Source organism: Nitrosopumilus sp. b1 (assembly GCF_014078545.1).
In the GTDB taxonomy this organism is placed as follows: Archaea; Thermoproteota; Nitrososphaeria; order Nitrososphaerales; family Nitrosopumilaceae; genus PXYB01.
The window spans coordinates 278122-335792 of the sequence record NZ_MU078723.1 but is presented as its reverse complement, the minus strand read 5'-3'; the positions used below and the strand labels follow the sequence as shown (position 1 = coordinate 335792).

Genomic DNA, 57671 nt, shown 5'->3' with positions numbered 1-57671 from the left:
GGGATTGTGGTCTAGCTTGGTATGATTCTGGTTTTGGGTACCAGAGGTCGTAGGTTCAAATCCTGCCAATCCCACCATTAATTTTCCAGAGAATTATTATGCGATGTTTTTACATTATACCTGCCGAGCGATGAAGAAGAGTTAGAGTGATGACTTTGATATGAAGTGAACTTTATGGCTCTGAGCTTCGGCATATCTTTTTATCAATTACTGATATTTGGTCTTTCATTGTATTTTGAGCGCCGTGATTTCATTCTTTTAGCAGGAAGTGTTTTGTTTGTTATTGGATTGATGCCGTTTATGCCTCCAGCATATGCAATAGCAATTGGAGGTGGACTGTTCATCGGAATCAAATCCTTTGTAGTTCATAGAAAAAAAACTATCCAAAAAGAGACTGGGGATGGCATTTGTATGGAATGTGGGGAAAAAACAGTTGGAAAAAAATGCCCTAACTGCGATTAGTATCATTCCTACGCGTTCTCTAAATACCAAAAAAACCAATTTTTACGCATGGAAACGCCCTTTGAAACCAGGCATCTAAGGTCAACTTTCACAACAAGCTCAACTTTTACTCAATTTCATTCTAAAATGTCCTGTAAAAATAGTCTAGGCATAGTGATAAGATGAAAAATCATGTATACTTTGTAATGTTTGCATTTTTGTTACTTGGAGGTAGCATCTACCCTGCCATGGCACAAACTAGCAATGTTGCAAAAAATGTGGTAATTAATGAGATTGATATCAATCCACCTGGAAATGATGCTTTGAGCCCAAGTGAATGGGTTGAGCTATACAATCCCACTGATTCAGTCGTTGATCTTAGTGGTTGGAAAATTGCATCTACTACCGTTTTGAAAAAGACTTTAACAATTCCCGATGGAACAAAGCTTAATCCAGGACAGTTCAGAACATTTTCGTATACCACAGGATGGTTTACTGATACATCAGAAAAAGTTCAACTTCGAAGCGCTGCAGGTGCGGTAATTGATGAGACTCCAGTAATTACTGATCTTAGTAATGATTTTAGATCTTGGCAAAGAAACTACGATGCTTATGGTGGAAATTCCATCTCTGATTGGAAATTTTCAACATCAAATGCCGGCTCATCAAATGGAAAACTTGAAACCAAAACAGAATCAAGCTCTGTCGGTTTAACTCTATCAATTGACAAGTCTCAATATCTATTTGGGGAAACTGCAACAATTAGCGGCTCAGTATCTGAAAAAGTATTTGTTGAGAAGCCTTCTTTCAAACCTGCAGAAATAAAAATTACAGTAAAGGGCCCATCATACAATAAAGAATTTACTTTGTATCCTGATTACTTTTTAAATTACAAAACTACACTAAGTTTGCAAAAAGTGGTTGGTATCAACGCAGGTGAATATCAAGTCACAGTTACATATTCTGATGCAACAGCTACTGGAACATTCTCAGTAGGTGATTCTGTAACCCAAGAAAAAGAAGTTCAGAGCGATGAATTGTCTATTACTACTGACAAACTATCCTACATTCCAGGAGAAAGAGTGCTGATTACTGGTTCTACATCCAAAGTCTTACAATATGTGGGAATGAAATTCAAAGTTTATGATCCTAATGGTAAACAAGTTTTTGATGGTTCACTATATCCAACAAATTCAAAGTTTTCTACTTCTATTTTTATGACTACAGTTAATCCAGTTTATGGTGAATACAAAATATCTGCAGAATATGGATTACAAAAGATTGAAACATCATTTCAATTAAGTGAAGACCAAAAAAATGATGAATTAATTACAGTAACCACTGATAAAGAATTTTACGGATTAGGTGAAACCGTAACCATTTCAGGTAGATTAAACAAAGTATTTGTCCCTGCATTGGACCTTGAGATAGTTCAAAGCACTAACTTGGCTGTCAATATCAAGGGTCAAACAAGCGGTGGCAACACTTTCAAAATTCTTGATGTGTTAAGGCCTGCAGGAGATGGTACATTTGAATACAAATTCAAACTTTCAACAGATTCCAGCAGATTGGGTTCCTACAAAGTCAAAGTTTCAAAAGATATTGGAACTGTTCTTTTGTCGTTTGCAGTTGTAGAGAATCCTAACGATTACGAGGCATCTTCCTTACCGCTTTCATTAAGCACTGATAAAAAATCATACGAAGTTGGTGATACAATAAAGATCACAGGCAAAGTTAACGACAAGAAAGAGCGCTCCAGCTTTGAAACTCCAACTGTTAAAGTCGAATTACTAAACTCTAAAGGAAAACCTGTAACATTTGCTGCTGGAACAAGTAAAGAATCCACTACAAAATCCCTAACTGTTGCAAATGTGTACGCCGGAATTCCTGATACTTCAGGAAACTTTATGATACAAATTCCTGTATCTCGCTCAGTCTTTGTTGGTGGAGAAACTTACCAACTAAAAGCCACATATGATGACCGATTAACCAACACTGCATTAATTTCTATTACTGATTCATTTACAGTTGGTAGCACCTCGATTTCTGCTACCCTTGATAAACAAATTTACGGCCTAGGTGAAACTGTCTCTTTAACTGGCCAGCTTGGAACTACAATTCAAGGTGATGCAATAAAGATTCAACTGTTCAAGCCCAGCGGTGATAGAAACGAATATGGCGCTACTGCAAATGGTGGAAAATTCACTTGGAGTTGGAGTATTCCGGTAGCAGACACTAAGGCAACTGGATTAGGAAACACCAGAGTTACTACATCTAGCGTATTTGGAACATACCAGGTACTACTATCTACATCTTCGCAATCTAGCAGTGTATACTTCAAAGTTTCACCAGATCCTACAAATGATTCACTCTCATTATTGCCATTAGAAATATTTACTGACAAACCAGTTTATGCTGCAGGTGAAACCCTTACTGTTTTAGGAACTGCCCAAAAAAGAACTCAGGGCTCTGAAGGTCTAGTTGTACAGGATAGAGCAAAAATTGAGGTCTTGTCATCTACATTCCCATACAAGACAATCTTTGATGCATTTGTATATCTTGATGCAGGCGGCAATTTCAAAAGCTCATTTGTGCTTCCTGTGACTATATTTACTGAGGGAACATACAAGGTAGTTTCACACTATCAAAAATACAAAGCAGAAACTGTATTTTCTGTAGATAATGATTATAATTTAGAAGGCAGTGATGATAAATTATCCCTGATTTCATCAACCGACAAGTCTGAATATTCTCTAGGTGATACTGTCTACTTTACTGGACGACCTAACAAATTCATTCATTTAGAGAAAGTTGACGTTAATGTTGTACATGAATCAAAATCACAAATTACTTGTGGTTCATTTGTATGTGGAACTCCTGGCCAAGCTATAACAATAAGGCCTGGCTCTTCCGGGTCATTTACTTTTGAATATAAAATTCCCACATCTCCTTCTGCCATTGGAAAATATGAAATTATTGCCGATGTAGAATTTGGAAAGTTCTCCACCTCATTTACAGTTACTGACAAAAAACCAGAACCGACTGTAACTCAAACCGACAAAACACCCACAAAATCCATTGAGAAATTCAACAGAATAACGGAGGAATTAATCTCAATTCCATTGGTGTCTACCACCGAAAATAATGTCACGATATATCCAAAGATTATTCAAGGCTCACTCTTCACTCCTACTAGGGGGCAAGAAGCGAACGTTAACATGAAGATTTCCACCGAAAGTGGAGTTTGTGTAATTGGGCCTGGATGTCTTGTTGAAGAATCCACAAGAGGCCCTGGAGAAATCTACAAAGTAGTAGAGGTTGAAGGATTCAATTATAAAATTAGGTACAGTGGTTCTGATGTTAGACTGGAAAAGTTTGATATTCTACCCGAATCAAGTGATGAATTACTACCAGAGATAACTTGGATTGTTGAGATACTAAAGGATTCCCAACCATCACAATTCTATTACAAAATAATCCGTGATGTATCAGAATAAACTCAAATAGAATTATCTTCTTTTTGAATTATTGAACATACAAGTTTTAATGCTAAAGCAGGATGACCCAAAAAAATGCACAGCAGCAAAACTTGTCAAATTCGGACTAGCTAAAGACATCAAAAAGACTACTCGAAAATCCCTCATCTTAGACCCGTTCTCAGAAAAAACTTTGCTAAAGAAGGATCATTCTCTGATTAATTCTATTACTGCAATTGATTGTTCATGGAATTTAGCAGACCAGACATTCATACAAAAATTTCAAGGAATTTCACGAAAACTACCTCCTCTTTTTGCAGGAAACCCTGTGAATTATTCCAAGATCAACAAATTGACAACCGTTGAGGCATTATGTGGTGCACTATTCATCCTAGGATATGATTCACAAGCATTAGAACTGCTTGACAAATTCAAATGGGGTCATACATTTTTTGAATTAAATGAAAACTTGCTTAACGATTTTAAAAAGATCAAAGCTGAAAGTGAAATTTCATTTTTATTGAAAGAATACAATATTCCTCTTGAATCCCTTTAGCAAAACTCAAATCTTATTACTCCATTTGATTATTGCGAGTCAGAGCACAACACGCTGCTACGGCAGAGGAAACTCCTCCCTCTATACAGGAAATGTGATCTGGAGATAGATGATCAGAGATGGTCGGCAACAGAGCAGAAAAAATTCCACCTGGCGTACTATGATGGTTAAGCCTGAGATTTCCAGGAAGTGAAATGAAAGATCTGTCCCACATGGAGCAAAGCCAAACAGAACCTAAAGATCCTGTACTTGGTTCAGGTAGGCTGCAAAGCGAAATATTGTGAAAACAAAAGGAGGGTTACTCCTGACACGCACTTTATTTTTCTAATCATCATGAACGTTTGTTGTCTAGCTGTAATCCTTCTATTATTGTTGAAACTGTTTTTATGTTAAAATGAGATATTTACTGTATGGTTAGAGTTGATGAATGCTTTGAATGTGGTGCTAAGGAGACTGATGCCAAACTAGTTTACTCTAAAGACAAACCAATTTTATGTCAAAAATGTTCTGAGCATTCTAAATAGAATTACTCTGGCTTCCAGCCTTTTGGCATGGAACCTCTTGATGATTCTGAAGGTTTGGTATCTTGTTGTGATTGCTGTTCATCATATACACTTCTATGTTGTGCATAGTCACCACCATCTACTAATTGTGCCTCTCCTCTGTTGGTTTGGTAACCGCCAGAGCTTGCACTAGTTTGATAACCTCTAAGTCTTGATGGGTCAATACCTGTCTGACCTTGGTTTCCTTCTTTCTTTAACTGTCTATTGCTAAATACAAAGAATGCTCCTCCTCCAACTGCAGCTAAACCTGCCATTCCATAAATAATGAAGATTGGAAATTCACCTGTAGAAGTTGTTGCATATCCTTCTGGTGGTTTTGGTGTAACACCAAGAATTTCTACACCGTCAAGACTATCAATAGCTGCAAAACCAACTACTCTAAGGTTTGCATTATCTGATGATTGGACAGTCCTAATAACATATGTCCTGTCTGCTGAAAATGATGCTTCCTTAACTCTTTCTACTTGGCGACCTTCTCTAATGCTACTTTCTCCCATTGTATATGCAGACACGACAAAACCGGCAATTGATTCGTCTAATCCAAATGTTCCAGCATCAACGTTGATGCCTGTTGGGTCAAACAAAAAGTGCCAGTTTGATAATGGTTGGTCTTTGATTCCTTGGGCATCAATTAAATTCTCTGATAATAACTTCTCTGCTTCAGAACCTTGTACTGCAGAAAATACTTGTGGTGCAAGTGATTCGATAGCAGAGATTGGATGGTTGATATCAACACCTTGAATATTTACAGGACCTGTGACTGTTAGTCCTCTCCAACCCAAGTCTACAAGTGCTTGTTGTTGTGACCCTTGTCTTTCTACAATGATGTATTCTGTAATCTCTCCTGTAAGAACAATCTTAAAATCAATAGATGTGTTTAATGGTCTTCCTGTCATATGTGCAGAAAAATCTACAGTAACATCTGAGACTTTGGCACTACTGCCATCAAGTGATAACTTTTGATTTAATTTATTCATTAAACCTTGAACTCCTTCATTTTCAGGACCTACCTTGAATGCAATGGTGTCTTCGGTGCCTCTTAGTGCATCTGCTAATTCCCCTCCTTCGTCATATTCAATAAAAACAGTTTTTTGATATTTTATTTGAAAAGGCGAGGTTTGAGAGTTAGGATTTACGAAAGTTTCTAATTGTGCTCCAAAGGCCGAGGTATTTCCGCCAACTAATAATAAACTGGAAAACAGAACTGTTACAAGAACTGCCTTGACATTCACGGAGTTTGATCGCCTCCAACTGAGTAATAAATCTACCTACAAACTTCAAGTTTCGTACATGATTTTGAAAAAGTAATATGGAGTGACCGTAAATCAAACTTGAGTTTTAAGAGCTGAAAAATATGATAACAATACTTGCTGGGGGAACGGGATCTGTGAAGCTTGTCAGGGGTCTAGTCTCACAAGAACATGATGTTAATGTAATTAGTAATGTCGGTGATAATTACTGGCTTTATGGCATGTATGTCTGCCCTGACATTGACACAATTGTATATGGATTAGCCGACTTGTTAGATTATGAACGTGGTTGGGGAATTAAAAAAGACACTTTTAATTTTCTAAGACAGATGGAGGTTTTTGGAGAAGAGACTTGGTTTAGAATTGGGGACCGAGATGCGGCCACACATTTAATTCGAACTAATATGCTAAAAAACGGAAAGAACCTCAGTGATATAACAAAATGGATGTGTGAAAAATTTGCTGTTGGTGCCAAAGTCATTCCTGTAACCGATAATAGTGTTGAAACTAGAATTATTACTGATAAAGGGGAATTACATCTTCAAGAATACTGGGTAAAGTATAGGGGAAAAGACAAGGTGGAAGGAATTCAATACATTGGTGCTGATAAAGCTAGACCTAATCCTGAAGCAATCAATGCTATACATGATGCAGATATGGTTATTCTTGCTCCTGGAAACCCATTGACAAGTATTGGACCTATGTTGCAAATTAAAGGAGTTAGAAAAGAACTATCAAAGATGAAAAAACGAGTTGTTGCAGTAAGCCCATTGATTGGAAATAAGGCATTTAGTGGCCCTGCAGCGCAATACATGGAAGCTGCTGGAATTGAAGTAAATGCGTACGGCTTGGCAAAAATGTATTCAGATGTATGCTCTAACATTGTAATTGATTCAAAAGATAAACTTCTAACCAAAAAGATCCAGAATTTGGATATGCATGTCTATGAAACAAAAATCGCAATGAAAAACAAAATGGCTGAAGATGCATTAGGATCTTTTCTCTTAAAACAAGTCCGCGTCTAGCTTGAACATCTCAGCAATAATCCCTGTAAAGACATTTTCTAAAGCAAAATCAAGATTAGATCTACCCTCTGATGTTAAGACTGAATTATGTAAATTAATGTTTGATGAAGTTCTCAGTACATTATCCACTTCTCCGAAAATAAACAAAATTGTTGTAGTTTCAAAAGATGAGGATGCATTATCGATTTCTAAAAAATATAATGCAGTTACTATTGTTGATAAAAACGAATCTGGTGTAAATAATGCAGTAGCCCAAGCCGACAAGTATCTAGTTGAAAATAATTTTAATGCATCCATTGTCTTTCCTCAGGATATTCCATTTATGAAATCTCAAGATATTGATTTTCTATTGAAATTTCTTTCCTATCCCACATGCTCTCTTGTGGTTCCCTCTAGAAAATTTGATGGAACCAATGCACTATTGAGAATGCCAATTGATCTTATGGAGACGCACTATGATGAAGATAGCTATAAAATTCATCTAGAAACTGCAAAGTCAAAAACTCCTAACTGGTCATTAGTTTTTGTCAGAAGAATTATGATGGATATAGATACAAATGATGATTTGGAATACTGTATGTCACAAAACGAAAAGCCAAATGTTTGTGAAAAAATTTCTAAATTACTATAATTTTCCTGATTCCTAAGATCATACTTATAAGAAATGTGTAAGAAATTTTTAAATATAAGATCTAGAGGTTGGGCGATTGGTAAAAACTGGAAATCAAAAAAGCAAGTGTCCTAGATGTGCTAAAGGAACTTTGTTGACTGATGCTAATACTGGGGAAAATTTTTGCGACAAATGTGGTTTTGTAATCACAGATAAAGTAGAAGAATCTGGCCCAGAATGGCGTTCATTTTCAAAAGAAGAGGGTGATAATCGTAGTCGTACTGGTGTTCCAACATCTTTGGCCATGCATGACATGGGCTTAGCAACAATAATTGGAACAGCCGACAGGGATGCTACTGGTAAACCCCTCTCTGCATCAATGAGAAGTACCATTGAACGATTAAGAACTTGGGATAGTCGAAGCCAGGTGCATGAACCAGTTGATAGAAACTTTAGGCAAGCATTTTCTGAACTTGATAGATTAAAAGACAAACTAGCTGTCGGTGATGCAGTAATTGAAAAAGCTGCTTACATTTATCGTAAAGCCTTGGAAAAAGGACTAGTTCGTGGACGTTCAATATCTGCTTTGATTGCATCTGCACTTTACGCAGCTTGTCGTGATACCGAAACTCCTAGAACATTAAAAGACATTGGGCATGCAAGCAATATCAAAAGAAAAGATATCGCTAGATGTTATCGTTTACTATTGCGTGAATTAAGCTTGAAGATGCCAGTCGTTGATCCGATAAAATGTGTAGCAAGAATTGCAAGCAAAGCTGGTCTTAATGAAAAAACAAAGAGAGAGGCAACTAAAATTTTACAAACTGCTGAAGAGGTAAAAATTTCAGCCGGAAAGGATCCAATGGGATTGGCTGCTGCTGCACTTTATGTTGCATGTGTAACTAATGGAGAAAATAAAACACAACGTGATGTTGCAGAAGCTGCAGGCGTTACTGAAGTAACAATTAGAAATCGTTACAAAGGATTAAAGACAGCACTAGATCTCTAGCGTACTTTTTGTTTTTGATTGCTGATATTTGATTATCATAATTGCAGAAGATAACGCTCCTGCAATTATGAACATTATTTCTATCGTATTAATCATTGAATGTGAAAATGCATTACTGATAGATACTGAATTTAGATCTGCTACTAAATATACATATGAAAAAACAAAATAATTTGTTGCCCAGTGAATTATAATTGCAGAAACTAATCCATGTCTGATGTATGCCCAACCAATAATAATTCCACTTGCCGTAGCTTGAGCAAATTTTCCATCACTCCATGATTCTCCTGAAATAATATGTGCGATACCAAAGAATACTGCAACGATTACAACAAGTGCAATGGCTTTCTTTTTTTCAGAGAGATTTAGGTTGGAATTTGGATTCCATAAAGACTTGAAAAAATGCCTCACCGAGGTTCTGTGTGAATACATTGCAAAAAGTGGAACCCCTATTAACAAAACCCTGAATCCAAACTCTTCAATTAACGGGGCCTTCATTACGTCAAAAAACTGAATCAAATTATTTTGTGGCACTGGAGGGGTGGTAAAAATTCCAAATTGCTCTTGAACTATTGTTATTCCAGCTGAAATCAATATCAAAACTGTAAACCACTTTATTGCAGCTACCAAGTAGTTGTTCTCAGATTGTTCCTTGCCATGTAGTAATGCTGGCGTGATTGTACTGATAAAATTCTTTTTTGGGCCAACCATAGATACTGCAAATAAAACTGCAAAAATACTCCAAATGATAACAAATGCATCTCCCAACTCAAACTGGATTGGGATTTGATATTGTGCCTCTGTCAGGAAAAAATCTAAGCCACTAACTGGATACTCAAAATTTATCTCATTTCCAATATCTGTATTGAAAACTACAAAGGCTCCGATTGGGAATGACAATAACATCATTCCAAAAATTATTGAAATTAATGCAGAATATGGGATCCCAAAACCTTGTAAGATATTGTTTGATTTTTCCAATCTTATCTAATGAAGTTCAATTGAAGATTCTGCAAATCCTAATTTTATTAGAGATTCTTTGATTGTATCACGATGATCTCCCTGTAAGAAAATGTATCCGTCTTTTGCGGTTCCTCCACAGGCATACTTGTTTTTTAATTCCTTTGCTACGCTCTCAAGATTGTTTAACTTTGGATCTAGACCTTCAATCATAGTTCCTTTCTTTCTAAATCTGCGAGTTTCAAGTCGAACTATAATTTTTGTACTGTCTTTTGCTAGATCTCCACATGCACAAAGATCTTCGGGTAGGCCACAAGTATTACAGATTACTGCCATTCGTTCGAAAAACATTCCTTTACACACACTATTAAGCCTTGTCTGTTTAGCGAAAAATTCTTAGAATTACTTTTTACCATACAATTGTAACTAGTCATATGTCTGGAGAATTGACCAAAAAAGCAGTTGAAATGTTGCTAAAAGGTGCTACACTACTTGGTGAACCGTGTCCGTATTGTAAAGGAGTACGTGTAATGAAGGATGGACATGCATTATGTGTCAATTGCGGAAAAGAACCAAAAGAAGAAAAAATCGTTGAAACTCCAAAAACCACACCTAGCATGACTGAAATGCTTGAAAATAAACTAAATACACTGTCATCTCAGCTAGAAAAAGAAAATGATCCTACAAAGCAACAAGAGATTCTCAAAACAATAAACTCCATACTAGAAACAATCGAAAAAATAAAAAAATCCTAGCCTATTTTGCTAAAAAATAAATCAACGGATTTTCCAAACGATGAATTCAATTCCTTCAATCTTGACTCATTCATCTTTAATGACTCGTGATCAAACCATTTTTTATCCAAATACATAATGCGATTCATTTCAATCTGAATCCAGGGAACGGGATTGTTTCCGTATGTTTTTGTTATGTGTCCTCCTTTGAATGGCTCATTTAAGGAGACATCATTTCTATCTATTGAATATGATTTTGAAATACTGTCTGCCAATATTTCTAGCATTTCACTTGAACTAGTTTTACCGTCTTGATTAGATATGCAAAATAAAGGACGCTTTTTTGAATTGCCGTCTGGTGAAATGTTTGGTGCAACCTCTGCCATCGAATGACAATCAAAACACACTTGCAACTCTAGCTCTGATAATGATCTCTGAATTTGACGATGATATGGTTTGTAATATTTTTCAATTAATTCACTTATCATCTCTTTATCTGGTTCCTTGCCTGGAATGTAGATTTGTTTTTGATAACATGTCATGCTCTTTACAAGTCCATCTGGATTTATTGGAGGCAGATCTTGTAATGATCTATTAAGATCCACAAATGCTCTTGCAATCTTTGTAGTGATTACTCTCTGGACTTTTTCTCCCAAGTTGTAGATTTCAAAAACATATGGATCTGAATCATCAAACAAATCGTGTTTTGTAATGCTTAGATATTCTTGTAATTCTTTAGGTTTCTCTGTACCTCCATGGGGTATTGATAATAGCACTGGATATTTTTTCAATCTACTCCTTCAGCTGTGCCATCTCTTCGTACTTCAGCAACTCCTTGATATCCTGAACCTGTTTGTTTTTTAATTACTGCATGAATTGCTCCATGATAAAATGAATATCTCTCTTTTTTTGTAATAGTGTAACCAATGTCTGCAAGATAATCCAATAATTCGTCCTCAAATCCTCCATCCTCAATGCTTACTACTCCGCCAATCGTACAATGAAATCTTGGTCTATCGATGGCTTCATTCATGGGTAAATTACCGTCAATTACTCTGGAAAGAAAATGACTAATGGCAGAAAATATTCTTTGACTGCCTGGACTGCCTACAACCATCCATAATTTCCCTCTATGAAAAACCAAAGCAGGAGAAACCGAAGTCCAAGGAATTGCATTGGGTCTGATAAAGTATGGGTGATTTGGATTTGTAAATTCAAATGCTGACATGTAATTGTTGTAGAGAAACCCTAATCCCTCAGCTGCAGCTTTTGAGCCATATGCAAGCTCAATTGATTGCGTAATCCCTACTGCGTTTCCTTCATCATCCATAACTGACAAATGAGTTGTATCATCTCCTCCAAAAAATGGTTCTTCCATGGGAAGAGTAGCATCCATTTTGTTGTGAATAGAATCTGCCATCTGTTTTGCAAATCCTCTCTCAAGATGTAACTTGTCTTTGATCTGATGATACGTATGAGGATTAAAAGGTCGTTGAACTCTATGTAGGAATGCTTTCCTAAATGTTTCTGCGATAAAATGATATGAAATTGGTTTTGAGCTTCGAAGAAAACTAGAAGGAAGGTGATTTAACATCATTAAAACCAACAACAAAGTTCTACCTGCCGCCGGAGGTGGAAGTGTAACTACTGACACATGTCTGTATGCTCTACTTATCGGAGTCCTTTCTATTGGTTCAGGAATCCATGCAAGATCTTCAGCACGAATCAATCCCTTATTTTTTCTCATGTCTTGATCAATTTTTTTTGCAATCTGACCATGGTAAAATGTTCTGTATCCGTGAGCTGATATGTAACGCAAAGTATCTGCCAAATCTTCTTGAATGAATCTTTCTCCGACTTCATATGGTATCAGTCCATCTTTGAGAAAATATTTTGCACCTGATTTTGATTTGACTTTGTTAAAATTTTTCATCTCTCTAACTTGCAAGTCATGTTGGAGTTTTGTAATCTTGTAACCCTTTTCTGCAATTCGTACTGCAGGTCTAACAATTTTTGGCCATTCTAATCTTCCATATCTCTCATGAAGAAATCCCAAAACTGCAACAGTGCTTGGAACTGTGCTTGCTCGATATCCGATGAGACTTTTACTCTTTTTTTGATATTTTAGAGAATTTGCTAAAGATGGTGATCTACTAGAACCATCGATGGCTATGGATCTTCCACCAATATGTAAAATTGCCATAGACTGACCTCCTAAGCCTGATGCCTGAGGCTCACATACGCCCAATGCTAGGGCAGTAGCACATGCTGCATCTACTGCATTTCCTCCTTTTCGAAGTATACTTACTCCTGCTTTTGTAGCATCTGGAAATGCAGATGCTACCATGCCTTTTTTTGATTCGGAGAATTTTTTTTCAGAATTTGGTTTGAATGAACCTTCGATTTTTTCCAGATCCATACTTAATCAATAATCTCCTTGCCGCAATGGGGACAGTTTTTTGATGCATTTTTCTTTTTTCTCATCTCTTCAGTAAATGCTGATGCCATTATTCCAGTAGGTATTGCATACACAGCTATTCCTAGAATTGCCACTCCAGCTGCGACCAGCTTTCCAGCAGGGGTTACCGGGTATGTATCTCCATAACCAATTGTTGTTAACGTTACTACTCCCCACCACATTGAAGTTGGAATACTTGAAAAAGCTTCAGGTTGAGCTTCATGTTCTACATGATACATTAGACTGGATGCAAATATCAACACAATAAATAAAATAAAGAATGCTACTGCCAAATCTCCCATCTTTGATTTTAAAACTTCTCCTAATGTTTGCATGGGTTCTGAGTATCTTGCCAATTTGAATAGTCTGAATAATCTCAATAGTCGAATAATTCTGATAAATCTCAAATCTGTAACTATAAATGGCAAAAAGAATGGTAGAATTGCTGCCAAATCAATTAACATCATGGGAGTTAATGCAAATCTTACTCTTGCAAATTTTTTACCTTCATACTTTGGATTGAGTGGGCAGAGTACTATCCTTCCAATATATTCAATTGTAAAAATAACAATTGAAAATAATTCAAATGTATAAAATAGTGTTGAAAATTGAGAAGCTATTACTTCTTCTGTCTCCACAATTACCATTAAGACATTTAATGAAATTAGCACCACCATGAAAATTTGAAATCCTCGTGAAACGATGTCATTAGTAGTACCTTCTACAATTTCGTAGGATCTTGTAATAGCTTTATTTGTCATCTTTTAGACCCATTTTCTACTCTTAAACCATATCATCATAGCTGCAACTATAATGACCATTACTCCCAGCATGACAAAGTAACTTCCTTCCCACTGTAGCTCAGGAATGTATGTAAAATTAGTTCCATAGATTCCAGCAATGAATGTAATTGGAATGAAAATGCTTGCTATTACAGTTAATGTCTTCATGACCTCATTCATCTTGTTGCTCACACTCGAGAGGTAGGTGTCAAGCATTCCACCAATCATGTCTCTTAGGCCTTCTATGTTGTCCATCACTTGGACGGTATGGTTGTAGACATCTCTGAGGTACTTTCTTGTAGATTCATCAATAAGTTGGGAATCCATTCGTTCAAAACCATCTATGACTTCCCTCATTGGCCAAATGGATTTTCTTAATGCAACCATCTCCCTCTTTAGCATATGTATGGCTTGTAATGTTCTAGGTGTGGGATTATCCATCAATTCTTCCTCTAGATTTTCGGTTGTAATACCAATACTTTCTAACACGACGTAAAAATGATCTATTATTGCGTCAGCTAATGCATAAGCAAGATAGTCGCTTTTTCTGGATCTTATGACTCCTATTGATTTTTCTAATCTGTCTCTAATAGAATCAAACGCGTCGTCCTCTGTTTCTTGAAATGATAATACATAATTTTTTCCTATGACTAGACTTATGTCTTCTAAAAATAATCTGCCAGAGTCTTTCAAAACGTGTGGCAATTTTAAAATCACAAACAAATGATCATCATAATTTTCAATCTTTGGCCGTAGTTCTGTATTCATAATGTCAGCTCGTGTTAAAATGTGTAAATTGTAATATTCTCCAATTTTTTCAATTACATTTGATTCATGTAGTCCAACAACATTTGTCCAGGTTATGGTGTTCTTTTCTTTAGAGTTTAGACATTCATCTACAGTAGTTGGCTCTCTTCTAATGAAAGTTTTTTCATCAAATTCAATTTGTTCAAAGGTAACTTTATCGACATGCTGCTTACCTACGTGCACCAATGCGCCAGGATGTAGGCCGACAAGATCTGATGATGTCTTTGTTTCTTTTTGTATGTTTTTTACAATTTTTGCGATATCTGCAATATTTGTAATCCCGACATCTTTGGTTAGTTCTTTAACTTTTCCTGCCTTACTTGCAACTCCAACTACAATGAATCCTGCTGCAATTGAAAAAATAACACTCAGAGTTAATGGTGTAAAGTCTCCAATACTTGCAGCTTCGTATATTGCAAGAACGTCTGTGGTTGAACCTGGAGGAATGAATATACCTATTACTAAATCCAACAGAAAGAACAAAAATGAAATTGAAGCCCCAACAATTACTGCAGTAACAATTGTGATTCTTGGTGGAATGTCAATGTCTTTTTCACCTTTGTATGGGGAAATGAATTTCTTGTATCTTACAATTAGTAGAGCAACTGCTGTGATAACTATAGTTGAGATAATCCACCATGTGATAAACAATACTCCTTGTTCACTTTCGTACTGTTCAATGCCTGAAACCAAGTCTTGAATATTTCCAGTTAGTGGTAATGAAAAAATGGATGTTGCTATACCTACGATTATTTGATATACAAAAGCAAAGGTGAATCCAACAGCTAATCGGTTAATGATTATGCCTATGTTATTCTTCAATTGCTATCTTCCCTTATTCATAGTCTTTAAGTCTCTTGCAGTAGTGCTTTTTCTTAAAATAAAGAAAAAATCTAAACCATTATTTGACATTTCTATTCTGTCTTGGAACATCTATAGATGACAGATGCTAGAAGCGATGATCTTTCAACAATGCTATCATGAACAATAAACTCATTTGGTGAACGATACTTGTGACCGATTGGACCAAATCCATCTAGTGCTGCAAGCTCTGATGGAACATTGCTAATATCAGAAGAAACAATCTGTGCATGAGGTTTTATTTTTATTTCTAAAAGGTCTGCAATCTCTTTAACGAGTTCATAAAATTTTGTATCAGCTTCCTCCTCCTCGACAGGAGCCCTGCTGTGTATTTTATTGATCTCCACATCAATCTTTGCCATTCCTGATTCACGCTTTTTCATAACATTTCTGATTTTTTTATCAAGCTCATCTCCTAGTTTTTTTGTTTTGTAACTTGATACTAGTGATAATGTTGCAAAATCTGGAGTGTGTCCGTGAGAACCCTTTGAGTCTACTGCTGTTGTTCTTATTCGAAAATCTTTTTCACTCTTTGAAATCTTTTCAATTGCAAGCACTTTCTTACTCAGAACCGGAATAATTCCATGAAGATCAATGCTATTTTTTCCTGGTGATGATGCAAATCTAACTTGGTAATCACTTCTACCATGACATGTGGTGATGATTCCACCATCGATACTAGCTGATTTTAAACCCATAACATATCGAGAAGACTTTGAATATTCCTCAACAATCGTCTTGCTATGCCTTCCTCCTAAACTATCATCTGTAGTTAGTAAAATACCGCATTTTATCTTCTTGAGTCTCTTGGCATATCTTAGGGATTGTAGTGCTCCTAGCATCACAACTAACCCTCCTTTACTTTCGGCTATGCCTGAGCCGTAAATTCTATCGTCATCCTCTCTATAGTGTACCAAATCATGTGGTCCGTAATGGGTATCCAAGTGTGAAACAATTAGAACATCGTTTTCTTTTTCAGTGTGATTTGTAAAGTAATGAAAATCACCAATATCATACTGCTTGTGTATGCTTTCTTCAAATCCCATGTGTTTTAATCTGCGTGAAATCATTAAAGCCAATTCATTGACATTATCGATGTTGTAAACATGAGTGTTGAGATTTACAAAATCTTCCAAGCTCTCTTTGAGTCCTTGCAAGTGCCCTCTGAGATATGTTCTAGTTAGAACTCTGAGTGGCTTTGAAGTATCTGGAGATTGCTCTGACTGTGTTATTGGATGGCCAAAATATCTGATGGCCGCCACGTCTAAAATTCTATTGACTAGTGATTCATATGTATAACCTGCAGTCTTTGCAGCATGAAAAAATGAGCCTCCCATTCCTAAACTTGCCATTGAGTTTAATTCTAAAATGTAAAAATTTTCATCCTTATCCATTCTGATGTCAACACGTGTATAATCATTTAATCCCAAAGTGTAAAATGCATCTTTACACAGCTTTCTTAGCTCTTCAGTTTTTTCATCTGATAAGGGGGCTGGACAAATTTTATCCATTCCTCCTTTCTTTACCTTGTCATCTTTTGTTTGAATTTTGTTTGGATCTCCCTCTAAATTAATTTCAACAATGGGTAGCGTCTCTATTGTCGGACCATTACCCAGTAATCCTACTGCGAACTCTCTACCTGGGATGAATTGTTCTACAAGTATGTCTTGAGTGAATTTTTCAATTTGTTTTCGCACTGCTTCTCGTAGATCTGGCCAATTGTCTACTACTTCCATTCCCATAGAAGTGGATTCTAACTTTGGTTTTACAATTACTGGAAAAATCATGTCATCAAATTTGTCATCTGGTGTTCGAAAAACCCAAAAACCTGGAGTTGGAATTTTATTTTTTTGCAATACAATTTTTGTCATTACCTTATCTTGTACAATTGCATGACCTTCTGGACCTGAACCGATGTAAGGAATTCCCATCATTTCCATCATTGCAGGTACGTGTGTGTACCTGTTTTGACCTTGAACACCGTATGCCATGTTAAAGACCATTCCGGGTTTTTCACCGGCAACTACTTTTGGCATGAACTCTTTTAACTCATCAATGACGTGGATGTCTCCTTCTATGACTTTGACATTATGTCCTCCTTTTTCTAGCGCTCTGGCAACTCTTTCGACTGCTTTCTTACTATAGTGTTCTTTTGTGGGCATGCCAAAAACATTTATCACATCATTTGGATCAATCTTATTTTCATTATAGATTAGAGCTACTTTCAATTAAAATCCCAAAATACTCTAAGATATTCATTGCATTTAAAGAAACATTTTTCATCCATGTTAGTTTATTTACGGATATTCATTCTAGGCAGTATGGTGGGTAAATTAGCAATTGGTGCAATTGCATGCGCCGTGTTATTCATTATTGGAATTCTGACATTATCATTTGTAAATCCATTTTCTGAGGAATGGTTGATTGGCATAGGATTCATTGGTGGTGCCATTGGGCTAGTCGCACTGATTATCTATCTAAAAGCAAAATCCTGAATCATACCTAATTTACTCAATAAAGTTTTTATTCCAAAGTTCAAAATGGTGATTTATCATGAGTAGTAAAAAGAAAGGCGCACCATTACCTGCATCCAGTGCTGGCTTATTGCGTTTCTTTGAGGATGAAACAAAAGGATTCAAAGTTGATCCAAAGATTGTTGTATCAATTCCAATTGGTTTGATTGCTATTTCATGGGCAATGGAAATTCTTCTAGTTCCGTGAGTGTAAATGACTGAATCTCATGATGACGTTTCGCAGATCCAAAAGCGTTATTCTCTGACGTTACTTAATCCGTCTTCCTACTACACATCTTTAATTTTCTCTATTGCAGTGGTGTCAGTCCTAGTAGCAGTATCTGTTTTTGCATATCGTCAAAGCGACGATATTCTTTTTCGTTTAGCACTTGTAATTCCAATTTTACTTGTAACACAACGCATTGATGCATTTTTTATCAGAAACAAAGAATACTCCAAAGCTTTACACATGTCTTTGTTTGGAAATGCACTTTGGCTCTTAACTGCATTTGCCGGCATTCTTTCTGTCTTTGTTCTCTCAAAACCTGAATTACATCTCTTCTACATTACTGAAGGCATGTTTCTTTTTGCTAGCTTTAGAATAGGCATTTTTACTACTACTCTTGGTGCAAGTCTGAAAAAGGCATGGTTAGTATGCCTGCTTCAGCCTTTGGCATTGTTTTTTGCAATGATTCCTTCTGAACTTTGGATTCCAACTTTGAGTGAACCGTGGGTATTGGTCATAGGCGGAGCTTTTCTTGCAATTTCTTCAATTTGGTCAAGATGGACTGATAGGGCTGGGTTACCGAATGTAAAAAGTACACACCAGCTAGTTCAAGCGTATCTATTTTCATTATCTAAGAATGATCCTTCAGAGGTTGAATCTATTATAGAAGAACAATCAAAACCATCCAAAGTTAGCACAACTCAAATTAAATTTCACACTAAAGACAAAGATGTAGATTTTAGAATTGTACTGCCTGATATCCATCCAGGACCATTTCATCCTGTAGGTGGAAGCAACATCCCATATTTGATTTACAAAAATCTTGATTCCTCTGCTATGGTAATGCATAGTATATCAGACCACTCTCTGAACTTACCCTCAAGAACAGAAGTGAATAATTATCTCCAAAGTCTCTCTGCAGGATCAGTCATTAATGAAGGATTAACGAGTACAGAACCTGTCACTATACAGATTAACAAAGCAAGAGCAGTTGGTATTTTATTTGGCAAAACAGCAATTTTGTTTTTGTCGCTGTCTCCTCACGGCATGGAAGACATTCCACTGCATATCAAAAATGAAATCGAGCGATTCTCAAAGAATAGAAATTTTGAAAAAACTTTGATTGTAGATTGCCATAATGCCATGGGAAAAGAGATCTCACAAGTCGATGGCGAAGACTTGCTTACTGCATCAAAATCAGCACTTGATGCTCTAAAAGCTAAGGAAACATATCCTTTGGAATTTGGTTATGCAAATTCAAGTGATATGAATATTGAAGCTAAAGATTTGGCTATGGGTGGGATAGGCATCCTCTGTTTGCAAATAAACAATAAAAAATATTTTCTTGGATGGGCAGATGCAAATAACATGGAAAATGGAGTCCGAGAAGATGTGGTAAAGCATTTTTCAAACAATGGGTATGAACTTTTGGAGCTGTGTACTTCTGATACTCATTACACCACAATGGGTGTTCGAAATAGAAATGGCTACTATCAATTTGGATTTATCTCCAAGGCTACAGATGTTGCAAATTGGTTCCTAGATATTGCAAAAAAGGCTGAAAAAAATATCCAGCCGGCTTCATTTGAAATCATTGAACATGAAACCGATGTGAAAGTAATGGGTCCTACCATTTATCGTGATTATTCAAGAGCAATTGATCGTTCCATGAAAATTACAAAGGCCGTCCTTTTAGGATGCATTGGACTCTTTCTAGTGTCTATGCTTTAATTTCCTTCATCTGATCCAAATTTCCATAAAATTCATCGACAAAAGATGCAAACTGATGAATTGGTACTATTGGAACCTTTTTGATAAAGTCCACTCTGTCTTGATACAGTGTCACAATGACTGGTACAGCAATCGCTCCTGGTGTTTTTGTAATGTAGTGCTTTGTCCTGTCGATTTGTTTTTGGACTATTGTCTGCATTGCAGAAAAGCTTGTTTTCTTCCAATGTTTACAATCAATTAACATTGCAAGGCCCATCTTGATGCCTATGATGTCAATCTCCATTCGTGGCTTTGTCAGAACTAAATTCTGAACTACTGCAAAGTCATTAATGCGTAAAATTTCCCCCACAAGCCCCTCAAAATCCTTCCAGTCTATCTTTTCAGATACTTCTTCTATAGATGCTCCTTGCCGCAATGTCATTAATGCAAATTTTAGCTTGTCACCTTTGGAAAAAAAATACATGCCGTCTTTTTTTGCACCGATCTGATTTTTAGCTAAATCCTCTAGAATTCTTTCTGCAGTATTGGTGTCTGTTTTTGCCACCATGGAGAAATCCTTTACTGAAATCCCGTCTGGTATGATTCCACTTATACCATTGAGTAATGTTTTCAACTGCAATATGTTCTAAAATTCATTTTTGTTTTTTAAATCTTCAATTTCTTTAGAAATGATCTCATGTCAATATGAAAGACCTTTAATTATGATTAATGTAATTACAACCTATGAGATTTTTGCTAGTCTGTTTACTAGCAATAATTGTAATCCCTTTAAGTGCAAATTCAATTTTTGCAGAACAAGGAACATACGCAAACAAAATAAAATTCATTCAATATCTTGATGAAAATACTGCCCTTGAGGAAGTAAAAAATGGCAATCTTGATTTTTACTACTACAGAATATCCTCTGACAGAATTGAAAATACCAAATCACGAGAAGGAATAAACGTCTATGATTCTACTGGGGGTTCTTACAGTATACTGGTAAATCCTGCAGAATCTGAAGAGTTTAACCCCTTTTCTATTCGTGATGTAAGGTTTGCTTTGAATTATCTAATCGATAGAAAACTTATCGTCAATGAATTAATGGGTGGTTTTGGAACTACTATGATTTCAAATTACGGGCCTTTTGACACTGATTATCTATTGATTCTGAATCAATTAGAAGAGTTTCAATTCCGTTACAATCCCTCACTTGCTGACAAAATGATATCTGATGCTTTAGAAAAAAACGGTGCAACTACAATGAATGGTAAATGGTTTTACGGGGAAGATCCAATTAATATCACAATTTTTATCCGAAGCGATGATCCTGTGCGAAAATCCATAGGTGAAATCTTAGCTTCCAATCTTGAAAAGATTGGTTTTACAGTCACAAAAGATTTTGGTGATTTGAATAAGGCATTTGTTGTAGTTTATGGTTCTAATCCATCTGATCTAAAATGGAATTTGTATACTGAAGGATGGGCTGGGCGCTCTGCATTTGTAAAATATGACTCCCTTGGCTTGGCACAAATGTACTCTCCATGGTTCTCAAACATGCCTGGATTCAACGACCCATCATACTGGAACTACAAAAATGATTATCTTGATGGAATAACTCAAAGAATCTATACTGGAAATTTTTCATCCTCTACTGAACGAACAAGCTTAATTCAAGAGGCAACCACTGAAGCAATAAGTGAATCGGTACGAATTTTTCTAGCAAGTAAAATTGATCAATATGTTGTAAATGAAAATGTCTTGGGAGTTGTAAATGATTTTGGAGCAGGCGTTCCAAGTCGCTTTACTGCAATTAATTCGAGATCTTCTTCTGATACACTTAACATTGGTGTAAAGCAGATTTATCAAGGAGCCTGGAATCCTGTGATGGGACTAGGTGATAGCTACAGTACTCAAATCTGGTACACCATTTTTGATCCTGCACTGTTTAAACATCCTTACACCGGCGAAACATTCCCAATTAGATCAAATTGGAAAGTTGAAACTGCAGGACCAAACGGGAAACTAAATGTTCCATCCGAGGCAATTATTTGGAATCCGAACACAAAATCCTGGGTTGAAGTCAAGGATGGTATCAAAGCTACAAGTAAAGTTAGATTTGATTTGACTCTTGGCAACTGGCATCATGGTAGACCAATGGACATGAATGACATCTTGCATTCTATTTATTTTACATTGGAGTGGGGTTCACAAAAACAAGATGATGACAAAACTTTTGATACGGAATTTACTCCAAGAGCTGCACAGGTAGTGAATACTCTTGTGGGAATTGTTCCTATTGATGATGACACTATTGATGTGTATGTCGATTATTGGCACTTTGATGATGCCGAGATTGCTGATTGGGCATCCATGTGGAGCAGTATGCCCTGGGAAATTTTTGCTTCTATGGAGCAGGCAGTAATGGATGGCAAAGTATCATTTTCGCGTTCTGGCGCTGTAAGTAAAAATGTAAACTGGCTCTCTTTGATAATTCCAAAGGATTCTCAAATCATTAAGGAATACTTGGAAAAATACCGCGACTCTAACTTTGTTCCCAAATCGCTTGAGTCCTTTGTATCTGATGAACATTACTTTGAATCTAGATATGTATCCTCGATAAACTGGATTGAAAAGTATAATCATGCTGTAATTAGTAACGGGCCCTATTACCTAGATGGCTATTCGCCTGAATCTAGAACGATTCAGGTTAATGCATTTGCTGATGAATCATACCCATTTGGAGCAGGCTACTGGGGCGAATTTGAGAATGTCCGATTTCCAAAGATTGTGGGCGTTGGCGTGCCTGATTTTGTTATAAGGGGTGAAAAATCTGGATTTTCCATTCAAACAGATTCTGCTTCTCAGATTCAATTCTTCATATCTAATCCTGAAGGTCTTGTAGTCTCTGCTGGTACACTTGAAATCCCTGCTGATCTGGTAAATATTGAATTGTCTCCAGAAGAAACCTCTTTGCTTGGAGTTGGCGCTAATAATATCAAATTATTTGTTATATCTGATTCTGTACTGAGACCTGATATTTTTACAACCAGCTTTTTGGCTGTAGATGATCCTGAACAAGTAATTCCTAAAACCATTGTCGATGATAGTTTGTCTGATTCTGCAATAGATGATTCATATCTCTATGTCTTTTTGCTAATTCTAACTCTTGTCATTGTATTTATTTTATTTTTCTTCAGAGAAAAAATTAAAACTTTAAAACATTAAATTTATTTTGTTCCGATAATGAACAATGTTCCTAATTCTCTTTTCCATTTCCTATTTCCTTTTACATTTTTAACATGTTTTGTTTTTACTTGAAAACCTACATCCGAAAACAATTTCTTCCATTCTAATTCTGAATAAAGATGCATAGTTACACCCATTTTTTTTGACCAATTTGTTGTTGCTTTATTTTCTTTGTAAAAATCTGTTCCACAAAAAAATTGCCCCCCATCTTTAATTATTTTGTAAATTTTTTTTAAAGCATTTTCTACTGATTCTGAATAATATAGAGATTCCATCGAAAAAATATAATCATATTTTTCTTTTGTTTTCCATGATTCAATATCTGTTTGAATGAACTTTTCTTTCTTCGATATTGATTTTAGTTTTGCATTATCAATCATTTTTTTGCTCTTATCTATTCCCACTGCTTTTTGACAGTGTTCGTTACTTGATATCTTTCTAATTACCCATCCATTTCCACATCCGACATCTACAAAACTAAACTTTTTTTTGAATTTTATTGTATTGATAAATTTTAGAACTGTTTTTGCATGTTCCTTTTCCATTAATTCAGATCGACCATTTTCTGCCCAATCATCAAATGTTTTTTGAATTTTGTCCACTATGTAATTTTTAGATTCATGTAATTTCAATGTAGTCATTAGTAGCTTTGATATGAACGAGTTCTACGTTTATCTTATATTCAATTTTTCAAAATTCATTTTGAAAAGAAATTGCCAGATGAATCATGCAGATTGTGCGGAGGAGTACTAGATGATTGTACTCAGTGCGCTCAATGTAAGGAAGTCATTAGTATGATTTGTCGTATTTGTGGTACAAGAACACCTGAGCAATTTCATAATTCTTGTATGTACCATATTGAAAGCATCCAGACCGACCGCGTGCCAAATACCGGTGATGGCAACTACCTTGCTGTGGTTGCCATCACATAATTTACACAAAAATTGTCTGAAATATAAAGTAAAAAGCGATGAATATCGGCAATTCGTATAATTTTATAGTATGTTTTAAGTATGATTTACTGTGTCTGAAATCGCAGTGTATCGGCACACTTTGGTCATAGTATTCTCTATTCTACTCTTTATGCCAGTCTATGCTAACGCACAAACCTCAAAAATCAGCTTACTTGATAATTTCGGGGATTTCCAGAAAGGTGAATCACTCTTTATTTTTGGAAATATCGCATTAATTGATCCAGAATCTTTTTTGATTCTACAAATTATCAATCCAAACGGCGACATTTGCCAAATTCAACAAATATCTCCATTACCTAGTGGTGCTTTTGTAACAGATAGCATTCCATTAAAGGGAAGCATATGTGGACTTTCTGGAGATTACACTGTCAAACTATTTTATGGTGAAGAGATCTCAACTGCATCTTTTAGGGTTCTGACTACAGTATACAAAGAACCTTCCTCTCAAGAATATTTTGATAATGCCAAAAATCTAATCTCTGAAAAAATTGTATCACTAAATGAGAAAACTAATGTAAACACTTTGGTTTATAGCGAAAGGTTAAACGCAGTTTCCTTTGGTACGTCCTCGCTCCAAGAACTAGAGGTACTATATGCAGATTTATGGGTTGATTTTTTCATTGAAGATGAATTATTTGAAATTGATCCAAAGTTTAGGCCGGTAATTACTTCATCTCTTGATGCTACTTCTTCCTTGATTGAATCTAGTAAACTATCCTTTGATCTTGCAAAAAATATAGACAAGGATACTTTTTCTGCACTATTTTATTATGAAATTGGTGATGCAAATACTGCAATTGAAAAAATTAAAGACGTATTTGTCTCAATACAAAACGTTGATCCAGTAAAGATAACTCCTACAAAAATTCGAACCTTTGAGGAGCTAGAAGAGACTCTTCTGAATCTCATGAAGAAGACTGGTTCTATTATGAATCGTAATGTCAAAGAAGAAATTGCATTCATCTTTGCAAGGGGTACTGCCCCTGTCTATGCTACTGAATTAAATGACTTACTTGACTTGTTATCTGAATCAAGATATCTAGACGTTATCTCAAGAAAGGATAACTCTCTTTATAGATTAGTAAATTCAAACTGGGAAAATACTCGAGAATCCCTACTAGGTAAGGAAACAATTGAGGAACTTCTAGAATCACGAGAGCGGGTAGGAAAACTATACTCTGCATCACTCCTTTTGAGAGACTTGGAAAATGTTGACCGGTTTATCACATCAGATGTTGATAATAATTCAGAGCTTGCAAATTTGATTATGCCCTCTTGGGATGATCTTCAGTCGCGACTAGAGCTTGCATCTTCAGTTGATGATATTCTTGATTCAAGAACAGATATTGAGGATATGAAGAACGTAATTGACATCTCCTCCAGAATTTCAAAAGCCGTGGAAATCTCAAATGAGAGCCAAATTGACTCTGCAATGACTGCAGGTTGGAAATCCCTTCTAGAAGAGGTACAAAACGCAAGTTCTGTTGATGAGATTTTAGTTATCGTGTCTGAATTTGATTCATCAATTAATGAGTTAAGAGAAAAAAGAAACCCGCTTAACATTTTGAAATTTCAGTATGAGACAATGAGAACTAAGGCAGAACTACAGGCAGATACAAAGAACCTCTACCTGATTGATAATGCATTAAAAATACTAGATACAGCTCAGAAGCTCGAAGATGGAAACCCCACAGTAAGCAAAATTGATCGAATTGAGGTGTTACTTGCTTGGGTAAGTGCAAAGGCACCAGAAATTAAAAATGAACTTGATTCTTACTCAAAAGATGCATACAAAGTTAGGGCTTCGGACATCTTGCAAAGAGCAAAATCAATTGAAAATCTTGTTGACCTTAGCTTGAGAAAAAACAGATTCCTTCCTGGTTACACTGATTTCACTGATTCAATGAATGAACGAATTGATGTGGCAAGAAATCTGATAATCAAAAATGATTTAGATGCTGCTGATAACATGGTTCGAGAATTGTTTGAAGAGTGGCGACAGGTATCTGAGGCATATGCTGATGATCCTTTTGGTTCTGATGTTGGATACAGCAAAGATGAATTACGGCGTATAGAGTTCAGGGAGAAGCTAGATTCCTACTCACAAGTCGTTGCAAATTTCTACAATGCTGATTTTGATAAGCGCTCATCTGAATACAATAAGATGACTGATGATGCATACGATCTATTAGAGCATGGAAACTTTGTTGATGCAGAGACAAAAATTAACGAGATAGGAAATTACCTAAGTGAATACTTGGCACTAAACAATGACAAGATAATTTATGACATATCCTATGATCCTGAGCAAGACATTTGGGTGATGTCTGGATTTGTAGACAAACCCATCTTTGATAGAAGGGAAAACCTCTATCTCACAGTTTACGAGATGGATGGGACAACCCATAGCAATCTAAAGTTCACTGATACAAAGGAGGGTGTGTTTTTCACACAATGGGAGGCTCCAGTAGAACCTGGATTATACGTTGTCATGCTTCAGTATCAAAATCAAAAGGCATCTCAAATTGTTAATGTAGCAGAGAAAGTTGACCGCAAGTATTCCTCTCAAGACCTTGATATGGTGGAACTAGCAAGAGAGTTTGAGGAACTACAATCCTTTGTTGAAAGATTTGGTGGTGATAACTATGCTACAAATAACCAAAGATTTGCATCTGTAATTAATGACATTGAGCTTGCCCTCAAGGAAAAGAATCCTGAAAAGACAAGTGACAAACTCTCGGAGCTAAATCGATTAATTGAGAGATACTTACCATCACGATCCCGCTCAGCTGTAATTGAGGTGCAGTATGAAGACAACAAACTATTGCTCTCTGGAGCTGTTCAAAAGACATTGTCTTTTAGTGAAGATCTCTTTGTTGACATCTTCAATCAGAGAGGAGAACGTGTTTATGAAGTTGGATTGAAGGATACATCATCTGGTCACTTTAATGAAGTGTTATCAAAACCATTCTCATCTGGAACATATGTTGCACAACTAGAATATCATGATCTGTTTGTTAATGACTTTTTCGTCATTCCATAATTGATTCATGGTCCACTCTTTGTTTCAATTTTTTCAACTAATGCTTCAATAGGAAATCCTTTTTGTACAATTTCGACTTTATCCTTGAAAATATGAAACACAGACTTTAACTTCTCTGCTTCATATGCTGAAATGATTAGAATGCTTTGATTCGGATCTGTTGAAAGAATCTGTTTTACGACTTCGTCCCCATTCTTTTGTGGCATACTATAATCTAGAATCACTACATCAAACTTTTTGTTTTGAATCCAATTGGTTTTGAATTTTGTTATGCATTCATTACCGTCATTTGTTGTCGTAACTATATGGCCTTTTTTTGAGAATGCGTCTGCATAAATTTTCCTAGTAAACGCATTATCATCTGCTATTAAAATGAGCATAATACCAGTAACCTGGTATTACAATATTATGCTTGGATGTTTATCTCAAACAAACGAATTGGTATATGTCATATTATTTTAGCAGTACTGGGCTTATCCGGTCCATGTTTTCATGAAATTCAAGGATAAATCCTTGAATTTTTCATCTTTTGACCACATCTTTTACCATGTTGAAAAGCTGCCTTACTGCAATCTTTGGATGGTGTGTGGCAAGTCTTACTACATTTGAGAGGCCAAAATCTGCTTTAATAAAGTCCAAAAATTCTTCAGCAGACAATTCCTTGATGATGTCTAATTCTTTATCCCACTCTTTATCTGATAATCCAATCCACCTTGCTTGGACCTTTCCAGCTGATGTAATCTTTGACTGGATGGCTTCTTTCCAAACCTGTTCATATTCTTGCAAATTTTTTTCCGACGTATCGTTTGATCCTATTGCCTTTGCTGCTACTTGCCCAGCTACTTGACCAAATCTAATCGCATATCTAATTCCTTCAAGTACTAGTGGATTTGCTTGACCTGCAGAATCTCCAACTAAAATCAAATTATCATAAACAGTCTTACGGGTTAATCCATCATTAGGAATTAAGCCGTAATGGAATTCTATCTTGTCTATCTTACCTAGATCTTTGACTGGACCTAATTTTTTTTCAATTATGTCATTCAATCTTTCTGTCGGATCCACAGCAGATTCTGGTTTTCCAATGCCGACTCCTACCCTGACTTTTTTTCCACCAACAGGAAAAATCCATGCATAACCAGCAGGAGAATATTCCTGACCTACCATCAACCACCATGTATCTTGGACTACATTCTCTGCATTGACTTCGTATTCTGCGCCTACTCCAAATCGCTTCCATTTTGTTGTGTATCCTAAGGATTTTGCAACAACTGTTCCAAACCCGCTTGCATCAATGAACACCTTTCCGTAAAACACTGCTTCTCCATCTGGAGTCGATGCTCTCACCCCGATAATTCTTCCATCTGAATCCTTTATTGCATCAATTACATTTGTTTTTGTAAATAATTCAGTCCCTTCACTTTGGGCCTGTTCTGCTAACCAACGATATGTCTTTCTTACATCTAAGACTGCAGCTCTTGGAATATCATCTGAAATAGTAACTACATTATTTGGAGAACAGAATGAAAAATTCTTTATTGGATTATAGCAATCTTTTGGAATCTCAAAAGAGTCCATATCCTTAATCCATGTGACTCCACTAGTTCTCACCGATTGGGCAACAACATCTTCTTTTTCTAATAGAGCAACTTTACATGAATTCTTTGAAGCCATGTATGCAGATGATGAACCAGCTGGACCTGCACCGACAACTACGACATCATAATGAAACTCTTTTGTCACTTTGAAGTTGATTTTAAACCAAAATAATAATTTTGAGGGTTTTTTAGGCATGAATTCTATCATATTTCATGGATGCCTTTGAGAATTTTTCACAGGAAAGCTATGATCATCTGAAAATTTTTCTCATCTCGAATTTTAGCCTTATTTTTCAACCTGGCAATTCTCCAGATATAGATGAATCATTTGAAATAACTACAAACTCTGGTATGGTTGTTGGTAATTATGGTAATAACATACTTTCTATAATGCATCAAAACTCTGAAACTGAATACACAAAAGTCATTAAACAAATTCAGGAAAAATTTCCTAACTCTAAAAAGGTTCAAAAACAATCTGATGAAATTGTAGATGAAACAATTCCCACTGACATCGCATCAATATCCAAAAGGTTTTATGATCACATTATTTCTTGTGATGAATGCAGAAAAAAATTTGAATATATTTTGAAACATTCTGGTTTTTCATAAGATGATTTTCTTGAATTCATTTTTCGTTTTGATGTGTTGAAAATCAATATCTCTGCTTGCTTTTACTTTGTATGAAAAGTCTATCTTTATTGCTTTCTTTAGATGTTCTAATCCTTGATTAATTTTATTTTGTTTTACAAGGCTTGATGCTAAATTGTATAATGTGATTGCACTATTTGGATTTTTGTCTAAAATTATTTTATAGCATTTTATTGCATCGTCATATCTTTCCAAATAATGTAACGCAAGTCCTTTATTGATTAGAGCAAGTATGTCATAATCGTTTATTTCTAATACCTTATCATAGTGTTCAATTGCTTCAGAATATTTTCCATGCTTGCTCAATATGTTTCCGATCTTTAATTGTGCCTTGACATCATTTGGATCAATGTCTAAAATTCTGTTATAATGTACAAGTGCCTCTTTTGTATTTCCTAAATTGAAACTTCTTTGTCCTAAATTGTGTAATTCTTCTATTTGACTCATTAACGAAAATAATTTAGAATGAAAGTTATTTTAAAATTGGTTTACCTTTTGCATCATTGGTTCTTTCTGGGTCAAAGGTATCCATATGCTGATAATCCCTATGCATGTAGCTTTGAGTCTCTCCTTCCTTTTTCCTACAGAATTTCTTATGGATTGCTTCTTCAATCTTTAAAGTGGTCTCATTTTCATGAAATAGGCGCTTTCCACAGTCTTTGCAGATTATCTCAGGCATGTTTTTTGTAGATTTTCAAATGTATTTAGATGTTTAATTTTATCAAATACCTTTAGTTTAAAACAAATCCTGACCTATTCTAGATATGCTGGAGATCAAAAGAACTCTGGAAACATTTCTTGAGCGAAATTCCAAGAGGTCTGTACCGATTCACCGACTATGCCTGTAAATCACCTTAAACTCAGATGCAATATAGTATGCGATGTTTAAGAGGTGGGTAAGCTGCATCATTGTAATCCTTCCTTTGGCAAGCTGACGTAAAATGATCAAAGTCTTTAGATCAGAGTTTGCCTCAATCTCTTTCTTACCAGTCCATACATCAAAGGAATCGTATACTTCCAAGCAAATACTGAGAATAAATTCATCCCACTCTTCCCATGGTATTGGTATTGTTATGCCCTTTACGATTGTAATGGCTAACTCACGAAACTCATGTCTCCTGTTTGTCAACAACAGATCAAGTGCTCTTCTGACTCTTTCCCTATCAGAGTAACCCATCCTATTCAAAACAGTTTGTTGTCGTAAGGACTCCATCCTTTGCATAAGCATGCCAACGATATATTGAGTATGTTTGCAATTGATTGCAATGTAAACAAAGGCTCGACAATATTTTCTCAGACAGTTTCTGCATCTGATTAACAAAGATTAAGCTAGAGTTATGAAAAGTTATCAGCCATTTTGAATAGGTATTATATTCAAAGAGTCAGTAATACTATTATGGAAAATTGCCCAAAATGTTCATCAGACATTAAACAAGTAGATACTAACATTGTAGTTGGGGCAAGATCACCGCACAAAAAAGTCCTAGCAAAGATCTGCAACTCATGTGATTTCCTAGAGTTAGCTCACTGCTAACTTTCACGAGGTTTTAAAATTGAGAGAGGCATTTAACGTTACATCATATGATATGTTTGGAGATTGGAAGTTACTTTACGAAACAAAAAAGTCAATTCCTACCAGCAAGGTATTTCGTGCAATAGAGGATGACGCAAGCATAGTGATAAAGTGGAACAAACGTCAGTTCACGTATTTTTTCAAATACGGTGCAATTGTCACGATTAAAAACGATCAACTAATCTATGATTCACTAGATCTTTCAAAACCAGCGATGTTCTTCAATTATTGGGAGGTAAATGCATGAACATACCAGGAGTCATAGCCAAAAAATCGTATGATGAATTGATCAAAAGTGATGCAATCGTGTTTGCAGGGATAATCAACGAGCATGGAAATCTGATTAACTGTCTAAAATCGTCTGATTCCCATACCGAACATTTGAACGCTGATGATTGGGCATCCATTGCAATTCAATCAATGCTGACAATTCGTATGCAGATGGACTTTGATAAAAAATTAGGTGACTTGCAGTTTTCATTTCATCGGAGAAAAACATACTCAATTTATGTGGCGTTGATGGGTGATTCTGCGATGTTTTTAATTTCAAAGAACAACTTTGATGCAGACCTTGCCAACAAGTTGGAAGATCTCACAAGGGAAGAAACTAGGCAAATTCTAAACTAATTTAAACAGGATTTGCTATTCCCCATTCTTGGATTATCAATACAGAAATGCTGCAAAAGACTTTCTAGAACTGGCCAGTGAACAGAGGCTGGATATACTTTTTCATCTTCTTGAAGAAAAATCAAAATTATCCAAAATGGCAAAAACCATTGGTTCCACTGTGCAAGAAGTGCACAGAAACTTTGAAAGACTGACAAGTGCTGGACTGGTGGAAAAAGATAAGGATGGAAACTTTACAGTCACGCAATACGGCAGAGTAATCTGTACACAGATACCATCAATGATATTTCTATCCAAACATAAGAATTATTTTCAGACAAATGACTTTGGTGATCTACCGCTAAAGTTTATTGAAAGAATAGGATCACTTTCCACTGGTGTTTACGTTAAAGGCTTTGCAAAGGTTTTGGAACATTGGAAAAAAATTTACAAAAATGCCAAGTATTACATTTATGAGATTCATTCCGAAGTTCCAATTGATTTGATAGATCCCCTGCTGAAAAAAGCTAAAAACGACAAGGTAAACATTCACTACATTTTATCTGAAAATGCAATAGTGCCTAAAGGAAGGAAAAAAACGTTAAACAAACATGGTTTCACAGAACTTTTAGAAAGCGGAGTGATAGAACGTAGAATGACGCCATCTGTTCAAACAATTGTTGTTCTCAACGAAAAAGATGCATGCGTGTCTTTTCCAACAAAGGATGGTGAAGCCGATATCAGCCAACTATTTTATTCTGATAATCCTAGATTTCATGAGTGGTGTCTTGACTATTTCAGATATTTTTGGTACGAATCTGGCCCATTCCAAGAAAGCAAGTTAAAGGAAGAATAATCAAAATCAATCTTTGTTATTTTCTAAAAAATTATTTGAGAGTTATTTTCGAGTTATGAGAAAAACAGAATACACGGCTTCTGTTTGTTTTGAAGTATTCATGTTCTGAAATTTATACTCCTTGAAATTTTTGATTGGTTCATAGATATCACTTCCAATAACTACTCCATTCGGAATGGCAAATCGGTTAATCTTTGAACATCGATTAACAGTAGCCCCAAAAATATCATCTACTGAGGAGGTGGCTACTTTTGCAATACTGACAGGGCCGTAAGTGATGCTAGTCCTACAGGCGATTCCTGGTAAACCCTCTTTATTCATTTTTTTATTTATTTCTGGATTTGAATCACTTATTGCCAGACAGCACTCAATTACATTTTTCAGATAATCTTGTTGATTGTCATCTATTTTTTTAAAATAAAACAATAAAGAATCTCCAATGTTTTTTACTACTATTCCGTTGAATTTTTTTACAATCTCTGCTACAGAATTTATAAAAATTCCATAAAAATCCCTAGTTTCTTCATCTGATAATTTATCTGTAAGCATGGTTGATTGTATGATGTCAATTATACACACACAGCATTTTTCATTTTTCTCAGAAAACTGTAAGAGAATATCTTCCTGTTGTTTTATGATTTCTTCTCTTAGATTAATGGCAATCAATGATTCTTGAAGCTTTTTTGACATGGCGTCAAATGAAGACGAAAGATAACCTATCTCATCACGTGTTTTGATGTTAGTTTTTACATTAAAATTTCCTTTAGCAATTTCATTTGCAGCTGCCCCAAGTTTTTTTATTGGTTCTGAAATACGTTTAGAAAGAAAGAAAGTAGTACTACTTACAATGATCATCAATAGAATTCCTATAAAAATTATTTTTTCTTGTAATTCAAAGAGTGGATGTAAGACCTCCTTTTCATCCATTTCAGTTAACATGACAAGATCGTTTGCTGTATCACAAAAAGAAATACCCAAGATCGAATTTCCACGATAATCGTTGTAAGTGCCACTATAGCTTTGATTATTATCAAAGCATTCAGAAACAGGTATTGTCTCCACTCTCTGATTAAATGGGGCATTGTTGACAAAAATAGATTCTGTAACCATAAAACGCTCGTTGTTAACTAAATAGATCTCTCCAGTAGTTTCCAGTTCATTTCTATTTGAAAGGATTTGGTCTAATTCCTCTGTGCTTGTAAAGGCAACGATGTGACCTATTATCTGTGGTGAAACAATGTCTGAAGAATACACTGGTGTGTATATTGCCATCTGCCTCATACCATTTGAGCTGTCTTGAATTAGCTTGACGGCAGATGTCGGATTGTTAGAAAAGTTTAGTTCATCTGCTATTTTGGCGTGTTCTTGTGATTCATTTAATGAGAAAAATAATCTTCCAGTTTTGTCCCATATCAGTAAATCTTTCAAACCGAATGTAAGGCCATCGGTGATCTGAAAGTTTCTACTTTCAATAGTCAAAATAATTTTATATTCTGAAAGTTTAGACTTTAGATCTTCCTCATCAGTAATTTCATTTATCTCCAATAATGATTTTTGAATTGGAGCGGCTTGAGCAAGAGATACCACTTGTTGTATTTTATTGTCAAAAAGATATCTAACTAATTCTCCTCTTTGGTTTGTTTGTTCTTCTAATTGATTTAAGATATTTTCCTTTAATATAGAATCAGCAAAATTAAAAGTGAAAAAGGCAGTTACTATAATTGAAATCAGAGACACACTCAATACCAATACGAGCATTTTCCTGTTTAAACTAAAACTAATGGGCTTAGGCAACCTATTTCCATGAAAATGATTTCATTAATATCTATTCGATAGAGAGTAAAAAAGAGAGCGGAATGGAGTCATACATGATGTTCCTGAGTGTTTGTAATTGGTTTAACGAAAAGACACAAAGCATTACATTTACTTCATCCAAGGATCTTACTGCCTCGTTTTACTTGTGATTTATTTGCAACATATTGCACTGTAAACATGCAGTTTAACTAACATAATCTGTAAAACAAAACATGTTTGTGGGAATAATTGAATTTCCAAAAATAAAACAAGGAAAGAACAATGATTTTTTAAAATGGTTTGAATGGTCAAACTCTGAATTTGCAAAGTTTGATGGTTTTATCAGCAGAAAACTCCTTCAGCCCATGGGAAACAGCCAAAAATATACCATAATTTTGGAATTAAAAGACGAATCTACGCATAGGGAAATACATCAAAGTCCAGTACATCAGAAAATGTTTTCTCGATTGGTTGAGCTAATAGATTGCATACCAAACAAGTCTTTTTTTGAATTAGCATCTCCATTGATTCAAGCAAAATGATCTAGATACGGTCTATCACTGCGTTTCGTCCATGTTTTGATCTAACCCTTAGTTTTGTATTGCAGCAAGGACATCGAAACCCTAATTCCCTCAAAAATCGTGAACAGATTGCACACCATTTTAACCCATTCTGGTACCTTAATCGGTTTTCATACCATTCGGTCTTAAAGTTTACACACTGACCTTTGCATATTGGTGCCATTAGAATACAAAGTGATCATTCATCATAAAGTGTAGGTTTGCAATTGATTGCACTGTAAACGTTCTCATTAAAACATTCTACTAGGATTATATCTCGTGGACAGAACTACAACCATGATCTTATCAATCGCCGCAGCTGGAGTTGTTCTTGGAGTTGCATTACTTGATGGTCAAGTTCCTTTAGACGTCCAATCTTTTGCTGATCAGTCTTCTGTCCACACCCCCTCCACTATTCATTACACCATTTATGCAGAGGATACGACTTTGGAGATTGCACCAGGAGTTAGAGTCGAGGCTTGGACATTTAACGGAACTATACCTGGCCCAACATTGCGTGCAACAGAAGGAGATAGGGTAATCATTGATTTTATCAACAATGGAAAGCTTCCACACACAATGCACTTTCATGGAGATCATAACGAAAAAAATGATGGAGTATTTCAGGAAGTTCTTCCAGGCGAATCATACACTTATGATTTCATAGCAGAGCCAGCTGGAGCCTTGATGTACCATTGTCACGTAATGCCAGTTTCAAGTCACATACGCAACGGCTTGTATGGTGCATTCATTGTAGATCCAAAAGAAGGATTAGAACCAGCAAGAGAATATGTTTTAGTGAAGGGAGAGTATGACTTCCAGGACCAAGAGACTTGGACACCTGATTATGTCTTCTTTAACGGATACTCTGACCAGTACTGGCAAAATCCATTGCCAGTAAGAACAGGTGAACTTGTCAGACTATACTATATCGATATGGGTGCAATTGCAGCATTTGGATTCCACATTCATGGAACAATCTTTGATACTATTCAATCAGGACTATGGGAAAATGATCCAATCAAGACTCAGACATTTGAGGTAAGTCCAGGAAATGCAGCAATATTTGAGGCCAAATGGAAAGAATCTGGAAGGTATCTCTTCCATCTTCACGGAGTCCCAGAGGAAAAGGGGACAATGGCCTACTTTGATGTAATTGATCCACCAACAAATGCAGTAGATGGAGTAGACATTGCAAAGACAAAATCAATCTACATGTGGGAATGGCAAAAACAAGTTTTTAATGAACTACAAAACGCCGATCCTGATGGTGAAATTACAGAAATTGAATTCGATATAACTAATTCACATGCACTACATGAGCTTGCAACACAAAAACCATCTAATGAAATAACAAAGGTAGTAGAGACAAACTCTTGTGAAATAGAAAAGGATTCTGCCATCAAATCATCCAACAAGTCCTACAATCCAAAAATAACACAGGTAAACGTAGGTGACACTCTAGTTTGGAAGAATTCTGATATTTCAGTTCACACGGTAACTAGTGTTGATGGCTTGTTTGATTCTGGCATGCTCATGAAAGATGATACCTATGAACAGACATTTGATGAAGCGGGATTTTATGACTACTATTGTGTACTTCATCCATGGATGAAGGGGAGCGTCAAGGTAGTCTGATCATTCATCAAAAGCAATCTTCATCATGCTTTCACTGATTTCTATATTGACTTTTTTTTCTAAAATGTCAGTGAAGATCAATTCCAAAACCTTCTGATGGTATAACGACCAGTTGTATCCGATGTCATGCTTTACAATGTATGAGTGATGCTCGTTTGTTATGGTGTGATTCATTTCAAATGCAGATGCCTTCATTCTGGTTTCAAACCAAGACAAAAATGAATCCAAGTCCATCTTTCCTTTCATGAATACTGCCATGTCCCTTACGATGTCCCTGCCGACTTTTGTTGCAAGCTCAATGGTTTCTTTTTCATTAATTTTTTTGAATAATGCATTAAGGATTTGCTTTGCGACTGGAACCATGCCAACCTTTGGCTCAAATCTTCCCCATTCTATGTATCGCTTGAAAATTTGATTAGCCAGTGTGTTTACAGAGATGTCTTGCTTTTCTGATTCTTTTTTTAGCATGTCTAACAGGTCTTGATCTAGCCTAAACGATATGGTTGAGGATTTTTTGGAACTCATCTTTATTTTCTATCCTTTCGGTGATTTATGCATGATGATCTGGCAAATTTTTGTAAGTTAATTGCGAGAACAGTTAGGTGGTCTCTCTGGCTCAAAAACGCAGGATAACTCTGTCCTCGCATAATTAGTATAATCTACACTTCATATTTACACTAGTCAGCTTTATAGCTTACTTGCAGATAACACTCTATGCTTTGACATCATGATGTGCAAAATAATGAAAAAATGGTACAATGATAGAATTGTTGTTTACAGGAACAGAATTATTATAATTGGGCGTGAGATGAAAATACTGGAATGGTAAAAAAATTCATAAGCATTAGTTCAAAGTTAATCGTTTTAGTACTATCCATTGCGATTGTTTCAATCGTAATTACAAGTACACTTTCATTTACTGTAGCTGAATCCATAATAAAAAATGATGTTGAATCAGCATTAAGAGCCGAAGCAAACAACAGGGGAAGTACCATTGGTTCAATTATAGATAATCGCATTGAGCTTCTCCAAGAACTTGCAAGAAACCCAGTACTCTTTGATACTTTCTCTGCATTATCCTTCAGTGTAGATGAAATAACATTTGGTAAACTACTTGACGAACGAAAACTCACACTGGAAAATGAAGTCATGAATTTTCAGAGGGATCAGCTAAATGCTGGACTAAGAGATTTTGCAATCATCAGCTCACCTGGACGTGTGATTTATTCATTGAACAATCCTGAACAAATTGGTACGCTGGCAAAAAGTCTAGACAAAGTTACCCAAACCACTGTGAAATTCATTCAGGATAACAATAAAGAACGCTTGATGACAATTACAGTTCCCATACTATCTGAGAGCTCTGCACAGCAGGGAGTAATTACTGCAACCATGACGAGCTCTGTTTTTGATGACATTCTGCAAAGCAGGTTTGGTCTGGATGAGACTGGTGAAGTATACCTTGTAAACAAAAATGAAATGATGATATCTGAATCCATTTTCATAGACAATGCTGCGTTCAACCAAAGAGTAAACACAGTTCCAGTTAAGGAATGTTTTGAAAACGGAAAAAGCGTGGATGGTTTGGAATATTTGGATTACAGAGGTGTTGAAATTTTTGGAGTGTCACATTGTAGAAGTGATTTAGGATTTGTTTTACTCACTGAAGTTGACGAGTCGGCCATATTAGTTCCAGTATATGATTTACAGTCAAAGATAATTCTGGTTAGCGGAGCACTAATAGTTGCAGCAACTATTGTGACATTCTTTTTATCCAGAAAATTCTCAAGGCCAATTTTGAAGCTAAAGTCTGCTGCAGAATTGGTAGCCAAAGGGAACTTTGATGTGGAGACAAAAATTGAAACAAATGACGAGATTGAGGAATTATCAAAGTCATTTGATTCCATGACAAAGACAATAAAGGAAACAGTATCAGCAATTACAAAACGAGAAAACATCATTAGGCGACAAGAGGATTTACTTTCACAATTCTCCAAGGAAAAAAAAGAATCCTGTGTATGTTTAGTTGACCTTGTAGGGTCAGTTAAAATCACACAAAGTCTTTCAGAAGAACAGAAAAGAAGATACTATGAGATTTTTAGCGATTCTGTCATTGAGATTGTAAGAAAACACAAGGGAGTCCCAGTCAAATTTATTGATGATGCAATTTTGTTTTATTTTCCAGTAGGGTCTGATAATGTTTTTCAGCAAAGCATTGACTGCTGTTTGAACCTTGCAGAATCCAGCAGTGCCATAAACAAAAAAATGGAATCAGAAGGCTTGCCTGGAATAGGTTATAGAATCAGCTCCACGTTTGGCTCCATACAAATAGTGGGAGGAGGAGACAAGATAGTCAGCGATATATTTGGAGAATCTGTTAACATGTGCTTTAAGATAAATCCCTATGCCTTACCAAACAGTCTCATTATAGATAGTATCATGTATGAAAAGGCAAAAACACTAGACTTTTCATTTACCAAGCTTGATGAAAGTATTGTGAAAGAACTGGATTACAAAGTATTCATTGTCCACAGAAAATGATACAATAATCCAAGTATAGGTAAAATCCTCTTCTAAGTTTTTGAATTGTTTGTACTTTGATGCCTGATTTTTGAGGCTAAGTTCACTTTTTTTAATACATTTAGATGTTTAATTTCTTTGATAATATTGGGATGAATGAATCTGATCTTATTCCTTTTGCCATGTGGGCTACTATCACTGGACTAATAATTACGATCTCCGCATTAAGCTATAGGGCATATTTGAGGAAGACAAAAAATGCGACATCTACATCTTGAGAAAAAAGGTATACGCGGATTAGCCATTGCAGAAAGTTTTACTCAACATTCAAAAAAATCAATTCTGGCCGGTGTCGTGATGAGACGTGATCTTATCATTGACGGATTCGTTATTGGAAAAACTACTCTTTCTGGAGATGATGCAACTGATGAAATTTTACGCATGTATGAAAAACTAAACAGACCTGATGTCAGTTATGTTTTGATTTCTGGCGTTATAATATCTCTATACAATATAATTGACATACAAAAATTATACAAAAAATTACAAATTCCTATTATTGCAATAACCTATAATGATTCTCTTGGAATTGAAGATGCGTTAAAGTATCATTTCAATGATGCACAATCAAAGATTAATGAATACAAAAAACTTGAAGAAAGAACCAGAATTAAATTAGATACAAATTTTGATGTATACATTAGAAATGAGGGTTGCACTCTTTCTGATGTACAAAAATTATTGAATGAATTGACTACTCAGGGGTCTATCCCTGAACCAGTAAGAGTGGCGCAGCTTCTTGCAAGAACTATTTTGCTTGATTAACCTTCTGATGCTGACTTTCCACCGTCTACATCAATTATTGAACCTGTAATCCAATTTGCTTCATCAGATGCCAAGAATAGCGCTGTGTTTGCAACATCAATTGGTTCGCCAATTCTGTTTAACGGTAATCTTTCTTCTAAAACTTTTCTTGCACCTGGATCGTCAAGGTATGGCTTTATCATTCCAGAGTTAATGATTCCAGGATTGATACAGTTACAACGTATGTTTCTTCTAGCATATTCTATAGCGATTGATTTTGTGAACATGTTAATTGCAGCCTTTGTGGATGAATATGCTGCAAGGTGTACTCTTGGAACTGCCCTTTCTGCAGACACTGAGCCTATGTTGATTATTGCACCTTTCTTTACTTCGTACATTTTACCCAAAACAGCTTTGGATGGAAAGAATACTCCAAGCATATTGACATGAATGAGGTTCCTAATGTCTCCTGATTGCATGTCATGAAAATGAACAGGATCATTGATTGCTCCAGCACCATTAACTAAAATGTCGATTTTTCCATATTTGTCGATAACCTGATTTACTGTTTGGTTTACCTGGGCCTCATCAGTAATGTCGCAAGTCATTGGCACCGCAGAATCTGGCTTCCCAGTTGATTGTCTGACTTTTTCCAAGGAATCAAGGTTTCTACCTAAAAGAACAACTTGAGCCCCTTCATCAACAAATCTTTTGGCAATACTGGCACCAATGTCACTTGAGGCACCGGTGATAATTGCAATTTTATCTAGTAATCTCATGATATTGGTAATGTGTCTTGTCTTAAATTAATTTTGTATATTCTCGGAATTCGTACTGGATTTTAGGTATGCAAGGATTCCAGTATAATCTAGATCTCCAAATCCATTATTCAGTGCTTGCTGATACACCTGTTCTGCACTGGTAGTCATCGGCAAGGAAATCCCAAATGATCTTGCCGTCTCATTAATTGTTTTGAGGTCTTTCTTTAAATTTTCAAGTGTGAATGTGGGGGTAAACTCATCTTGGATCATTTTATATCCTTTGTTTTCACTCATTCCAGTTTTAAAGTAAGTCTCATTGAGTATGTCCAAAAAAATTTTTGGATCTATGGATGCTCCTCTTGCTAAGGTTATTCCTTCAGAGATTGATAATGCAAGCATGGCAATTTGTAAATTCATTGTAAGCTTTACTGTATGAGCCGTGCCATTTTCTCCAAGATAGAAAACCTTGTGTGCTATAGTTTCTAAAATTTTTTTATGCTTTTCAAATGTTTTTGAATCTCCGGATGCCATTAAAACTAGATTTCCATTAATTGCTACATTTGGCCCTCCCATTACTGGAATGTCTAACATCTCAATTCCATTTTTTTTATACTCTGAGGATATCTCTCTTGAGGATATTGGGTTGATAGTACTCATGTCTGCAATAGTCAGGTTTGAATGTATTCCATGAATGATTCCATTCTCCCCAAATGATACTTCTTTCACTGCATCTGCATCTTTGACACAGGTGATGACAAATTCTGATTTTTCTGCAACCTCCTTTGGTGAGTTAACTATTTCTGCCCCATGACTCGCTAATTTCTCTGTTTTATTTTTCGTTCTATTGTATGCGACTAGTTTGAAATCTGAATCTAAGAGGTGCATTCCTACTGCATTTCCAAGTATGCCTGTTCCGATAAGACCTATTTTCATTAATGAGTTCCAACTGCATAAAACGTATTTTAGTTATTTGATTGGAAATTATCTTCTCTCTTCTGCTTTAATCTTCCAATTCTCTTTTCCAAATCTAGAAGATTCAAATTCAATATGTCCTATCACTTTGTCTCCCTTTCTTACCATTCCGTAATCAGATTTTTTCATATGAAAGATTTTTTCCTTTGTCTTGTATCCTCCCTCGATGACTTTAACTTTGAATCGTTTACTAGCTTTGATGATCAATTTTCTTGCAGATTGAACATTTCCAATCCATGAAAACATTTCAAATGAACCAAAATTGTCAGTATCTAAATCATATCCATATAATCTTGCTTCAAATTTAAGATCATTTTCTTGTGATTGCTCATTTAACCAGTCAACCACTTTCTGACCAAATCCTTTCTCTACCCCAAATGTCTCTGAATCTCTCATAATTGATGGTTGATTTTACACTAGATGAATAATCATGTCATAATCCGTTTTGCCTTTTGTTAAACTAAATGCCCTTGTAATATAGCGAAAATTTGAAACTATGTTGTATTTTTGATACATACATGATTCTTTATCTCTGATCTGGTCTATCCTGTTATGGCAATCACTTATTGTCATTCTTGCCGAGAGGCAGTCAAGAAATGTGTTGATGTCAAAGAAGAACATGATTATGCAATGAAGACATTACATTTGAAGTGTCCAAGTTGTGGCAGAGATGTTGTTTGACTCACATTCTTATTTTTGACTAGACTAAAATAACGATATTTTCTCATCTCTTCATGCTTACAATAGACTGCAAAGATATTGAATCAATAAAGCATGAACTTTTAGTATATGTCTCAGATCAAGTTGCTGCAATACCTGCATTAAAAATACATGAATTTGTGTTATCGCCAATAGATGATGAAATAATTGATAAGAATCTGGTAATATCATCAATTAAAGAATTCTTGGACTCTATTGGAGAAGGAAGAAATTTTGCTGTAATTTCAACTGGGAATATTATCTCAGTCAAGTCAGTATCTGGGAAAATCATAGAAAGAAATCCCCCTCCTCCGGCCCAAATGTTTTCTTGCCCTCATTGTGGATTCCTATCTCAGTATGAAGTAGAGTATAACAATCACAAAAAAATTCATTATCTATAATTTTTTTAAAATTTGTATCATTACTTTGCTTTTCCCATTGGGTAAGGAATATTCTATGGAAAAGTTGTAATTTGGAAATGATTTCTCATATTCTCTTAGAAAACTATATGCAACCTCTTGAGTTTGAAAGCTACTTCTAATCTCTTTTAGATTTATTTGGTTGCCTCTCTCGTCTTTAACTATAATTGAGTACTGCTTTGGTCGTTGATAATACTTTGCAGTAAAAAACCACGCGGCAGTAAACATGCAAACAAAAATCCCGGTGATGATTTTATCTAAAAAACGATATTGCATATCGTAATATTCAACAGGATCTTTATAAGGACAAACGTGATATCCATATCGTGACTGATTTCAAAAAAAGAACAAACGTAAACAAAGTTTATTGTTCTAAATGTGATCTTGTCTTTGATTCAAGAAGTGAATTTGAGAAACATTTGCAAAAACATTCAGGTTCCACTACGTGTGATGCCTGTCCTATTGACACAGTCATAAACAAACTACTTGGGTTTTTCAAGAAAAATAACTAAGTTTTCAGAACAATTTGGAAGAAGTTTTTTAAGTCGTATCTAAACCCCAATCAATGTTGAAAAAGAAGGCTCCTATTTTAGGTGGTATTGCAGCAGCAGTAATTGTTGCTATAGTTGCAGCTTCTGCATCACTTGGTTCTGAGTCTGAAACCGTAAATCTTGACATGTCAAGATCATATGGTACGGTTTTAACATCTATGGGATCTCCTATTGCAGGAAACCTTGATGCTCCAATTACAATAATAGAATTTGGTGATTATCAGTGCCATCAATGCAAGAATTGGTTTCACAATACAAAACCTGCAATATTTGAAAACTATATCGACACTGGAAAAGCTAAACTAATCTTTGTAGATTTGGCATTTTTGGGTAGGGACTCCCCTGTAGCAGCACAGGCTAGTTATTGTGCAGAGGATCAAGGAGCATATTGGGAGTATCATGATTTACTCTATACATCACAGCAAGAAATTGATGATGGTTGGGCTAATAAAGAGAGGCTGAGGGCATTTGCGTTTAGCTTGGGATTAGACATGGAACTGTTTAACAACTGCCTTGATTCAGGAAAATACCAAAAAAGAGTTCAAACAAACATTGCAGAATCTCAAAAGCAGGGTGCAACTGGAACTCCCACTTTTGTTATCGTAGCACCTAATGGTCAACAACAAAAAATTGTAGGTGCACAGCCATACTCTGTGTTCCAAAATGTATTTGATTCCATGATCTAAGTTGAATACATTTTCTCTTGTGTTTTCGAATCCAAAATACATTCTTCTTGGAGGAATAATTTTTGTAGGTCTCTTAATTCCACTGTTGATTCTCTCAGAGTATTTATTTTTCGAGCCATATGTAGTAGGACATATTCCAAAGGATACTGAATTGGGATTTTCCTTAATTGTAATTCTGTCTGGGCTCGCTGCATTAGTGTTACCAATGAATGTCTATAGAATTAATTTTCTAAGACACTCTAAGAAAAAACTTGGTGGTGGAGTATTTGGATCGATTGTGGGGGCTGCAGCTGGTGCATGTGGTTGTGGGCCAGTAGGTTTTGCAATAATCTCTACATTTGGAAGCATTGGAAGTGTAGCTTCTTCATTTTTAATTACTTATGAAATTCCAATCCGAATGGCAGCCATTTGCATATTGGTACTGAGCTACTTTACTACTATACGGTCATTAAAAGTTGAATGCAAAATAAATTCAGATAACTAGGATTTGTCTCGTCCTTACAAACACCGAGATAGGACGAAAGCTTTGACGAGACAATCCCGTTGAATAAATATACAAATCATAATGAGCATATCAGAACATGCATGTAACATTCACACAAGCTACGAATACGATTAATCAAATCTACTAGAAATTACCAAAAAGGCAAACTTTTGTAACCTAATTACGTATCACTTACGGAAAAAACCTCTACATGTTGACTGTGATTTACGTGCCTACAAGACCGACCAAAAAAACATCCGAGGCCGATGAATTAGATGACTCTCAGGATCGATAATATTTTTAGAATTCTTTGATATTTGCGTGAGAGTTTTCAGGTAGTATAATGCCTGCAAATTTCTCCGGATGTATGATTTTTGCTAGAATTTCTACCCCTGTTATCGTTCGTATGCTTGGTTTACTAAAACATGAATTTGCATCTACTGCAAAGACTTTTTGATCCTTTACTGCTCGAAGTCCATTCCATTTTTCATTTTTACTCAAAAATTTATTGTATTCTTCAATAGTCCTTTTTGTATCAAAACCACACGGCATTAGAATAATCACCTCTGGATCTACATTAATGATCTCATCAAGTTCCATTCGTCTTGAATGGTCTCCCACTTTACTAATCATGTTTGTTCCTCCTGCATATTCAATCATTTGTGGCACCCAGTGCCCAGCTGTAAAAAATGGTTCAATCCATTCAATTGCTAAAACTTTGGGCCTTTTTTCATAATGTGTATTTTGAATTTTATCTAATCTTTGTTCTAACGACTTGCAAATTTCTTGTCCTTTATTCTGCAAGCCAATAATTGCAGCAAGATCTTTCACACTTTGTAAAATCTCTGATAAATTATGTGGGTCCATCGAATGTATCTGTGGCTTTTTTTCTAAACTCTCAATTGCTTGTTGCACAAGATTTGTATGAGCAGCACAAACCTCACATGTAGTTTGTGTGACTATCAGATTTGGATCAGCATTTTTTAAATTCTCTTTGTTTAGTTTGAAAATATCTTTTCCTTCCTTGAGTAGCTTTGATGTCATGACGTCAATTTCCTTACTGTCTAACTTTTCTGGGTCTATCACAGAAGTAATGATTCGAGGTTTTTTCTTTGCATCTTCTGGATATAGACATTCATGCGTTACACCATAAAGCATATCTTGTGCTCCTAACTCAAATAATAATTCGGTTGCACTAGGAAGTAATGAAATAATTCTTTGCACCAATACTTTCTTGATATAATCACAACTTTAAACATCTTTGTTGATTATCGGTCAACTGTTTTTTCAAGACAACTTAATACTCTAATAGGGTGATTCACACATATTGCAAAACTCTCAAGATATTAGAAAGGCAATTGAGGCTAAGTGGAGAGAACATTTATCAAAATACGGAAATTTATTTTCATCCGATTCAGTTAGTGGATCTAGCCCGCCATCTGTATTTGTAGGCTCATACAACTATCCCAAAGTTCTCGTAGGTCCAATGGTTCCCCCAACACACGGGGATACGTCACTTCTAGATTCTCCAGAAAAATGGCTTGGAAAAAGCCTTGAGGAGATAGTTAATTTTAGACTAAATTTGGTACGTGGAATTCAAAAAGTTCGGGTCTCTGAACCCTCAGGAAGGTACATTGAAAACCTACAAGAGGTCGCAATGGCATCAAAACCAATTGATTCTGATATTGATTTTTTCAAGTCAACTACTCCTATCACTTCCATTGATGGTGAGAGTGCCCCATTTGGTCCAATCGGTGAGATAAAATCTGCTAAATTTTCTTCATCATCGTCTGAAAAAAACATTGAGAAGGTATACTATGATAAGGATCTCAAAGCTCAAGATGCTGTTCTAAAACTATACAATAGCGGCATAGAGATTTCCAAAATTCAAAAATGCTTTAGCATTGGAATGATGGGGCAAAAACGAAAACTCGTTCCAACAAGATGGAGCATAACTGCCACTGATGATATTATTTCAAAATCATTGATGGAACAAGTTTTAGACTATCCAGTAATTGATTCACACAAAGTATTTTCTTTTGAGCATCTTGGAAACCTGTTCTCTGTAATTCTTTTCCCACATCGGTGGATGTTTGAAATGATTGAGGCTTGGTACTCAAATGGTCTGTTAGGTTTTGGTTCTGATTACGAGGATGCCCGAGGAATTGACCATCCACCAGCTATCGCAGGTGCTTATTTTGCAGCCAAACTAGCAGTTACTGAATATCTATCAAAAAATAAAATTCAGAGCGGAGTACTTGTATTACGTGAAATTAGGCCAGAGTATGCAATCCCTGTAGGAGTTTGGCAAGTTCGAGAAGGCATACGTGCTGCTATGAAACAGACTCCTATTGTATCTGATACTTTTGATAGTAGTGTTTCTTTGGCTTGTACAAAAATGAGTATTAGTAAAAACGAATGGTTGCTAAGGGGACAAATTACTAAACTGCTTAAACAAAAAACTCTTTCTGATTTTTTCTAGAGACATCGAAAAGTTATTTACTTGTAATTGATGTCTCTATTTATTGAAATATTATCTTCTCGCAATTGTAACATTACTTTTTGTAACTCCTGTATCTGTCTTTGCTCAGATTACTTATGATATTAACATACCAACTGGAGCTGCAAGCCCATCTGCCCCTTTCTTTTGGCAAACTGAAAAAGATGGAAGTACCAATGGTGAAATTACCATTGTTGTAGGTGATTCTGTCAAATGGAAGAATGGCGATACTGCTGCACATACTGTAACCTCTGGCTCTGATTCCACACCTGATGATATTTTTGACAGTGGTTTGTTTCCTCCTTCAAAGTCATTTACTCATAGATTTACCGAAATCGGAGATTACCCATACTTTTGTATCGTGCATCCTTGGATGACTGGTGTCGTACATGTTGAGATAGGATTCAAGACGTTACCAAACGTTGGTGCCAGTGTTGGCGATGGCATGACAAAAGCTGATGTCAAATACCAGTTCAATAGACTAGTGGATAAGGCAATAATTGATGAAAACACCAAATCAATAACTTTTGAATTGCGTGGTCAAACCCAAAGTGATGATCATACATTGACTTTGATCCTACCTCATAAACTGATCAGTGGTACCTACTCTGTATCTGTTGATGGACAGAAAACATCTGATTTTGCTCAGGTAACTGAAGGAAATGTCTCTACTTTAACAATAAATTCTCTAAAAGCAACGTCACAGAAAGTAACTGTTACTGGAACTTCTGTAGTTCCCGAATTTGGAGCATTTGCTTCGATGATAATGGTGTTTTCATTGATAACTGTAATTGTTCTTGTTGCAAAAAGACACAGTGTTCTTAAATTCTAACTAAAATTCCAAAATTTTACCAGTTATTATTTATGTCCCATTTCAAGTGCATAATTGATGCAAAGGAATCTAATTATTGGAATTGGAATTATTTCGAGCCCAATATTATTTGCATTAGCATTTTATCCTGACTCTTTTAGTCTAAGCTGGAATCAAGGACGAGGAGGATTTCTTTTTGCATTAGCATTTGTTGTTGCTGAATTATTCGGACTCAAAGTGGGAATTTCCAAGAATCGACTTGTCGCAACCATTCCACTTGCAATCCTTGTAATTGCATATCTGATATTGCTTGAAAATGGCTTTAGGACAACAATTGAAGACGCTGCTGAAACCTACTCTGTTCAATTAATCTATTCATGGACATGGATGTGGGATTTCATAATAATGACTGGCTTTGTCATTGCCTCACTTTCAATTTATTTTGGAACTAGATGGATTCGATTAAGCCCTGCAGGCCCAATCTTTCTTGGTGGAAGTGCTATAATTTTATCATTAGATGCATTCTTTCCATATGATACACTCGGACCGCTGCAATATTTTGTACCTCATCTAGTCAATCTTAACGTCTGGCTTATCAGCTTGTTTGATCTAGGTGTGGCAACAGCTAGAGACAATCTGATGTTTCTAAGGGGTGATCATGGACCATTTGCACTTCAAGTCTTTTGGCCATCTGCTGGTGTTCATAGCATCATCATTTACTCACTTGTAATGATGGCATTTCTACTAAAGATGAACATTCCTAGAAATCGTAAAGCTATCTATTTTGGGGTAGGAATTCTTGGTACAATTACCGTTAATGTCATCCGAATCTTTGCATTATCTTATTATGCATTGAAAGTTACTGCTGATCCTGAACGATGGGAAGAGTTTCATTCTGTTGCAGGAGAAATAATGTTCCTTCCTTGGCTGTTTATCTTTTTAATGATTGTAATGACAATAGAAACAAGAAGAATAAAAAAGCTAGAAGCTAATTCAAATCAAAAATAATTATCTATGCTTCTTTGTCCTTTTAATTCTGAAAGCTCTGAGACTTTAACTCCTAATCGACGTATTGTTTTTACTTGATCCTCTAGTGCTTCTTTTAGTAATTGTTCAGAAGTTTTCTCTAATTCATCTAGACTAGTTGTGGGATTTCTTAACATACGTGATTTAGTTTTATTTGATAAATCTGAATTTACAAATTGAATTCCAACTGATTTGAACATTCTATTTTTCTTTAAAATGACTTGATGCAATTCAGAACAAATTTGCTTTAAACTCTCACTCAAAAATTTAAAATCCTTGGAATCTTCCTTGAGAGTAGAAATCTTACTGTATTGAATACTGGGCTCTCTTTCTGAAACTGGTTCCGAATCTATTCCTCTAACTGCGTTATAGATGTAAGTTCCAGTCTTTCTTCCAAATTCTTTGTTTAGTGTAAATACATCTAATCTTCTTAAATCCCCAATTGTTTTGAAATTCATCTGAGTAAATCGCTCTTCTGTCTTTTTGCCAATTCCTGGAATGTCCCTAATTTTTAAAGGCTCTAAAAAACTCTCTACTTTTTCCGGAGTAACAATTGTTAGTCCGTCTGGTTTTTTGTAATCTGATGCAATTTTTGAAACTAGCTTGTTTGGCGATATCCCGACCGAGCATGTGAGTTTTACATTGTCTCTGATAGAATTTTTTAATTGTTGGGCGAGATGTCCTGCACGATTATAATCTCCATCTGTTTTTTTTGTCACATCCAAGTATGCTTCGTCTCTACCGACATACTCAAAAATATCTGCAAATTCTTCCATGACGTTCATTGCTTTTTGTGACATGTCTGAATAGAAATCAAAATCTGTTGGAAGAAACACCGCATCCTTTCTTTCTTCCAATTTTCTTTTAGCAAATTTAATTGGCAATCCTGATTTTACGCCGTACTTTCTTGCAGTATAATTAGCAGTAGCTATTGCACCACTATCCTCCCCTCTATCAGAAAATACACAGACACAAACTGGTTTTGTTTTTAATTCAGGTGATCTTACTTCTTCACACTGAGCATAAAAATAATCAAAATCAATGTGAAAAATCACCCTATAATCCATCACCTAACATAGTTAGAAAATACATATTATGATATCGGGAAGATTCATCTAAATAACAAGAAATATGATTCAAAGTATGGATTCCCCCTTGTCTGTTGGTCCTGATGGTATTAAGATAAAACCTGAATTAATGGAGCGTGAGAAATTATATCATTGTTTATTTGATGAAAAAATCTTACTTGTATACAAAGATAGTCAAGACGTTTTGAATTGTTATGAAGTTGAAGAAAAGGAATTAGTAGATAATGTAAAAACAATATCAAATAATGATGAAATTGAGAAAATATTTCAAGACTACATAGAAAAACAAAACCTCAAAAATTAAATAAAAGCGAATCAGTCTTTGATTAGGCAACATAATGAGCGAACAAAAAAAACCTAATGACGCAGAAGAAATTTTATCCGAGTTTCAAAAATCGCAAAACCCTAAAACTGAATCCGAAGAAATTCCAAAAGAATCTGTTTCTGAATCAATCGAAATCCCGGAACCTGAACCTGAATTAATTTCAGAAAGTGAATCTGAACCCACAAAAGCACCAGAACCTCAGCCTAAAGAAGTTAAAGCAGAAGAAGATGACGGGGAAAATCCTGGCGGTGGTTCTAATCTTGAAAGAAATGTAATCTTTGTTGGAGTAAAACCAATCATGACTTATGTTACCGCAACACTCACACAATTAGCTGCACAACCAACAGTCACCATAAAAGCTAGAGGTAAACGAATTACCCAAGCAGTAGATGTATCCCAAATGATTGTCAAGCGAATGGATACTGTAGGGTATGTTGTCAGTGATGTTAGAATTGCATCTGATTCTCTTACATCTCAAGATGGCAAACAGCGTAATGTGTCTACTATCGAAATTGATATCACAATCAAAAAGTAAGAAGAAATTCTATTTGTTATTTGGATTGATCCCTATAGTGGGAATTTTACTGGCGTTTTACATTTCAGACTCATGCGTATATCAACATGTATCCATACTCGGTAATCTGTCTGACCTTGAAAAAAACTTTGATCCTGTAACTTGTGAAATCATTCTGGATAGAGTCATAAACTTTAATGAAAATTGTGAGCCTGAGATAGAAATTATGGATTGCGGTTAATACCAAACATCTTGTAAAAACGTAATGCCAAAATAAATCAGCAAACCACTAATTCCTATCATGAAAATTTTATAATTTCTATTTGATAATAATCCCGAACCTTTTTTTGATACTAGTGCTACTGACATTAACCATACGTAATCCATCCAAATATGTAGACCAAACATTATAGCTAATCCTGCGAAAGACCAAATCTCAATGGAATCTGTGATTAGTTTTAGGCCGATGGTAAACCACCAAATAATAAAAAATGGATTTAATCCAGTAAACAACATACCTGCAAGAAAAGGACCGTGTCTTGATTCTGATTTTAACTGAAATTTTTCTTTGAAAACTGATTTAATTTGTAATGCTGCAAATACAAATAATGCTAGTGCACCAACGACTGATATAATTATTCTAAATTCTGGAAATTTGTCTAACGAAATTACTCCAAATCCCAATAACAAAATCAGTGGAAATTCAATTATTGTGTGGCCATATGCCATCTTTAATCCTGCTTTTACCCCCTGTCTAATGCCATAGGTTACATTGGCAGCAAACAATGGGCCTGGTGACATAACTCCAGATGATGAAATGATTATGACGGTAACAGCAAATGTAATAATTTCATTCAATTTTTATTCAAACTACTGTTAAAGGCGAATAATAAAAACGAGAATTATTGGTAAATACCTTCTTTAAGATTTTTAGCCTCGGTGTCTGTTTCTTTAATCATCTTCTCTGCTCTTTCTGCCTCTTTGTTCAGAGTTGAAATGTCACATGATGCTCCTGGGACTAGTTTTGAAATTGCCATGCACAATTGTGCACTTGATTTGAAATCTGGTCCTTGTTCCATTGAATTGAAGAGTACCGCAATGACATTTTGGTCGTTAGTCATTCCTTGATTAAGTAAAGATCCTGGGATGCCTGGAATTGTCCCATGCTGTAAAACATGAATTCCTACTTCCTGAATCTTTCTTCTTGCCTCCTTTGTACTTCCTGCTGCAATAATTTGTTCTGATTGATTTGGTGCTCTTACTCCGATACTAGTGATGATGTACTTTATTCCATGCTTCTTTGCCCAAGAAAGCATGAATCTGGCCATCTGCTTGTGTAGTGATTCGTGTAATGTTAGATATGAAGAAAAGACTGCTACATTTAGCTCATTTTGCACAAAAATCCGTGTTGGATAATTAGGCTCTCCGTCTTTGATCAAGCTTACTGGCGGAAAAGTATCTGAATCTATTATTGCTGCAACTTCAAAACCTGTTGTATTGATTAACGATTCAGAAGCTATTGCACTAGCAAATCCTGCCGATGGAAATCCGTCTACTAAAAAACCATCTTTTACACTGATGGGTCTTAATTCCTTGATTCTAAATCTGGGCTGACTCATAATTTGTTTAATTTAGCATAGAATAATAGGTTTATTCCCAATAACTTGTATTGGTATTATAATTAAAAAAAAGAAAAATAAAATTAAATTTTTTAATTATTTGGTGGTGGGTTTGATTGTGATTTTCTTTGTTTTTTTGACATTTTGGCACCTCTGATGATAATATGAGACTAGAAATTATTATGATTACACATCATATTGTGGTATGCCTTTCTCTTATTTAGCATGACAAATTACTCTAGTATATTTTCTCTCAAGATTCAATAGTGGTTTATTTTTTTAAATCAATATGGCTACCGAGCTTGCATTGACATATGGAATTATTTCAATTATTGTCTCTGTCTCTGTGTTTATACTTGTAAAACAAATAATCAAGATTAAATTTAAAAAACTAAAAGGGTCTGGTAAGCTTTTAGGTCTTGCTGGCCTTGGGATTGGTTTATCTGAATTAGTATTTCTTGGAATTAACTATGGCATATTTGGATTTGCACTTGAAATAATCACTTCTATTGGTGTAGGAATGGTTGTCTTTGGGATAGCCTTACAACATCAGCTAAAAAACATAGCAGCCGGTCTTAGCTTATTTTTTAATAAAGAAATTGATGTGGGCGATGTTTTGCGAATAAAAGATGATAAGGGTGTAATAATAGAAATCCATCTGACACATACTGTTGCACTTACCGATAAAGGAGAGAGAATTTTAGTTCCAAATCAAAAATTTGCCGAAGATGTAGTGATAATAAATCATAGACCAAAAAAGAACTTTGAAGAATTTTGATTGCCTAAATATGATTATAAGGCCCCTGACCACATAAATGGTGATTAATTTTGTTGACAGAAAAACAAGTAAAAGAACTCGAAAAAGCTTGTACTGAACTTTTAAAATTAGATAAAATTCGTCATGTTGGTGTCATAAACAAACTAGGTCAACGTGTGGCTGGTGGCTTTAAGAAAGGCGTAAAACCTCTTGTAAACGAAAAACAACTTCGAATGGTATACATGCAAATGCGTTTGGATTTTGAGATGAGAAAAGAATTAGATAAAATTCTAGGTCCTATTGATTACATTGCCTCTCGTCGCACAAATCAACTCATAATTAGCGTACCAGATCGTGATGATATCGTTTTGATATCTGCTGAGCCTGATGCTGACGATAAGATCATCATAAAGAAGGCTGAGGAGTTATTTGACGACATCCACATTAAGACCGTAAAATGATTCGAATAGATTAAATCTGTGTTTAATATTAATTCCGCATTAACAGTTAATGACCGAATCTCATTCCCGTGCCCAAGTAATTGTTCGAACTGTCACTCACGATGACATTCCAAAAATTGTAGAACTCCAAAAAGCTTCTTTCCCTACAATGGCAGCTGAAGGTGTTTATTGGAAGCCTGATCAACTAACTGCTCATCTCAAAGTTTTTCCAGAAGGGCAATTCTGTGCTGAGTATAAAGGAAATATTGTGGGCTCCTGCAGTAGTTTGATTATCACTATGGAACCAGAATACAAAGAGCATACTTGGAAAGAAGCATGTGGAACTAGCATTTTTGAAAATCACGATCCCAAAGGAGATTCATTGTATGGTGCTGATGTCTCCACGCATCCTGATTACAGGCGATTAGGCATTGCTACGAAGATATACAATGCAAGAAAAGATCTTGCAATAAAACTAAATCTGCGAAGAATAATTGCAGGTGGACGACTAATAAATTACTGTGACTATGCAAAACAATTTTCTGCTGAAGAGTATGTTAAGAAGGTCAAGAAACACGAAATCAAAGAACCTGTATTATGTTTTCAATTGCGAAACGGTTTTAAATTTATCAAAATTCTTCCAAATTATATGAAAGATCCCAGATCATTAAACTATGCAACTTTTATTGAATGGAAAAACCCACACTTTAAGGAAAAATCATGATTATAGACTGCCACGTTCACGTTAATCAATACGAACTTCTCAAAAATGTCTCTTCATTAGAAGAGCGATTAAACATGTTGCAAATTGAGATGGCAAGTAACAATGTAGATTATGCACTCATTCTGTCATCATACAAGGTTAATTCTGAACGACCTTCAACTAAACAGATTATTGATGCAATAAAAAAATATGATAATCTGGGAGTGGTAGCTGGAGTTACAGTTGATAATCACACAGATGAGGAATTCCAACTATACAAACAATGGATTAGAGACGGTTTGATTAAAGGACTAAAGATTTACGCAGGATATGAACACTATTACCCTTACGATGAACGATACAACCGAGTCTATGATGCATGCCAAGAATTTGATATTCCAGTAATGATTCATACTGGTGATACATACTCTCCAACAGGTAAACTTCGATATTCCAGACCCCTCAACTTAGATGATGTTGCAGTAGAACATCCTGACGTTAAGATTGTGTTATGTCATCTTGGAAATCCATGGATTCAAGATGCACAAGAAGTAATCTACAAAAATCATAATGTGTATGCAGACATATCTGGACTGGTAGTGGGTGATTTTGATCACTATTTTGAAAAGATGATGAAAGAAAAGGTGGCAGAGCTAATCAACTATGCAGGTGAGCCAAGATATCTTATGTATGGGACTGACTGGCCAATTAGCACAATGGATTCGTATCTTAATTTTGTCGCAAAATTAAAAATCAAAAAAGAATACAGAGATCTTTTGATGTATCAAAACGCCAAGGATCTATTTAGAATATCTTAGAAATTTATTTTAGTTTTGCAAGTAGTGCTGCGTATAAAAATGGAAGAATCGTTGTCACCTCTGCATGCAATGTTGATTGCATAGCTTTTTGCGTAACTTTGCCCCATGAAATCGCTTCTCTGACTAGAGCCCCACTCAAACTACCATCAAATTCTTGTGCGGTTGTAATGTATAATGCATAGTCTAATCCTTCTCTGTATTGATTCCACCACAATGTATGGTGTTTTGAAATCCCTCCTCCTAGCATGAGTGAGCCAGATTTTTCTGCCTTGAAGATTAATCCTGATAGTAAATCTGCATCTGCAACAAGATTTAATTTAAAATCTGAGTGTTTTTGAGAAAATAACCAAATTTGACTTCCTACCGCTCCATCCATAATTCCTGGAACAACAACTGGGATGTTGTTCTTATATGCCCAATGCAAAAATGAGTCCTCACCCAAATGTTTACCAATCATTCTTGTAATGTCTGCAGTAGACATTTCCTTTACTCCTGACTTGTATTCTTCTTCCAGAAACTTTTGCATTTTTTCTTCTATAAGTGGACCATAACTCTCCATTGGAACCAACACATTTCCTAATCTGTGAATGTTCTGATTTGCTAATTCATTATCGTCCATAGTAAATGACCCTTCTTTGTAGTTAGAATAATGCCTGGCAATATCATGATCAAGTGCCCCACACGTTGTAATTGCAACATCAAACCATTTGTTTTTGAGCATATCTTTGATTATGCCCCGTAATCCTGTAGAGACGATGGCACCTACAAATGAAACAAACTTTAGGCATTTTTTATCTGAAATCATTGAAGTTAAAATTTCCAAACCCATAGAAAGATTCGTCGATTCAAAACCTCCTGACTTTGATAATTCATCAAAGATTTGGAGAATGTCAGAGTCTGATTTAATTTCTATATCCTTTACTGGATTACCTGGTTCAATCATAATAGAAAATTTTGTCCCGAGTATAAAATTCTGTCTTGGAATAACATGACTTGATTAATTCATTAACCATTTTAGGAAAACTTTAAACCTTGTCTGATAACACAAACTGCGAATGGTTGAAAAGATCAAAGTAGGTCTTGTAGGAATTGGAAATTGTTTTTCGGGTTTAATACAAGGAATTGAATACTATAGACAAAACCCCTCTCAGCAAGTAATAGGAATTATTCATGAAAAATTAGCAGGTTATGGAATACACGATATTGAATTTGTAGTTGGATTTGATGTTGGGGAAAATAAAATTGGGAAAACAATCAATGAAGCAATTTATGAATATCCGAACATGGTTACCTGGATTCCAAAAGAGAACATGCCAAAATCAAATGCCAAAGTCTATGAGAGTCCAATCTTAGATGGCGTAGGATTATGGGTTGAAAATAGAATTAAACCAATTAAGAGTAACAAAACAGATGAACAACTTGCAGAAGAGATAAAAAAACAAATTAAAGAATCTGGAGCAGAAATTCTTGTCTCATATCTTCCTGTAGGCTCAGATAAAGTTACACAGTTTTGGGCACAGATGTGTCTTGATGCTGGTACTGCATTTGTTAATTGTATACCCTCTTTCATTTGTTCAGATGAAACTTGGGGTAAAAAATTTGCAGAAAAAGGAATTCCAGTAATTGGTGATGATATTAAAGGGCAAGTAGGTGCAACAATAGTTCATCGAACTCTTGCTAGATTGTGTAATGATCGTGGAACTAAGATTGAGAAGACATATCAAATCAATGTAGGAGGAAATACAGACTTTTTGAATATGAAAGAACAAGACCGACTTGTCAGCAAAAAGATTTCTAAAACTGAAAGTGTCCAAAGTCAATTAGATGAAAGATTAGACGATGACCAAATTTACGTTGGACCTTCTGATTTTATACCATTTTTAGGAAATACAAAACTCATGTTTATGAGAATTGAAGGAAGACAATGGGCAAATATTCCATATAACATGGAGGTTAGGCTTGAGGTTGATGACAAGGCAAACTCTGCAGGTATTGTCATTGATGCCATACGTTTAGCAAAGATTGCACTTGACAGAGGTATTGGCGGCCCTATCTATCCCGCAAGCGCATATTTGATGAAACATCCTCCAAAGCAAATGACTGATCCCCAAGCAAAGACTGCATGCGAAGAATTTGTTTCAGGAAAATCTAACTAAACCTATTTTCATCAGAAAATCTTGATGCTCTGCTTTTCTTATATTTTGAGAGAATAAACTCCTGAGTAACTGATGAACTTGGTTTATTCAAAATTTTGTTCTTTGGCAAGTATACTTGTGACTTTTCACGAAGATCTACAATTATGCTCTTTCCACCAAATTTTTGGTTCAAAACATTAGCCGCAATGATTGGAATTCGATTCTCCAAAGCCCTAGTCTGAACATAAAGATGCCAAGGAGTTATGCCTCTTTTTACGATCCTGCTTGGTGAGAAAATAACTTCTGCGCCCTTCCTTGCCAATGAGTTTACTACCTTAGGAAACACCATGTCGTAGCAGATTACAATGCCAAACTTACAACTGGTTTTGAAAATTTTTGTCCTATCTCCTGGTCTTATCAGACGTCTTTCATAATCAAAAGGGTGAATTTTTCCTTGTTTTCCTATGATCTCCCCTTTAGGATCAATTACTGGTGCAGAGATGATGAGTTTGTTTT

61 protein-coding genes, 1 tRNA gene and 1 other RNA gene are annotated in these 57671 nt (G+C 35.5%); 36 read left to right on the top strand and 27 right to left on the bottom strand.

Features of this window, described 5'->3' with window-relative positions; translation table 11 throughout:
- The 5 genes from C6988_RS07790 (at position 1) to rnpB (ending at position 4786) form a co-directional block, all read left to right on the top strand.
- Positions 1–77, top strand: a tRNA-Pro gene (locus tag C6988_RS07790).
- Positions 78–174: 97 nt separating this feature from the next.
- Entirely contained in the window at positions 175–462 is a 288-nt protein-coding gene (locus C6988_RS07785) for a hypothetical protein (protein WP_182134661.1), read from the top strand.
- 161 nt (positions 463–623) lie between these two features.
- Positions 624–3938, top strand: a complete 3315-nt coding sequence (locus tag C6988_RS07780) for a lamin tail domain-containing protein (RefSeq protein ID WP_182134481.1) — start codon at positions 624–626, stop codon at positions 3936–3938.
- A gap of 31 nt (positions 3939–3969) precedes the next feature.
- A complete protein-coding gene (locus C6988_RS07775) occupies positions 3970–4473 on the top strand; it encodes a DUF367 family protein (protein ID WP_182134480.1) in 504 nt (167 codons plus the stop codon).
- 34 nt (positions 4474–4507) lie between these two features.
- An RNA gene (gene rnpB, locus C6988_RS07770) (RNase P RNA component) lies at positions 4508–4786 on the top strand.
- Positions 4787–4999: 213 nt separating this feature from the next.
- On the opposite strand, the gene C6988_RS07765 is transcribed toward rnpB, so the two are convergent.
- Complete coding sequence (locus tag C6988_RS07765) at positions 5000–6268, bottom strand: hypothetical protein (RefSeq protein ID WP_182134479.1); 1269 nt, start codon at positions 6266–6268, stop codon at positions 5000–5002.
- 122 nt (positions 6269–6390) lie between these two features.
- On the opposite strand from C6988_RS07765, the gene cofD reads away from it, so the two are divergent.
- From cofD to C6988_RS07750, 3 genes are all read left to right on the top strand, one after another.
- Complete coding sequence (cofD, locus tag C6988_RS07760) at positions 6391–7311, top strand: 2-phospho-L-lactate transferase (protein ID WP_182134478.1); 921 nt, start codon at positions 6391–6393, stop codon at positions 7309–7311.
- Between the two features lies 1 nt (position 7312).
- Entirely contained in the window at positions 7313–7942 is a 630-nt protein-coding gene (cofC, locus tag C6988_RS07755; RefSeq protein ID WP_182134477.1) for a 2-phospho-L-lactate guanylyltransferase, read from the top strand.
- A gap of 76 nt (positions 7943–8018) precedes the next feature.
- Entirely contained in the window at positions 8019–8930 is a 912-nt protein-coding gene (locus C6988_RS07750) for a transcription initiation factor IIB (RefSeq protein WP_182134476.1), read from the top strand.
- Here the strand turns inward: C6988_RS07750 and C6988_RS07745 are convergent.
- Both C6988_RS07745 and yciH read right to left on the bottom strand, forming a co-directional pair.
- A complete protein-coding gene (locus C6988_RS07745; protein ID WP_182134475.1) occupies positions 8919–9911 on the bottom strand; it encodes a CPBP family intramembrane glutamic endopeptidase in 993 nt (330 codons plus the stop codon). The two genes, C6988_RS07750 and C6988_RS07745, sit on opposite strands and share 12 nt — an antisense overlap.
- Before the next feature lie 6 nt (positions 9912–9917).
- The gene (gene yciH / locus C6988_RS07740; protein WP_182134474.1) at positions 9918–10226 is read right to left on the bottom strand and encodes a stress response translation initiation inhibitor YciH; all 309 of its coding nucleotides are present in this window, start codon (positions 10224–10226) and stop codon (positions 9918–9920) included.
- Between the two features lie 98 nt (positions 10227–10324).
- Here yciH and C6988_RS07735 point away from each other — a divergent pair, with 98 nt between their 5' ends.
- The gene (locus C6988_RS07735) at positions 10325–10645 is read left to right on the top strand and encodes an Sjogren's syndrome/scleroderma autoantigen 1 family protein (RefSeq protein WP_182134473.1); all 321 of its coding nucleotides are present in this window, start codon (positions 10325–10327) and stop codon (positions 10643–10645) included.
- Here C6988_RS07735 and C6988_RS07730 read toward each other — a convergent pair.
- From C6988_RS07730 to C6988_RS07710, 5 genes are all read right to left on the bottom strand, one after another.
- Entirely contained in the window at positions 10642–11415 is a 774-nt protein-coding gene (locus C6988_RS07730; RefSeq protein ID WP_182134472.1) for an N-formylglutamate amidohydrolase, read from the bottom strand. The two genes, C6988_RS07735 and C6988_RS07730, sit on opposite strands and share 4 nt — an antisense overlap.
- Positions 11412–13043, bottom strand: coding sequence for a gamma-glutamyltransferase family protein (locus tag C6988_RS07725; RefSeq protein WP_182134471.1), 1632 nt, complete (start codon positions 13041–13043; stop codon positions 11412–11414). Before C6988_RS07725 ends, C6988_RS07730 begins: the two co-directional genes overlap by 4 nt.
- Before the next feature lie 2 nt (positions 13044–13045).
- Positions 13046–13843 carry an ion transporter gene (locus C6988_RS07720; protein ID WP_182134470.1) on the bottom strand — a complete coding sequence of 266 codons (798 nt, stop codon included), beginning with the start codon at positions 13841–13843 and terminating at the stop codon, positions 13046–13048.
- Positions 13844–13846: 3 nt separating this feature from the next.
- Positions 13847–15493 (bottom strand): magnesium/cobalt transporter CorA, encoded by a 1647-nt coding sequence (gene corA / locus C6988_RS07715; protein ID WP_182134469.1) that lies wholly within the window; start codon positions 15491–15493, stop codon positions 13847–13849.
- A gap of 92 nt (positions 15494–15585) precedes the next feature.
- Positions 15586–17760: a M20/M25/M40 family metallo-hydrolase gene (locus C6988_RS07710; protein ID WP_182134468.1), complete on the bottom strand. Its 2175-nt coding sequence runs from the start codon at positions 17758–17760 to the stop codon at positions 15586–15588.
- A gap of 93 nt (positions 17761–17853) precedes the next feature.
- On the opposite strand from C6988_RS07710, the gene C6988_RS07705 reads away from it, so the two are divergent.
- From C6988_RS07705 to C6988_RS07695, 3 genes are read left to right on the top strand one after another with little or no spacing between them, the layout of a single operon-like run.
- Entirely contained in the window at positions 17854–18027 is a 174-nt protein-coding gene (locus C6988_RS07705) for a hypothetical protein (protein ID WP_182134467.1), read from the top strand.
- Positions 18028–18085: 58 nt separating this feature from the next.
- Positions 18086–18253, top strand: a complete 168-nt coding sequence (locus C6988_RS07700; protein ID WP_182134466.1) for a preprotein translocase subunit Sec61beta — start codon at positions 18086–18088, stop codon at positions 18251–18253.
- A gap of 6 nt (positions 18254–18259) precedes the next feature.
- Positions 18260–20002 (top strand): DUF2070 family protein, encoded by a 1743-nt coding sequence (locus C6988_RS07695; RefSeq protein WP_182134465.1) that lies wholly within the window; start codon positions 18260–18262, stop codon positions 20000–20002.
- Here C6988_RS07695 and C6988_RS07690 read toward each other — a convergent pair.
- The gene (locus tag C6988_RS07690) at positions 19992–20621 is read right to left on the bottom strand and encodes a hypothetical protein (protein ID WP_342752376.1); all 630 of its coding nucleotides are present in this window, start codon (positions 20619–20621) and stop codon (positions 19992–19994) included. The genes C6988_RS07695 and C6988_RS07690 overlap by 11 nt on opposite strands.
- A gap of 104 nt (positions 20622–20725) precedes the next feature.
- On the opposite strand from C6988_RS07690, the gene C6988_RS07685 reads away from it, so the two are divergent.
- The gene (locus C6988_RS07685; RefSeq protein WP_182134464.1) at positions 20726–23209 is read left to right on the top strand and encodes an ABC transporter substrate-binding protein; all 2484 of its coding nucleotides are present in this window, start codon (positions 20726–20728) and stop codon (positions 23207–23209) included.
- 2 nt (positions 23210–23211) lie between these two features.
- Here the strand turns inward: C6988_RS07685 and C6988_RS07680 are convergent, their stop codons facing one another.
- Positions 23212–23832 (bottom strand): class I SAM-dependent methyltransferase, encoded by a 621-nt coding sequence (locus C6988_RS07680; protein WP_182134463.1) that lies wholly within the window; start codon positions 23830–23832, stop codon positions 23212–23214.
- A 421-nt stretch (positions 23833–24253) separates the two neighbouring features.
- On the opposite strand from C6988_RS07680, the gene C6988_RS07675 reads away from it, so the two are divergent.
- Complete coding sequence (locus tag C6988_RS07675) at positions 24254–27247, top strand: hypothetical protein (RefSeq protein ID WP_255464401.1); 2994 nt, start codon at positions 24254–24256, stop codon at positions 27245–27247.
- Positions 27248–27252: 5 nt separating this feature from the next.
- On the opposite strand, the gene C6988_RS07670 is transcribed toward C6988_RS07675, so the two are convergent.
- A complete protein-coding gene (locus C6988_RS07670) occupies positions 27253–27627 on the bottom strand; it encodes a response regulator (protein WP_182134462.1) in 375 nt (124 codons plus the stop codon).
- Between the two features lie 142 nt (positions 27628–27769).
- Positions 27770–28990, bottom strand: coding sequence for an NAD(P)/FAD-dependent oxidoreductase (locus C6988_RS07665; protein ID WP_220463419.1), 1221 nt, complete (start codon positions 28988–28990; stop codon positions 27770–27772).
- 68 nt (positions 28991–29058) lie between these two features.
- On the opposite strand from C6988_RS07665, the gene C6988_RS07660 reads away from it, so the two are divergent.
- A complete protein-coding gene (locus C6988_RS07660; RefSeq protein WP_182134460.1) occupies positions 29059–29457 on the top strand; it encodes a hypothetical protein in 399 nt (132 codons plus the stop codon).
- On the opposite strand, the gene C6988_RS07655 is transcribed toward C6988_RS07660, so the two are convergent.
- The 3 genes from C6988_RS07655 to C6988_RS07645 form a co-directional block, all read right to left on the bottom strand.
- Positions 29452–29943, bottom strand: coding sequence for a tetratricopeptide repeat protein (locus C6988_RS07655; protein ID WP_182134459.1), 492 nt, complete (start codon positions 29941–29943; stop codon positions 29452–29454). The genes C6988_RS07660 and C6988_RS07655 overlap by 6 nt on opposite strands.
- Positions 29944–29968: 25 nt before the next feature.
- Positions 29969–30175: a hypothetical protein gene (locus C6988_RS07650; RefSeq protein WP_182134458.1), complete on the bottom strand. Its 207-nt coding sequence runs from the start codon at positions 30173–30175 to the stop codon at positions 29969–29971.
- Between the two features lie 150 nt (positions 30176–30325).
- Positions 30326–30709 carry a hypothetical protein gene (locus C6988_RS07645; protein WP_220463418.1) on the bottom strand — a complete coding sequence of 128 codons (384 nt, stop codon included), beginning with the start codon at positions 30707–30709 and terminating at the stop codon, positions 30326–30328.
- 340 nt (positions 30710–31049) lie between these two features.
- Between C6988_RS07645 and C6988_RS07640 the strand changes: the two genes are divergently transcribed.
- From C6988_RS07640 to C6988_RS07630, 3 genes are read left to right on the top strand one after another with little or no spacing between them, the layout of a single operon-like run.
- Positions 31050–31316 carry a hypothetical protein gene (locus C6988_RS07640; RefSeq protein ID WP_182134456.1) on the top strand — a complete coding sequence of 89 codons (267 nt, stop codon included), beginning with the start codon at positions 31050–31052 and terminating at the stop codon, positions 31314–31316.
- Positions 31313–31696, top strand: coding sequence for a hypothetical protein (locus C6988_RS07635; RefSeq protein WP_182134455.1), 384 nt, complete (start codon positions 31313–31315; stop codon positions 31694–31696). Before C6988_RS07640 ends, C6988_RS07635 begins: the two co-directional genes overlap by 4 nt.
- Before the next feature lie 28 nt (positions 31697–31724).
- On the top strand, positions 31725–32531 hold the full coding sequence (locus C6988_RS07630) for a helix-turn-helix transcriptional regulator (protein WP_182134454.1): 807 nt from the start codon (positions 31725–31727) through the stop codon (positions 32529–32531).
- A 42-nt stretch (positions 32532–32573) separates the two neighbouring features.
- Here the strand turns inward: C6988_RS07630 and C6988_RS07625 are convergent, their stop codons facing one another.
- Complete coding sequence (locus C6988_RS07625) at positions 32574–34268, bottom strand: HAMP domain-containing protein (RefSeq protein ID WP_182134453.1); 1695 nt, start codon at positions 34266–34268, stop codon at positions 32574–32576.
- A gap of 290 nt (positions 34269–34558) precedes the next feature.
- Between C6988_RS07625 and C6988_RS07620 the strand changes: the two genes are divergently transcribed.
- Both C6988_RS07620 and C6988_RS07615 read left to right on the top strand, forming a co-directional pair.
- A complete protein-coding gene (locus C6988_RS07620) occupies positions 34559–34867 on the top strand; it encodes an antibiotic biosynthesis monooxygenase family protein (protein WP_182134452.1) in 309 nt (102 codons plus the stop codon).
- A gap of 297 nt (positions 34868–35164) precedes the next feature.
- Positions 35165–36523, top strand: a complete 1359-nt coding sequence (locus C6988_RS07615; protein WP_255464396.1) for a multicopper oxidase domain-containing protein — start codon at positions 35165–35167, stop codon at positions 36521–36523.
- Here the strand turns inward: C6988_RS07615 and C6988_RS07610 are convergent, their stop codons facing one another.
- Entirely contained in the window at positions 36524–37048 is a 525-nt protein-coding gene (locus C6988_RS07610; protein WP_182134451.1) for a hypothetical protein, read from the bottom strand.
- 297 nt (positions 37049–37345) lie between these two features.
- Here C6988_RS07610 and C6988_RS07605 point away from each other — a divergent pair, with 297 nt between their 5' ends.
- Entirely contained in the window at positions 37346–39064 is a 1719-nt protein-coding gene (locus tag C6988_RS07605; RefSeq protein ID WP_182134450.1) for a cache domain-containing protein, read from the top strand.
- 237 nt (positions 39065–39301) lie between these two features.
- Positions 39302–39868 carry an endonuclease dU gene (locus C6988_RS07600; protein WP_182134449.1) on the top strand — a complete coding sequence of 189 codons (567 nt, stop codon included), beginning with the start codon at positions 39302–39304 and terminating at the stop codon, positions 39866–39868.
- Here C6988_RS07600 and C6988_RS07595 read toward each other — a convergent pair.
- The 3 genes from C6988_RS07595 to C6988_RS07585 are packed head-to-tail and all read right to left on the bottom strand — an operon-like array spanning position 39865 to position 41976.
- Positions 39865–40626: an SDR family NAD(P)-dependent oxidoreductase gene (locus tag C6988_RS07595; RefSeq protein WP_182134448.1), complete on the bottom strand. Its 762-nt coding sequence runs from the start codon at positions 40624–40626 to the stop codon at positions 39865–39867. The two genes, C6988_RS07600 and C6988_RS07595, sit on opposite strands and share 4 nt — an antisense overlap.
- Before the next feature lie 27 nt (positions 40627–40653).
- Complete coding sequence (locus C6988_RS07590; RefSeq protein WP_182134447.1) at positions 40654–41541, bottom strand: NAD(P)-dependent oxidoreductase; 888 nt, start codon at positions 41539–41541, stop codon at positions 40654–40656.
- Between the two features lie 48 nt (positions 41542–41589).
- On the bottom strand, positions 41590–41976 hold the full coding sequence (locus C6988_RS07585; protein WP_182134446.1) for a hypothetical protein: 387 nt from the start codon (positions 41974–41976) through the stop codon (positions 41590–41592).
- A 338-nt stretch (positions 41977–42314) separates the two neighbouring features.
- Between C6988_RS07585 and C6988_RS07580 the strand changes: the two genes are divergently transcribed.
- Positions 42315–42680 (top strand): C2H2-type zinc finger protein, encoded by a 366-nt coding sequence (locus C6988_RS07580; protein ID WP_182134445.1) that lies wholly within the window; start codon positions 42315–42317, stop codon positions 42678–42680.
- Here C6988_RS07580 and C6988_RS07575 read toward each other — a convergent pair.
- Complete coding sequence (locus C6988_RS07575; RefSeq protein WP_182134444.1) at positions 42675–42974, bottom strand: hypothetical protein; 300 nt, start codon at positions 42972–42974, stop codon at positions 42675–42677. The genes C6988_RS07580 and C6988_RS07575 overlap by 6 nt on opposite strands.
- A gap of 50 nt (positions 42975–43024) precedes the next feature.
- Between C6988_RS07575 and C6988_RS07570 the strand changes: the two genes are divergently transcribed.
- Genes C6988_RS07570 through C6988_RS07560 form a run of 3 tightly spaced genes read left to right on the top strand, consistent with a single transcriptional unit; the run spans position 43025 to position 44419 of the window.
- Positions 43025–43210 (top strand): hypothetical protein, encoded by a 186-nt coding sequence (locus tag C6988_RS07570; protein ID WP_182134443.1) that lies wholly within the window; start codon positions 43025–43027, stop codon positions 43208–43210.
- Positions 43211–43266: 56 nt separating this feature from the next.
- A complete protein-coding gene (locus tag C6988_RS07565; protein ID WP_182134442.1) occupies positions 43267–43935 on the top strand; it encodes a DsbA family protein in 669 nt (222 codons plus the stop codon).
- A 1-nt stretch (position 43936) separates the two neighbouring features.
- Positions 43937–44419, top strand: coding sequence for a hypothetical protein (locus tag C6988_RS07560; protein ID WP_220463417.1), 483 nt, complete (start codon positions 43937–43939; stop codon positions 44417–44419).
- 300 nt (positions 44420–44719) lie between these two features.
- On the opposite strand, the gene C6988_RS07555 is transcribed toward C6988_RS07560, so the two are convergent.
- The gene (locus C6988_RS07555) at positions 44720–45643 is read right to left on the bottom strand and encodes a cobalamin-binding protein (protein WP_255464448.1); all 924 of its coding nucleotides are present in this window, start codon (positions 45641–45643) and stop codon (positions 44720–44722) included.
- Between the two features lie 100 nt (positions 45644–45743).
- On the opposite strand from C6988_RS07555, the gene C6988_RS07550 reads away from it, so the two are divergent.
- The 3 genes from C6988_RS07550 to artG are packed head-to-tail and all read left to right on the top strand — an operon-like array spanning position 45744 to position 48738.
- The gene (locus tag C6988_RS07550) at positions 45744–46901 is read left to right on the top strand and encodes a hypothetical protein (protein ID WP_182134647.1); all 1158 of its coding nucleotides are present in this window, start codon (positions 45744–45746) and stop codon (positions 46899–46901) included.
- Positions 46902–46944: 43 nt separating this feature from the next.
- On the top strand, positions 46945–47751 hold the full coding sequence (locus C6988_RS07545; protein WP_255464393.1) for a cupredoxin domain-containing protein: 807 nt from the start codon (positions 46945–46947) through the stop codon (positions 47749–47751).
- Positions 47752–47808: 57 nt separating this feature from the next.
- Entirely contained in the window at positions 47809–48738 is a 930-nt protein-coding gene (artG, locus tag C6988_RS07540) for a thaumarchaeosortase (RefSeq protein WP_182134441.1), read from the top strand.
- Here the strand turns inward: artG and dinB are convergent.
- On the bottom strand, positions 48729–49823 hold the full coding sequence (gene dinB / locus C6988_RS07535; protein ID WP_182134440.1) for a DNA polymerase IV: 1095 nt from the start codon (positions 49821–49823) through the stop codon (positions 48729–48731). The two genes, artG and dinB, sit on opposite strands and share 10 nt — an antisense overlap.
- Positions 49824–49899: 76 nt before the next feature.
- Here dinB and C6988_RS07530 point away from each other — a divergent pair, with 76 nt between their 5' ends.
- Positions 49900–50148, top strand: coding sequence for a hypothetical protein (locus C6988_RS07530; RefSeq protein WP_182134439.1), 249 nt, complete (start codon positions 49900–49902; stop codon positions 50146–50148).
- A 295-nt stretch (positions 50149–50443) separates the two neighbouring features.
- On the top strand, positions 50444–50704 hold the full coding sequence (locus C6988_RS11230) for a DNA-binding protein (protein WP_342752378.1): 261 nt from the start codon (positions 50444–50446) through the stop codon (positions 50702–50704).
- Between the two features lie 216 nt (positions 50705–50920).
- Here the strand turns inward: C6988_RS11230 and C6988_RS07520 are convergent, their stop codons facing one another.
- Positions 50921–51541, bottom strand: coding sequence for a LysE family translocator (locus tag C6988_RS07520; RefSeq protein ID WP_182134437.1), 621 nt, complete (start codon positions 51539–51541; stop codon positions 50921–50923).
- Between the two features lie 44 nt (positions 51542–51585).
- Complete coding sequence (locus C6988_RS07515) at positions 51586–52302, bottom strand: proteasome assembly chaperone family protein (RefSeq protein WP_182134436.1); 717 nt, start codon at positions 52300–52302, stop codon at positions 51586–51588.
- 289 nt (positions 52303–52591) lie between these two features.
- On the opposite strand from C6988_RS07515, the gene C6988_RS07510 reads away from it, so the two are divergent.
- From C6988_RS07510 to C6988_RS07495, 4 genes are read left to right on the top strand one after another with little or no spacing between them, the layout of a single operon-like run.
- Positions 52592–53080 (top strand): mechanosensitive ion channel domain-containing protein, encoded by a 489-nt coding sequence (locus C6988_RS07510; protein WP_182134435.1) that lies wholly within the window; start codon positions 52592–52594, stop codon positions 53078–53080.
- Positions 53081–53133: 53 nt separating this feature from the next.
- Positions 53134–53520, top strand: a complete 387-nt coding sequence (locus C6988_RS07505; RefSeq protein WP_255464389.1) for a DUF6659 family protein — start codon at positions 53134–53136, stop codon at positions 53518–53520.
- A gap of 49 nt (positions 53521–53569) precedes the next feature.
- Entirely contained in the window at positions 53570–54223 is a 654-nt protein-coding gene (locus C6988_RS07500) for a GNAT family N-acetyltransferase (protein ID WP_182134433.1), read from the top strand.
- Complete coding sequence (locus C6988_RS07495) at positions 54220–55020, top strand: amidohydrolase family protein (RefSeq protein WP_182134432.1); 801 nt, start codon at positions 54220–54222, stop codon at positions 55018–55020. Before C6988_RS07500 ends, C6988_RS07495 begins: the two co-directional genes overlap by 4 nt.
- 4 nt (positions 55021–55024) lie before the next feature.
- Here the strand turns inward: C6988_RS07495 and C6988_RS07490 are convergent, their stop codons facing one another.
- Positions 55025–55963, bottom strand: coding sequence for a deoxyhypusine synthase (locus tag C6988_RS07490; protein ID WP_182134431.1), 939 nt, complete (start codon positions 55961–55963; stop codon positions 55025–55027).
- A 112-nt stretch (positions 55964–56075) separates the two neighbouring features.
- On the opposite strand from C6988_RS07490, the gene C6988_RS07485 reads away from it, so the two are divergent.
- A complete protein-coding gene (locus C6988_RS07485) occupies positions 56076–57176 on the top strand; it encodes an inositol-3-phosphate synthase (protein ID WP_182134430.1) in 1101 nt (366 codons plus the stop codon).
- Here the strand turns inward: C6988_RS07485 and C6988_RS07480 are convergent.
- On the bottom strand, positions 57169–57671 hold a 503-nt coding region (locus C6988_RS07480; protein ID WP_182134429.1), incomplete at its 5' end, for a carbon-nitrogen hydrolase family protein. The two genes, C6988_RS07485 and C6988_RS07480, sit on opposite strands and share 8 nt — an antisense overlap.

Coding starts and splice junctions, on each gene's coding strand:
- C6988_RS07785 (WP_182134661.1), top strand. CDS start 175: ATGGCTCTGAGCTTCGGCATATCTTTTTATCAATTACTGATATTTGGT.
- C6988_RS07780 (WP_182134481.1), top strand. CDS start 624: ATGAAAAATCATGTATACTTTGTAATGTTTGCATTTTTGTTACTTGGA.
- cofD (WP_182134478.1), top strand. CDS start 6,391: ATGATAACAATACTTGCTGGGGGAACGGGATCTGTGAAGCTTGTCAGG.
- yciH (WP_182134474.1), bottom strand. CDS start 10,226: ATGGCAGTAATCTGTAATACTTGTGGCCTACCCGAAGATCTTTGTGCA.
- C6988_RS07735 (WP_182134473.1), top strand. CDS start 10,325: ATGTCTGGAGAATTGACCAAAAAAGCAGTTGAAATGTTGCTAAAAGGT.
- C6988_RS07725 (WP_182134471.1), bottom strand. CDS start 13,043: ATGGATCTGGAAAAAATCGAAGGTTCATTCAAACCAAATTCTGAAAAA.
- C6988_RS07720 (WP_182134470.1), bottom strand. CDS start 13,843: ATGACAAATAAAGCTATTACAAGATCCTACGAAATTGTAGAAGGTACT.
- C6988_RS07705 (WP_182134467.1), top strand. CDS start 17,854: ATGGTGGGTAAATTAGCAATTGGTGCAATTGCATGCGCCGTGTTATTC.
- C6988_RS07700 (WP_182134466.1), top strand. CDS start 18,086: ATGAGTAGTAAAAAGAAAGGCGCACCATTACCTGCATCCAGTGCTGGC.
- C6988_RS07695 (WP_182134465.1), top strand. CDS start 18,260: ATGACTGAATCTCATGATGACGTTTCGCAGATCCAAAAGCGTTATTCT.
- C6988_RS07685 (WP_182134464.1), top strand. CDS start 20,726: ATGAGATTTTTGCTAGTCTGTTTACTAGCAATAATTGTAATCCCTTTA.
- C6988_RS07670 (WP_182134462.1), bottom strand. CDS start 27,627: ATGCTCATTTTAATAGCAGATGATAATGCGTTTACTAGGAAAATTTAT.
- C6988_RS07660 (WP_182134460.1), top strand. CDS start 29,059: ATGGATGCCTTTGAGAATTTTTCACAGGAAAGCTATGATCATCTGAAA.
- C6988_RS07655 (WP_182134459.1), bottom strand. CDS start 29,943: ATGAGTCAAATAGAAGAATTACACAATTTAGGACAAAGAAGTTTCAAT.
- C6988_RS07650 (WP_182134458.1), bottom strand. CDS start 30,175: ATGCCTGAGATAATCTGCAAAGACTGTGGAAAGCGCCTATTTCATGAA.
- C6988_RS07645 (WP_220463418.1), bottom strand. CDS start 30,709: ATGGAGTCCTTACGACAACAAACTGTTTTGAATAGGATGGGTTACTCT.
- C6988_RS07635 (WP_182134455.1), top strand. CDS start 31,313: ATGAACATACCAGGAGTCATAGCCAAAAAATCGTATGATGAATTGATC.
- C6988_RS07620 (WP_182134452.1), top strand. CDS start 34,559: ATGTTTGTGGGAATAATTGAATTTCCAAAAATAAAACAAGGAAAGAAC.
- C6988_RS07610 (WP_182134451.1), bottom strand. CDS start 37,048: ATGAGTTCCAAAAAATCCTCAACCATATCGTTTAGGCTAGATCAAGAC.
- C6988_RS07605 (WP_182134450.1), top strand. CDS start 37,346: ATGGTAAAAAAATTCATAAGCATTAGTTCAAAGTTAATCGTTTTAGTA.
- C6988_RS07600 (WP_182134449.1), top strand. CDS start 39,302: ATGCGACATCTACATCTTGAGAAAAAAGGTATACGCGGATTAGCCATT.
- C6988_RS07595 (WP_182134448.1), bottom strand. CDS start 40,626: ATGAGATTACTAGATAAAATTGCAATTATCACCGGTGCCTCAAGTGAC.
- C6988_RS07590 (WP_182134447.1), bottom strand. CDS start 41,541: ATGAAAATAGGTCTTATCGGAACAGGCATACTTGGAAATGCAGTAGGA.
- C6988_RS07585 (WP_182134446.1), bottom strand. CDS start 41,976: ATGAGAGATTCAGAGACATTTGGGGTAGAGAAAGGATTTGGTCAGAAA.
- C6988_RS07580 (WP_182134445.1), top strand. CDS start 42,315: ATGCTTACAATAGACTGCAAAGATATTGAATCAATAAAGCATGAACTT.
- C6988_RS07575 (WP_182134444.1), bottom strand. CDS start 42,974: ATGCAATATCGTTTTTTAGATAAAATCATCACCGGGATTTTTGTTTGC.
- artG (WP_182134441.1), top strand. CDS start 47,809: ATGCAAAGGAATCTAATTATTGGAATTGGAATTATTTCGAGCCCAATA.
- dinB (WP_182134440.1), bottom strand. CDS start 49,823: ATGGATTATAGGGTGATTTTTCACATTGATTTTGATTATTTTTATGCT.
- C6988_RS07530 (WP_182134439.1), top strand. CDS start 49,900: ATGGATTCCCCCTTGTCTGTTGGTCCTGATGGTATTAAGATAAAACCT.
- C6988_RS07515 (WP_182134436.1), bottom strand. CDS start 52,302: ATGAGTCAGCCCAGATTTAGAATCAAGGAATTAAGACCCATCAGTGTA.
- C6988_RS07510 (WP_182134435.1), top strand. CDS start 52,592: ATGGCTACCGAGCTTGCATTGACATATGGAATTATTTCAATTATTGTC.
- C6988_RS07500 (WP_182134433.1), top strand. CDS start 53,570: ATGACCGAATCTCATTCCCGTGCCCAAGTAATTGTTCGAACTGTCACT.
- C6988_RS07495 (WP_182134432.1), top strand. CDS start 54,220: ATGATTATAGACTGCCACGTTCACGTTAATCAATACGAACTTCTCAAA.
- C6988_RS07490 (WP_182134431.1), bottom strand. CDS start 55,963: ATGATTGAACCAGGTAATCCAGTAAAGGATATAGAAATTAAATCAGAC.
- C6988_RS07485 (WP_182134430.1), top strand. CDS start 56,076: ATGGTTGAAAAGATCAAAGTAGGTCTTGTAGGAATTGGAAATTGTTTT.